General features: G+C 69.8%; 49 protein-coding genes, 4 tRNA genes and 1 pseudogene (1 of these 54 running past the window's edge). 25 read left to right on the forward strand and 29 right to left on the reverse strand.

Going from position 1 to position 57671, the window contains the following annotated elements; all coding sequences use genetic code 11:
* Nucleotides 1–172 precede the first annotated feature (172 nt).
* Both ACFQ4H_RS16810 and ACFQ4H_RS16815 read right to left on the reverse strand, forming a co-directional pair.
* Nucleotides 173–610, reverse strand: a complete 438-nt coding sequence (locus ACFQ4H_RS16810) for a cold-shock protein (RefSeq protein ID WP_377571915.1) — start codon at nt 608–610, stop codon at nt 173–175.
* Nucleotides 611–784: 174 nt separating this feature from the next.
* Nucleotides 785–1651 (reverse strand): hypothetical protein, encoded by an 867-nt coding sequence (locus ACFQ4H_RS16815; protein ID WP_377571916.1) that lies wholly within the window; start codon nt 1649–1651, stop codon nt 785–787.
* Between the two features lie 390 nt (nt 1652–2041).
* On the opposite strand from ACFQ4H_RS16815, the gene ACFQ4H_RS16820 reads away from it, so the two are divergent.
* Nucleotides 2042–2449 (forward strand): hypothetical protein, encoded by a 408-nt coding sequence (locus ACFQ4H_RS16820; RefSeq protein WP_377571917.1) that lies wholly within the window; start codon nt 2042–2044, stop codon nt 2447–2449.
* A 70-nt stretch (nt 2450–2519) separates the two neighbouring features.
* Here the strand turns inward: ACFQ4H_RS16820 and ACFQ4H_RS16825 are convergent, their stop codons facing one another.
* From ACFQ4H_RS16825 to ACFQ4H_RS16865, 9 genes are all read right to left on the reverse strand, one after another.
* On the reverse strand, nt 2520–5645 hold the full coding sequence (locus ACFQ4H_RS16825; protein ID WP_377571918.1) for a BTAD domain-containing putative transcriptional regulator: 3126 nt from the start codon (nt 5643–5645) through the stop codon (nt 2520–2522).
* Nucleotides 5646–5800: 155 nt separating this feature from the next.
* Complete coding sequence (locus tag ACFQ4H_RS16830) at nt 5801–6721, reverse strand: calcium-binding protein (RefSeq protein ID WP_377571919.1); 921 nt, start codon at nt 6719–6721, stop codon at nt 5801–5803.
* A gap of 107 nt (nt 6722–6828) precedes the next feature.
* Complete coding sequence (locus tag ACFQ4H_RS16835; protein WP_377571920.1) at nt 6829–8592, reverse strand: hypothetical protein; 1764 nt, start codon at nt 8590–8592, stop codon at nt 6829–6831.
* A gap of 40 nt (nt 8593–8632) precedes the next feature.
* On the reverse strand, nt 8633–9058 hold the full coding sequence (locus ACFQ4H_RS16840; RefSeq protein ID WP_377571921.1) for a ribosomal maturation YjgA family protein: 426 nt from the start codon (nt 9056–9058) through the stop codon (nt 8633–8635).
* Nucleotides 9059–9184: 126 nt separating this feature from the next.
* Nucleotides 9185–9385, reverse strand: coding sequence for a hypothetical protein (locus ACFQ4H_RS16845; protein ID WP_377571922.1), 201 nt, complete (start codon nt 9383–9385; stop codon nt 9185–9187).
* Nucleotides 9386–9726: 341 nt separating this feature from the next.
* Nucleotides 9727–10518 (reverse strand): ABC transporter permease, encoded by a 792-nt coding sequence (locus ACFQ4H_RS16850; RefSeq protein ID WP_377571923.1) that lies wholly within the window; start codon nt 10516–10518, stop codon nt 9727–9729.
* Nucleotides 10515–11468: an ATP-binding cassette domain-containing protein gene (locus tag ACFQ4H_RS16855; RefSeq protein WP_377571924.1), complete on the reverse strand. Its 954-nt coding sequence runs from the start codon at nt 11466–11468 to the stop codon at nt 10515–10517. The genes ACFQ4H_RS16850 and ACFQ4H_RS16855 overlap by 4 nt, the downstream gene beginning before the upstream one ends.
* A 24-nt stretch (nt 11469–11492) precedes the next feature.
* Nucleotides 11493–12338 (reverse strand): DUF4097 family beta strand repeat-containing protein, encoded by an 846-nt coding sequence (locus tag ACFQ4H_RS16860; protein WP_377571925.1) that lies wholly within the window; start codon nt 12336–12338, stop codon nt 11493–11495.
* A gap of 106 nt (nt 12339–12444) precedes the next feature.
* A complete protein-coding gene (locus ACFQ4H_RS16865; protein WP_377571926.1) occupies nt 12445–12969 on the reverse strand; it encodes a toxin-antitoxin system HicB family antitoxin in 525 nt (174 codons plus the stop codon).
* 350 nt (nt 12970–13319) lie between these two features.
* On the opposite strand from ACFQ4H_RS16865, the gene ACFQ4H_RS16870 reads away from it, so the two are divergent.
* Genes ACFQ4H_RS16870 through ACFQ4H_RS16880 form a run of 3 tightly spaced genes read left to right on the forward strand, consistent with a single transcriptional unit; the run spans nt 13320 to nt 17067 of the window.
* Entirely contained in the window at nt 13320–14402 is a 1083-nt protein-coding gene (locus ACFQ4H_RS16870; RefSeq protein ID WP_377571927.1) for a substrate-binding periplasmic protein, read from the forward strand.
* Nucleotides 14399–15829, forward strand: coding sequence for a hypothetical protein (locus ACFQ4H_RS16875; protein ID WP_377571928.1), 1431 nt, complete (start codon nt 14399–14401; stop codon nt 15827–15829). The genes ACFQ4H_RS16870 and ACFQ4H_RS16875 overlap by 4 nt, the downstream gene beginning before the upstream one ends.
* On the forward strand, nt 15826–17067 hold the full coding sequence (locus tag ACFQ4H_RS16880) for an MFS transporter (RefSeq protein ID WP_377571929.1): 1242 nt from the start codon (nt 15826–15828) through the stop codon (nt 17065–17067). The genes ACFQ4H_RS16875 and ACFQ4H_RS16880 overlap by 4 nt, the downstream gene beginning before the upstream one ends.
* Before the next feature lie 86 nt (nt 17068–17153).
* On the opposite strand, the gene ACFQ4H_RS16885 is transcribed toward ACFQ4H_RS16880, so the two are convergent.
* The gene (locus ACFQ4H_RS16885) at nt 17154–17981 is read right to left on the reverse strand and encodes a hypothetical protein (protein ID WP_377571930.1); all 828 of its coding nucleotides are present in this window, start codon (nt 17979–17981) and stop codon (nt 17154–17156) included.
* Nucleotides 17978–18928 carry a LysR family transcriptional regulator gene (locus tag ACFQ4H_RS16890; protein WP_377571931.1) on the reverse strand — a complete coding sequence of 317 codons (951 nt, stop codon included), beginning with the start codon at nt 18926–18928 and terminating at the stop codon, nt 17978–17980. Before ACFQ4H_RS16890 ends, ACFQ4H_RS16885 begins: the two co-directional genes overlap by 4 nt.
* Nucleotides 18929–19044: 116 nt before the next feature.
* On the opposite strand from ACFQ4H_RS16890, the gene ACFQ4H_RS16895 reads away from it, so the two are divergent.
* Entirely contained in the window at nt 19045–19395 is a 351-nt protein-coding gene (locus ACFQ4H_RS16895; protein ID WP_377571932.1) for a DoxX family protein, read from the forward strand.
* A gap of 84 nt (nt 19396–19479) precedes the next feature.
* Here the strand turns inward: ACFQ4H_RS16895 and ACFQ4H_RS16900 are convergent, their stop codons facing one another.
* Both ACFQ4H_RS16900 and yidD read right to left on the reverse strand, forming a co-directional pair.
* Nucleotides 19480–19950: a macro domain-containing protein gene (locus ACFQ4H_RS16900; RefSeq protein ID WP_377571993.1), complete on the reverse strand. Its 471-nt coding sequence runs from the start codon at nt 19948–19950 to the stop codon at nt 19480–19482.
* Nucleotides 19951–20083: 133 nt separating this feature from the next.
* Complete coding sequence (gene yidD, locus ACFQ4H_RS16905) at nt 20084–20476, reverse strand: membrane protein insertion efficiency factor YidD (RefSeq protein ID WP_377571933.1); 393 nt, start codon at nt 20474–20476, stop codon at nt 20084–20086.
* Nucleotides 20477–20586: 110 nt separating this feature from the next.
* Here yidD and ACFQ4H_RS16910 point away from each other — a divergent pair, with 110 nt between their 5' ends.
* The 4 genes from ACFQ4H_RS16910 (at nt 20587) to ACFQ4H_RS16925 (ending at nt 25438) form a co-directional block, all read left to right on the forward strand.
* Nucleotides 20587–21297 (forward strand): alpha/beta hydrolase, encoded by a 711-nt coding sequence (locus ACFQ4H_RS16910; RefSeq protein WP_377571934.1) that lies wholly within the window; start codon nt 20587–20589, stop codon nt 21295–21297.
* A 270-nt stretch (nt 21298–21567) separates the two neighbouring features.
* On the forward strand, nt 21568–22224 hold the full coding sequence (locus tag ACFQ4H_RS16915) for a response regulator transcription factor (protein WP_377571935.1): 657 nt from the start codon (nt 21568–21570) through the stop codon (nt 22222–22224).
* A 190-nt stretch (nt 22225–22414) separates the two neighbouring features.
* Entirely contained in the window at nt 22415–24523 is a 2109-nt protein-coding gene (locus ACFQ4H_RS16920; protein WP_377571936.1) for a M14 family zinc carboxypeptidase, read from the forward strand.
* Between the two features lie 114 nt (nt 24524–24637).
* Complete coding sequence (locus ACFQ4H_RS16925; protein WP_377571937.1) at nt 24638–25438, forward strand: fasciclin domain-containing protein; 801 nt, start codon at nt 24638–24640, stop codon at nt 25436–25438.
* Between the two features lie 8 nt (nt 25439–25446).
* On the opposite strand, the gene ACFQ4H_RS16930 is transcribed toward ACFQ4H_RS16925, so the two are convergent.
* The 3 genes from ACFQ4H_RS16930 to ACFQ4H_RS16940 form a co-directional block, all read right to left on the reverse strand.
* Nucleotides 25447–26310, reverse strand: a complete 864-nt coding sequence (locus tag ACFQ4H_RS16930; protein ID WP_377571938.1) for a hypothetical protein — start codon at nt 26308–26310, stop codon at nt 25447–25449.
* Nucleotides 26311–26450: 140 nt separating this feature from the next.
* Nucleotides 26451–27176, reverse strand: coding sequence for an alpha/beta fold hydrolase (locus ACFQ4H_RS16935; protein ID WP_377571939.1), 726 nt, complete (start codon nt 27174–27176; stop codon nt 26451–26453).
* A 584-nt stretch (nt 27177–27760) separates the two neighbouring features.
* Complete coding sequence (locus ACFQ4H_RS16940) at nt 27761–29347, reverse strand: FAD-dependent oxidoreductase (protein WP_377571994.1); 1587 nt, start codon at nt 29345–29347, stop codon at nt 27761–27763.
* 220 nt (nt 29348–29567) lie between these two features.
* On the opposite strand from ACFQ4H_RS16940, the gene ACFQ4H_RS16945 reads away from it, so the two are divergent.
* Nucleotides 29568–30125, forward strand: a complete 558-nt coding sequence (locus tag ACFQ4H_RS16945; protein WP_377571940.1) for a GNAT family N-acetyltransferase — start codon at nt 29568–29570, stop codon at nt 30123–30125.
* Between the two features lie 27 nt (nt 30126–30152).
* Here ACFQ4H_RS16945 and ACFQ4H_RS16950 read toward each other — a convergent pair.
* Nucleotides 30153–30225: transfer RNA gene (locus ACFQ4H_RS16950), tRNA-Gly, on the reverse strand.
* Between ACFQ4H_RS16950 and ACFQ4H_RS16955 the strand changes: the two genes are divergently transcribed.
* Complete coding sequence (locus ACFQ4H_RS16955) at nt 30196–30681, forward strand: hypothetical protein (RefSeq protein ID WP_377571941.1); 486 nt, start codon at nt 30196–30198, stop codon at nt 30679–30681. The two genes, ACFQ4H_RS16950 and ACFQ4H_RS16955, sit on opposite strands and share 30 nt — an antisense overlap.
* Here ACFQ4H_RS16955 and ACFQ4H_RS16960 read toward each other — a convergent pair.
* Nucleotides 30666–32234, reverse strand: a complete 1569-nt coding sequence (locus ACFQ4H_RS16960) for a multicopper oxidase family protein (RefSeq protein ID WP_377571942.1) — start codon at nt 32232–32234, stop codon at nt 30666–30668. The two genes, ACFQ4H_RS16955 and ACFQ4H_RS16960, sit on opposite strands and share 16 nt — an antisense overlap.
* 284 nt (nt 32235–32518) lie before the next feature.
* Here ACFQ4H_RS16960 and ACFQ4H_RS16965 point away from each other — a divergent pair, with 284 nt between their 5' ends.
* Complete coding sequence (locus ACFQ4H_RS16965) at nt 32519–33178, forward strand: response regulator (protein WP_377571995.1); 660 nt, start codon at nt 32519–32521, stop codon at nt 33176–33178.
* Nucleotides 33179–33385: 207 nt separating this feature from the next.
* On the opposite strand, the gene ACFQ4H_RS16970 is transcribed toward ACFQ4H_RS16965, so the two are convergent.
* From ACFQ4H_RS16970 to ACFQ4H_RS16995, 3 genes are read right to left on the reverse strand one after another with little or no spacing between them, the layout of a single operon-like run.
* Nucleotides 33386–35050, reverse strand: coding sequence for a non-ribosomal peptide synthetase (locus ACFQ4H_RS16970; RefSeq protein WP_377571943.1), 1665 nt, complete (start codon nt 35048–35050; stop codon nt 33386–33388).
* On the reverse strand, nt 35047–42657 hold the full coding sequence (locus ACFQ4H_RS34925) for an amino acid adenylation domain-containing protein (RefSeq protein ID WP_449289023.1): 7611 nt from the start codon (nt 42655–42657) through the stop codon (nt 35047–35049). Before ACFQ4H_RS34925 ends, ACFQ4H_RS16970 begins: the two co-directional genes overlap by 4 nt.
* Complete coding sequence (locus tag ACFQ4H_RS16995; protein ID WP_377571944.1) at nt 42654–44393, reverse strand: condensation domain-containing protein; 1740 nt, start codon at nt 44391–44393, stop codon at nt 42654–42656. Before ACFQ4H_RS16995 ends, ACFQ4H_RS34925 begins: the two co-directional genes overlap by 4 nt.
* A gap of 334 nt (nt 44394–44727) precedes the next feature.
* Between ACFQ4H_RS16995 and ACFQ4H_RS17000 the strand changes: the two genes are divergently transcribed.
* From ACFQ4H_RS17000 to ACFQ4H_RS17025, 6 genes are all read left to right on the forward strand, one after another.
* A complete protein-coding gene (locus ACFQ4H_RS17000) occupies nt 44728–45738 on the forward strand; it encodes a 3-oxoacyl-[acyl-carrier-protein] synthase III C-terminal domain-containing protein (protein WP_377571945.1) in 1011 nt (336 codons plus the stop codon).
* A gap of 13 nt (nt 45739–45751) precedes the next feature.
* Entirely contained in the window at nt 45752–46063 is a 312-nt protein-coding gene (locus ACFQ4H_RS17005; protein WP_377571946.1) for an acyl carrier protein, read from the forward strand.
* Nucleotides 46060–47238 carry an acyl-CoA dehydrogenase family protein gene (locus tag ACFQ4H_RS17010; protein WP_377571947.1) on the forward strand — a complete coding sequence of 393 codons (1179 nt, stop codon included), beginning with the start codon at nt 46060–46062 and terminating at the stop codon, nt 47236–47238. Before ACFQ4H_RS17005 ends, ACFQ4H_RS17010 begins: the two co-directional genes overlap by 4 nt.
* Before the next feature lie 5 nt (nt 47239–47243).
* Complete coding sequence (locus ACFQ4H_RS17015) at nt 47244–48263, forward strand: HAD-IIIC family phosphatase (RefSeq protein WP_377571998.1); 1020 nt, start codon at nt 47244–47246, stop codon at nt 48261–48263.
* A gap of 44 nt (nt 48264–48307) precedes the next feature.
* Nucleotides 48308–49222, forward strand: coding sequence for a 3-hydroxyacyl-CoA dehydrogenase family protein (locus ACFQ4H_RS17020; RefSeq protein ID WP_377571948.1), 915 nt, complete (start codon nt 48308–48310; stop codon nt 49220–49222).
* 250 nt (nt 49223–49472) lie between these two features.
* On the forward strand, nt 49473–49553 hold the full coding sequence (locus ACFQ4H_RS17025) for a helix-turn-helix domain-containing protein (protein ID WP_377571999.1): 81 nt from the start codon (nt 49473–49475) through the stop codon (nt 49551–49553).
* A gap of 154 nt (nt 49554–49707) precedes the next feature.
* Here the strand turns inward: ACFQ4H_RS17025 and ACFQ4H_RS17030 are convergent, their stop codons facing one another.
* On the reverse strand, nt 49708–50082 hold the full coding sequence (locus tag ACFQ4H_RS17030; RefSeq protein ID WP_377571949.1) for a hypothetical protein: 375 nt from the start codon (nt 50080–50082) through the stop codon (nt 49708–49710).
* Nucleotides 50083–50107: 25 nt separating this feature from the next.
* Here ACFQ4H_RS17030 and ACFQ4H_RS17035 point away from each other — a divergent pair, with 25 nt between their 5' ends.
* Nucleotides 50108–50734 (forward strand): hypothetical protein, encoded by a 627-nt coding sequence (locus ACFQ4H_RS17035; RefSeq protein WP_377571950.1) that lies wholly within the window; start codon nt 50108–50110, stop codon nt 50732–50734.
* Here the strand turns inward: ACFQ4H_RS17035 and ACFQ4H_RS17040 are convergent.
* The gene (locus tag ACFQ4H_RS17040; RefSeq protein WP_377571951.1) at nt 50644–51204 is read right to left on the reverse strand and encodes a TetR/AcrR family transcriptional regulator; all 561 of its coding nucleotides are present in this window, start codon (nt 51202–51204) and stop codon (nt 50644–50646) included. The genes ACFQ4H_RS17035 and ACFQ4H_RS17040 overlap by 91 nt on opposite strands.
* Before the next feature lie 61 nt (nt 51205–51265).
* Here ACFQ4H_RS17040 and ACFQ4H_RS17045 point away from each other — a divergent pair, with 61 nt between their 5' ends.
* On the forward strand, nt 51266–52927 hold the full coding sequence (locus tag ACFQ4H_RS17045; protein WP_377571952.1) for an FAD-binding protein: 1662 nt from the start codon (nt 51266–51268) through the stop codon (nt 52925–52927).
* A gap of 853 nt (nt 52928–53780) precedes the next feature.
* On the forward strand, nt 53781–54317 hold the full coding sequence (locus ACFQ4H_RS17050; protein WP_377571953.1) for a hypothetical protein: 537 nt from the start codon (nt 53781–53783) through the stop codon (nt 54315–54317).
* Between the two features lie 232 nt (nt 54318–54549).
* On the opposite strand, the gene ACFQ4H_RS17055 is transcribed toward ACFQ4H_RS17050, so the two are convergent.
* The 4 genes from ACFQ4H_RS17055 to ACFQ4H_RS17070 all read right to left on the reverse strand — a co-directional run bounded on the left by ACFQ4H_RS17055 (nt 54550) and on the right by ACFQ4H_RS17070 (nt 55133).
* Complete coding sequence (locus ACFQ4H_RS17055) at nt 54550–54783, reverse strand: hypothetical protein (protein ID WP_377571954.1); 234 nt, start codon at nt 54781–54783, stop codon at nt 54550–54552.
* A gap of 82 nt (nt 54784–54865) precedes the next feature.
* Nucleotides 54866–54940: transfer RNA gene (locus ACFQ4H_RS17060), tRNA-Val, on the reverse strand.
* A gap of 15 nt (nt 54941–54955) precedes the next feature.
* Nucleotides 54956–55026, reverse strand: a tRNA-Cys gene (locus ACFQ4H_RS17065).
* A gap of 34 nt (nt 55027–55060) precedes the next feature.
* Nucleotides 55061–55133, reverse strand: a tRNA-Gly gene (locus ACFQ4H_RS17070).
* A 370-nt stretch (nt 55134–55503) separates the two neighbouring features.
* Here ACFQ4H_RS17070 and ACFQ4H_RS17075 point away from each other — a divergent pair.
* The 4 genes and pseudogenes from ACFQ4H_RS17075 to ACFQ4H_RS17090 all read left to right on the forward strand — a co-directional run.
* Nucleotides 55504–56106, forward strand: a complete 603-nt coding sequence (locus tag ACFQ4H_RS17075; protein WP_377571955.1) for a TetR/AcrR family transcriptional regulator — start codon at nt 55504–55506, stop codon at nt 56104–56106.
* Nucleotides 56107–56164: 58 nt separating this feature from the next.
* Nucleotides 56165–56746, forward strand: a complete 582-nt coding sequence (locus ACFQ4H_RS17080; RefSeq protein WP_377571956.1) for a TIGR03086 family metal-binding protein — start codon at nt 56165–56167, stop codon at nt 56744–56746.
* A 99-nt stretch (nt 56747–56845) separates the two neighbouring features.
* A pseudogene (locus ACFQ4H_RS17085) lies at nt 56846–57487 on the forward strand (class I SAM-dependent methyltransferase); the annotation flags it as partial.
* A gap of 120 nt (nt 57488–57607) precedes the next feature.
* On the forward strand, nt 57608–57671 hold the start of the coding sequence (locus ACFQ4H_RS17090) for a cytochrome P450 (protein ID WP_377571957.1). It continues 1103 nt past the right edge of the window; only the first 64 of its 1167 coding nucleotides appear in the window; it begins with the start codon at nt 57608–57610; its stop codon lies beyond the right edge, outside the window.

A 57671-nucleotide genomic window follows, 5' to 3' on the forward strand; every position in this document is an offset into this window, starting at 1 on the left:
AACCCGAACACCGCCTCCTACTGGATGGCAACCGACAACCTGGCCGACTGGATCGCCACCCGCGGCTACTCCGCCTGACACACAACAACACAACAACCACGAAGGGCCAGCCCAACCGGGCTGGCCCTTCGTCGCGTCCCGACCCCGATCCGCCGCAGAGGCAGAAGAAGGCTCAGGCCTCGACCCATCCATGCGAACGAGCGTGGTCGACGAGGTGCTGTCGGACCTGCGCGATCTGCCCGCCGGTCAACGAGGGCACGTGCTGGATCAGTACCTCGGTGACCTCGGCGGTGAACTCACGGGGCGTCAGGACGTCGCACAACCCGTCGTCCTCGGCCCCGGTGCTGATCTTCGCCCGTCCGTCGACACTGCCGACCGGGCGTTCGAACCGGGCCGCTGTGGGGGTGCCGAGGACCCGCACCGTCGCCACCTTCGGACCGCGCTCGCTCTGCTCGGCCTCGAACTCCACCTTCATTCCTGGATGTACCAGGTGTCGCTGGTCACCGAAGTCGTTCGCGTGGACGAATACGTCTTCTCCGCCGCCGGCCGGCGCAATGAAGCCGTAGCCACGGACGTCGTCGAACCGCAGGACTCTTCCTACCGCCACCACACACCACCTAAACCGCCCATGCGCCGGCGACGCAACACTGGCGCATCCGCGCCGCCAGCAACAACAAACATCCTTCACTTACCACCCCGCTAGCGGAGCCACCAATACTGTACGTACATCACGGGGCCACGACTAGCCGGTAGTGCCGGATGGCGGCGGGGTGGGTGCGGGCGCTCAGGTCGCGCAAATGGCGAAGGCGCGCACCTTCCAGGTGCTGCTGTAGCCATCCTCGTCCTCGGCGGCGCTCACCGTCACGGCTGTCGAGGAGCTGGCGTACGCGCCGGTCAACCGGACCTGGCCGTCCCCACCCAGGATCTCGGCGCCCACCCCGTGCACCTTCTTGCCCGGCGAACAACTGAGGGTGAGCGACTTGGGCGAGACGGAGTCGTACGCGCTGTCGGTCAGCAACCGCTCGTAACCGGCCGGCTGGTTGGCACACATCGCCCTGCCCTGCACCTGCCAGTTCCCCGCGTAGCCCGTACCGTCCTCGGCACCACCGACCGTGACGCTGCTCGTGTCGATCCGGAGCTGCTCGAGGACCACCTCGCTGTTGGAAGCCCCGTTGACCGCGCCGCCCACACCGAGGGCGACCGTACCGAGCGGACAGGACACCGTGACCCAGTCCGTCGCGTTCGAGGCGAACCCCGTACTACCCGACATCACCTGGAAGCCGGACGGTGCCGGCGCACACAGCGCCGTCGAGGTCACCGACCAGTTCGCGCTGGTGCCCGTCTCGTCCTCCCGCCCCGTCACCGAGAAGCCCGTGCCATCCCAGAGCGGCAGCATGATGTCCATCCCCACCTGGCCGGCCGCACCGGTGACGAACCCGCCACCACCGATGACCGTGGTTCCCGTCGCACACGGGGCGTTCGCCGACTTGGCCACGCTGTTGCTGGCGCTCGTTCCGACGGTACGGGTAAGGCCGGTCACCGCCATCGCCGGTGATACCAGGGCGACCTGGCTCAGCATGACCGCGCTCAGCGCGATGCCCCCGATGACTGCCGGACGGGTACGTCGTCCGACATTCGTTCCTTCTCGCATGGAAGAGGTCCTCTCCTGGCCGCCGGGCGCGGCTGTCCCTGTCACACGGCTCATGTCGGGGCGACACGTCCACGAACTCGTCCGCGCCGCCGCTGTCGGAGACTCACGGTACAAGCGCGCCGGTCTACCCAAACGGCCCTCATTTGCTGTCTGACCTGGGCTTTTCCTGTCAGATACATGGTTTACCGGTTCATGACAGTCGTCTTCTCGATATCGACCCCAGCCGACGGGACGAGAGGACGACGGGACCGGGACCCGGGGACGGGGACGGGGACGGGACGGGCGACGACGGGCAACCGGATCGCAACCGTGGCACAACCACCCGTCCCTACAAAGGTCTCAGTCCTCAACGGGAAAGCCCCGGGACTGCTGGACGAAGGGGAGAGCAACATGTCGAACAGGACGAAGACGCGTGGGGTGGCAGCGGTGCTCGGTGCGGCGGCGACCGTAGCGGCGGTGGGGCTGGCCATCGGCCCATCGGCCCCCGCAGTGGCCGTGGCCGAAGCGGAGGTCGGCTCTGCGGGTGCCTACAAGATCGGGGATGTCACCAGCCTCGCGCCGGGCGCGAGCGTCACCGGCGGCTGGAACAACACCCCCACCTCCCGCTACTACTTCGTCGACGTACGCCCGATCGCGACCACCGTGACGCAACCGTGCACGCTCGAAGTCACCCGGTCGTGGCGCAAGCAGAACTGGAACGCCAACAACACCCGCGAGTTGGAGGTCTACTGGACCGTCAAGAACGTGGGCTCGTACACCTGCGACGGTGACGTCTACCTGTCCTGGGTGAGCAACTGATCGATTTCACCGTTCCGGGCCGGACGAACCGTCCGGCCCGGAACGGTCGGCCGACGCCAGACCGGAGCGGTCAGCCGGTGGCCACCAGCAGCGTCGGCTCGACCGGCAGCAGTTCGGCCACCCGGCCGGGCAGATCGCTCAGTCGATGCCCCTCGCCCCTGGCCCACGCGGCGTAGAACGCCCGGTCGGTCATCGCCCGGTTCAGCTTGCCGACCGTGGCGGCGTGCGCGGCACGTTCCGACCGTGGTACCGGTGCCCCGATCGCGTCCCGGATGGCCGCCGCCGCACCGAGCAGTTCGGCTGCCGCCACCGTTGCACCCCCGTCGGCAGGGACCACCGCTGTCCCGCCACCGTCAGCGAGTACCGCCGCTGCGCCGCCATCGGCGAGGACCGCCGCCATCGCCTCCAACACGCTGGCGGCCCGCCAACGGTCACCCACCGCACAGTGCGTGTCCAGGCTGCGCCGCAGCAGTTCCATGGCCACACCCAACTGGCCGTCCCGGTGTTCCACCAAGCCCACCATGTTCAACGCCCAGGCGATACCTTCCTTGAACTCGAACTCCCGGAACCGGGCCAGTGCGTCCTCGGCCAGCCAACGCGCCCGGGCACCCTGGCTGCGGTAGTAGGCGACGGCAGCCAGGTGGACCCGGGCGGAGGCAACGCCTTCCGGGTCACCGAGCTGGTGGAACTCGGCGAGGGCGGCCTCGACGAGCGGCTCCGCGCGGTCGAGGTCACCGGTGAGCCAACTGGTGAAGCCGGACATCAGCAGGGTGTCCGCGACACCGCGCCGGTCGGCGGCGGCCCGGTAGACGGCCAACGCCTCGGCGTACCGGGAAAGCGATCGAGCCGACCGGCCCTGTTCCCGGTCGACCGACGCCAGCAGACTCATCGACCGGGCACCGCCGGTCTCGTCCCCCAACTCCCGGTGCACGGCGACAGCGCGCTCGCCGTATTCGGTCGCGGCGGCATAGTCGCAGTCGAAGAGCGCCAGGTACGCGGCCGACAGGCAGGCCCGGGCCAACTCGGGTACGGGTTCGTCGCCGGAGGTGGACAGGGCGTCCTCAAGCCATCGCCGACCATCGCGGTACCGCCCCCGCAGATGGCAGTACCGGGCCAGCCCGGCAGCCAGTCGGAGCTGCTCGAGCCGGGATCCGTGCCGGCTGTGCCAGGCCTGGGCAGCCACCAGATTGTCGTGCTCCACCGTGAGCCGGTCGAGCAGTTGTTCAAGCTCGGGACCGTGCAGCTTCCCGTCGACCTCCTCGGCCAGGGCACGGTAGTAGGCCGCGTGACACCGGTACGCCTGCGCCAACTCCTCCGCGGACTCGGACAACCGCACGACGGCGTAGTGCCGGATCGTCTCCAACAGCCGGTAGCGGGCCCGATCCCGACGGCGCTCCATGACCACCAGGGACCGGGCGACGAGGTCGGCCAGTACATCCATCGCGCGTTCGGTCGACGACGGTGCCACCGCTTCCACGGCATCCAGGGTGAAGCCTCCACTGAACACCGCGAGCCGGCGGAACCAGCCCTGCCGTACCGGGCTGAGCAGTTGGTAGCTCCACGCCATCGCCGTATCCAAGGTGTCCTGCCGTCGACGCGTGGCCGGCTGGGCGGTGCGGAGCAGGTCGGGATCACGCAGCCGGTCGGCGATCTCCCGCAGCGTCAGCACCGGGGTCCGGGCGGCGGCGAGTTCGATCGCCAGTGGCAGTCCGTCGAGCCCGGCACAGATCGCCGCCAGCACCGCAGCGTCCGAGTCCCGCAGGTCACGCACCACCGGGACGGCCGTACGGTCAAGGAACAACCGGATCGCGTCGTACCGGCGGGCCTCGGCGAGGCCGCCCGTCATCGATCCGGTGGGAATGGACAGTGGGGCCACCGGATAGACCAGTTCATCCGGCACCCCGAGCGGTTCCCGGCTGGTCGCCAGCACCCGTACCTCGGGGCACCGGCTCAGCAGTGATCCGACCAGCCCGGCACATGCGTCGACGAGGTGCTCGCAGTTGTCCAGCACCAGCAACAGCCGTTCGGTACGCAGGTGCCGCGACAGCGACTCGAACGGGGCGAGGTCGGGCCGTTCCGGGAGCCCGAGGGCGGTCGCTACGGTGGCCGCCACCAGGTCCGGATCGGTCAGGGCGGAGAGTTCGACGAAGCACGGTCCGGGTTCGTCCCCGGTGGTCGCCCCGTCCGCGACCGCGATGGCCAACCGGGTCTTGCCGCATCCCCCGATGCCGGTCAGCGTGACGAGTCGCCGGCTGCCGAGCAGGGCCCGGACCTCCGTGACCTCGGCTTCCCGGCCGATCAGTCTGGTCAGCGGTGCCGGGAGGCGTACGGCGACGGACCCGGCCGACTGGACCGCTACGTCCCGGTCGCCAGCTGTTCCAGTTTCGTCCCCACCCTCGGTGTCTGCGACGTCCCGACCGGCGAGGATCGCCGCTTCCACGTCCCGCAGGCGGCGTCCCGGCTCGATGCCGAGTTCCTCGACCAGTGCGGTCCGGGCCCGGCGGTACGCCCCGAGCGCGTCGCCCTGCCGTCCGGCACGGTACAGCGCGATCATGAGTAGTTCCCAGAGGCGCTCCCGCAACGGCTCCCGTACGACCAGCGCCTCCAACTCGGTGGCCACCCGGGCGTGCTCGCCGAGCGCCAACTCGGCCGTGTAGAGGTCCTCGATCGCGTACCGTCTGGCCTCCTCCCACATGGCGGCCTCCGCCCGGGCCCACTCGCCGATCGGGCAGTCGGCCAGCACGTCCCCCCGCCACAGCCGCAGTGCGGCGCGCAGTGATTCGGCCGCCTCGCTGGTCGCACCGGCACGGAGGGCCCGCCGGCCCCGGGTCACAAGGTCCTCGAAGCGTCGTACGTCGATGTCGACGGCGTCGCCGGCGAGGGCGTATCCGGGCGGTCTCGTCACGATCAGGCTGCTCAGTCCGGCGCTGGTCAGAGCCCGCCTGGCGTACGCGACGTGGGCGTGCAGGGTCTTGGTCGACGATGGCGGCGGGTCTTCGCCCCAGATTCCGTCGATCAGGTACGGCCGGGAGACGACCTCCGGCGCGCGTAGTGCCAACAACCCGAACAGGGTGCGTTGTCGCGGCCCACCCAGTACCACCCGATGGCGCCGACCGGTGTCGTGCCGGACGCTGACCTCCAACGGCCCCAGCAGTCGGATGTCCGCGACGGCCGACGGTCCATCGTCTTCTGCCATGTCGCGCTCCTCCCCCAGGAGGAGAAGAGCACGACATGACGTACGACGCCAGACGCGACCCGGGATGTGTCGCCATGCCGACCGGAGCACCGGGACCATGCCGACCGGGTCAGCGGACGAGGGCCGACCGGGTCAGCGGACGAGGGCCGACCGGGTCAGCGGACGATCTCGCAGCCGGCGGTCGCACCGCCGTCGGCCCCGGGCTCACAGATGTCCCGGTTGAAGTAACGGACGGGGACCTGCTCGTCGCCGTACAGCCGGTCGGTGCCGGCGTCCCCGGAGAGCACGTCGTCGCCGGCGGATCCGACCAGGATGTCGTCGCCGGCGCCACCGGAGAGTTCGTCCGACCGGTCGGTGCCGATGAGCAGGTCGTTCCCGCTGCCCCCGACGAGTTTCTCGACGTCGGTACGGATGGTGTCCCGCTCGTCGAGCGCACCATCGTCACCGGTGACACTGTCGGCGTCCGCGACGACCGGAGTCGTATGGTCGGCATAGCTGACCGTGTCGTAGCCGCTGCCACCGGACATCATGTCGGCCCCTTCGCCACCGACCAGCAGATCACCGAATTCGAAGCCGTAGAGCCGGTCGTCGCCGGCTCCGCCGTAGATGGTGTCCCCGGCGGTGCTGCCGTAGACGATGTCGTTGCCCTCCTGCCCGTACACCATCGTTCCGCGTACGCCCTGCAGGTCGATGACGTCGTCGCCCGCGCCCCCGTACGCCTTGGCGTATGCCGTGGAGGCTTGGATGGCCAGCGTGTCGTCGAGGTCGCCGGTCCAGACCGTGATCACTCCGATCCCAGCCGCCGTGCAGCTCACCTGATGGCTGGTGACCTGGGCGCAGCCGGTGCCGGCAGAAAGTGGCGCCCCGGTGTCGGTGATGACGAATTCGATGCCGTCGAACCGGATGTCTATCCTGTTCGCATATCCCGGTTCTGCCGCATGGACCAGGGTCGTACCGCTGAGGTAGACCGAGCCGCCTGACGCGTACGCCGGCGCCCCACCGGACAGCACGCCCGCAGCAGCCAACCCCAGCGACACGCCAGCGCAGACCATGGTCCTGCGTGGATTCGCAGACAATGCAACCTCCCGTTGTTCCCCCACGGGCGTTTCGCCGCCCGTCACCGGCAGTGCAGCATCGGGCGGTTGTGATTCGGTTGCGTCGCTACGGGTGCCTGCCGCTCGGGCTACGCCAGGCTGGTATGGAGGACTCGCAGGCGGAAGCTGATCTCCTCCCGGATCGACGTGGTATCGGCCTGTCGGGGACCGGGGAAGCCCTCGAAATGGTGGAGCAGGGCATCGCCGATGAGCCAGCCGATCACCTGGACCTGCGCATTCGGGCAGTGGTCTCGCAGGTAGGCGTTGGCCAGCCGACGGTGACGTACGATCGCCGACTGGTTGGCGTCGATAAAGTCGACCAACTGCTCCAGGCTCGTCAGGGTGCCATGGTGCTGCCACTGTCGGAGACAGGGCATGACGTCCGGTTCGACGAACATGATTGCGGCGAGGACGGACCCGGCGTCGTCGGCGGCTTCCCCGTGGAGGGCAACGTCCCAGTGGGCCTGCGCGAAGGCCCGCATCGCGGCGACCTCGGGTGCCGGCCAGGTCGTGAACTCGCCGTAGGCGACGTGATGGTAGAGCAGCTCGACGTCGGGCCAGTTGAAGCCCTCGGTGGCGCCGATCTCCATGATCCGGGGAAGGAAGTGTTTGAGATCGGTGACGCCACCCCAGGTGGTGAGCGAGGAGGCGGCGAAACTACGCAGGTCGTCGGCGCTCAGTTGACGTAGTGGCTGGCTCCGCAGCTGCTGCTCGTCTGCGCTGGTGAAGCAGTGCGGGCAGGGATCCGTCGAGTCGTGCAACGGGTACGCGGCGAAGACCTCGTAGAGCCGTTCGATCGAGTCGTTCAACGCAGCGATCGCCTGGGGCCTGGTCGTGATCCGGGGTCGATGCTGCGGATCAAGGTGCTGCGGGTCCCAGTGTGCGGCATACCGCAGCAGCGACTCGGCGAGGTCCGGATGGCTGGCCGCCCACACGTCGTCGAACAGGAACCACTGCTGGTAGCCGAACTCTTCACTGACGTACATCGCCAGTTGGGCGATGTGCTCGTCGACGTGCAGCAGCGAGCGATCCGGGTCTCGGCCGAATTCGTACTGCTCGACGGAGGTCGTCTGGCCCAGTGCGGCCTCATGGGTTGGCGGAGCCGGCGACTGGGCATTGATACCGAATCCGGGCCAGCGGTTGGCGCGGTCCAGCGCCGCCGTGATGTCCTGCTCGTCCGGGGCTACCAGTGTCCGCAGCACCTGTAGTTCCAGCGGCCACCCACTGCACTCGTCCACTGTCGCCCGGCGCAGGCGGTCGGCGAAGTCGGGCAGCCGTACTCCGGAGAAGGCGGTCGGCACCGGGTGGTCGAAGCTGCATCCGTCGCGGAACGTCAGGAAGACCGCATAGGTGCAGCCGCTACCGTCGCCGCGTACCGTGCTGCGGGCCAACGGCAGGTCGTCGGTGGCGAACGTCCGTTTCGGAGATCCGGCGTCGGTGGGCAGCGGCCACTCGTCGTGCAGCGGGTACGCCCACCGCTGCGGATCCGCTGCGGCCAGGGCGTCGTCGACGAACATGTACGCCAGGTCCACCTCGTCGTCGTCGGTCCTGACCCGCAACGCGTGCCCGTCGAGTCGTAGGTTCGTCGCTGGGTCGCCCTCGATGTAGAGCTGCTCGCCCAGCAGGACGTGCAGCTGTTCCCAGGTCTGCGGCTCGGCCAACCGGTGCTCGACTGCCGCCTCGAAGATCGAGGAAAGGCCGTAGACGTCACCGCCGAGTTCCGCCTCGACCCAGGCACGTGGATCGTCGACCGACCAGCCTCGGCGGAACCAGTCCAGCACGGTCGCGTCGGGCAACCGACGTACCCGCCTACCCAGCGGCCCCTCGTAGTGCGACCGATAGACGAACAGCATGCCGCAGAGGATAGGCCCTGCCGCCGACATCGAGTTCGCATCATCGACGTGACGGCTGACCGACCTCGATCCGGGTGCGCAGGAACCAGTGCAGTACGACGAGTGGAACGATGCCGGCGGGATACCAGGCGACGTCCGTCAGGTCGAACTGCACGCCCAGCACGAGCCGGGCCAACAGGCTCCGCGCCGAGAGAAAAGCTGGGATGCAGGTCAGCTGGGAGAACTCGACGAGCCAGCAGAAACCGATCGCGATCCCGCCGGCCAGCAGCGGGGAGATTCGTGGCCACAGGAACAGCACACCGGTATAGACCATCGATGCGTAGAGGGCGTTGCCCGAGTACTGCTCCAGGCTGCCGTTGCTCTCCAGCCTACCGCTGCTCACGGCGCGGATGGCGAGGGCGACCCCCAGGAGGAGGGCCGCCAGCACCAGCATGAGGAGCCGGAACGTCCGGGGGGAGATCGACATTCCCGCGATGCTAGTCCCCGGATTCCCGCACTCGACCGCTCTGTGCCGTCACCGGATAGCGCACCAGTGCCTCTGCCGGGCCACGGAGGCCGGCGCGGCGCATCCACTCGGCCAGCAGTATCGAGGTCAGCCAGATTCCGATGGCGATTCCGAAGGTGGCGGCGAAGCGATGGTGTTCAGCGCGGCCGGTCCGAGATCCCAGTCGTCGACGAAGGCGGGCGCGTGCGCCAGGGCGATCGCCAACAGCATGAACCCACGCGCCAGGTCCGGGGCCAGGGATCGGACAGCCACACCGGTCGGTGGTGCGGTGGTGAGGGGTCTGGTCATGTCGATCCCCTTCCGGATGAGGGACGGCGACGCCCACGGCCGGAGTCCTCCGGCTCGGTATTCCGGCGGTGGTCGCGTCGCGGGTGCCCGGTACCGCGCGGCACCGGGCACCCGAGGTCGAGCCACCCGTCGAAGGGCACGGCTACGCAGGCCCGAATGGGCGGCTCTGGTTTGTTCTGCTCTCCGCCCTACCCTGAGGCCCTACCCTGAGCTGCCTGCACCGCAGGAGGGGATCGGGACGGATCAGGCGCGGAATAAACCGGCGCGGGGGTCGGGAACTCGTCGTCGTGACGGCGGCCCGCTACGACCTGCTCGACCGCACCGGGGGTCGACCTCGTCGGTCAGCGCGACGAGTCCCGGTTGTACAGCTTCCTGGCCCACAGGTAGCTGGCCAGGGCGATCACGGCGCTCCAGGCGAGCGCCAGCCAGGCACTGTTGCCGATGCCGGTGCCCAGGAGCAGGCCACGGAGGGTCTCCATGACCGGGGTGAAGGGCTGGTATTCGGCGAACCAGCGCACTACGCCGGGCATCGATTCGGTTGGAACGAATCCACTGCCGAGAAACGGCAGCAGGATGAGCGGCATCGGCAGGTTGCTGGCCGTCTCGACGCTCTTGCTCACCAGGCCACAGGTGACCGCGAACCAGACGACCGCGAAGGTGATCGCCACGACCACACCGATGGCGGCGAGCCACTCGACCGGGGTGGCGGTGGGGCGGAAGCCGACGAGCAGGGCGGCCCCGACGACGACAGCCACCGCGAGCATGGCCTGGATCATGCTGCCGATGACGTGGCCGGTCAGCACCGATGGCCGGAAGATCGCCATCGTACGGAACCGGGCGATGATTCCCTCGGTCATGTCCATGGCGACGGATATCGCCGTACCCTGCGCGACACTGGCGATGGTGATCAGGAGGATGCCGGGGGTGATGTAGTTCGCGTATTCCGCCCGACCACCCGAACTGCCGCCGAGGCCAGCACCGATCGTGCCACCGAAGACATAGACGAAGAGCAGCAGGAGGACGACCGGCATACCGATGAGCAGCAGCGTCATCGACGGATAGCGCTGCATACGTCGGAGGTTGCGTCGCAGCATCGTGCTCGAATCACGTACGGCGTAGGCAAGCGTGCTCATCGTGCGGAGACCCTTTCCTTGTCGGGTTGGCCGGTGAGGGCGAGGAAGACGTCGTCGAGGTCCGGGGTGTGTACCGACAGCTCGTCGACCTCGACGGCGGCGTCGTCGAGGCGGCCCAGGAGGGCACGCAGCGACCGGACGCTACCGTCGTGCGGGACGTGCAGGCTGAGGGCGTCGTCGTCACGCGAGACGTGGGTGAGGATCCGGGTGGCCAGGTCCAGTCCGGCGGTGTCGCTGAACCGGAGCCGCACGTGACCGCCGGGAATGCGCCGTTTGAGTTGGTCGGCGGTCCCTTCGGCGACCAGGCGCCCCTGGTCGAGGACGGCGATCCGGTCGGCGAGTTGGTCCGCCTCCTCCAGGTACTGGGTGGTGAGGAAGATGGTCACGCCGCCGCGTACCAGCTCACGGATGATCTGCCACATGGTGCGACGGCTACGCGGGTCCAGACCGGTGGTGGGTTCGTCGAGGAAGATGACGCTCGGGTCCCCGACCAGGGTCATCGCGAGATCGAGCCGGCGACGCATGCCACCGGAGTAGGTGGAGACCGGCTTCCGGGCCGCCTCGACCAGGTCGAACTGTTCGAGCAGCGCGGCGGTACGCCGCCGACGGGTGGCCCGGTCCAGGTGGCGCAGGTTCGCCATCAGGACCATGTTCTCCTCGCCGGTGAGCAGGTTGTCCACGGCGGAGAACTGCCCGGTGACGCCGATCGCGTTACGCACGCCGTCGGGGTCACGGGCAAGGTCGTAACCGGCGATCCGGATGTCACCGGCGTCGGCCCCGATCAGGGTGGAGAGGATCTGTACGGTCGTGGTCTTGCCGGCACCGTTCGGCCCCAGCAGGGCGAAGATCGTTCCGGCCGGCACCGTGAGGTCGATGCCGTCGAGCACGAGCTTCTCGCCGTACGACTTGCGCAGCCCGGTGGCTGTGATCGCGGCGGATTGGATGGGCATGGCCTTTCCTCCAGGTCGTAAAGGTCAGGAGCGGCGGATGATGATGTCGCCGACGTAGGTGTTGGCCCGTACTTCGACGGTTTCGTCGGCGCCTTCCGGGCCGGCCGACACGTCCAGTTCGTTGCGGACGTGTCCGGCGACGGTCTTGAGGTCGAGCCAGGCGGCGGTACCGGCGCGGATGCCGACCTCGAGGTTGCCGGCCGCGGTCTCGAGCGTTACCGCACCACGGGCAACCTCGCCGATGCGTACGCTGCCGTTGGCGGTCTTCGCGGTGACGCCGGCGTGGGCCCGATCGACGACGATCTCGCCGTTCGCCGCGTTGAGGCGCACTTCGCCGCCGGCCTCGCCGATCCAGCTGGCGCCGTTGGAGTTCTTGACCGTCGCCGGGCCGTCGATGCGCCGGACGCGTATTGCCCCGTTGCTGGCGGTGACCTCGGCGCCACCGGTGACGTGGTCGACGACGATGTCCCCGCTGCCGCTCTTCAGGGTCGCCGTGTCGGCCCGGTCGAGTCGGATGTCTCCGTAGCCGGACTTGAACCGGCACTCGCCGAGCCGGCCGGCACACCGGAACTCGCCCATGCCCGTCTCGCCCTGCACCCGCGAGCCTGCCGGTGCCGCGATCGTGACGTCGATGCCTCCGGTACGGCTGAACAGGGAGCCGAGTTTCGGTCCCCGGATCGACAGCTCGCCGTCGGCGTACTCGATTCGGGTCTGTTCGGCGATCTTGCGGTCGGCCTTGCTGGACGCGTCGTTGGGGCGTACGTCGACGGTGGTGTCGGTGCGATCGCTGACGTCGAGCCGCACATTGGCACCTACCAGGCCGAAGCTGAGCGTGACCGAGATCGGTTTGGGAGTGTCGAAGGTCGGCATGTCTGATCCCTACGTCGTGGGCTGCTGGAATGCTGTCGCTGGTGCTGTTGCGGAGTCGTGGTTTCGGTGCGCGGGATTCCGCTGGCGGCGGTTTCGGTGGGGCGGATCAGCGGGCCCAGCCGGTCAGGTGCTGACCGCCGCCGTAACTGTGGCTGCCGCCTTCGGCCCGGCGACCGGGTTCGAGCGCGGCGGCGGTGGCCCGGACGAGCCAGGCGTTGACCGAGAGGCGCTCCCGGGCAGCGGCTTCCTCGACCCTGGCCTTGATGTCGTCGGGCAGACGGAGGTTGATCCGGGACGTGGCCCCCCTGTCCCCGGCGGATACGGCGGTCTCGTCGATCGCAGCCGCTGGGATGGGTGGTGCCTGGTCGTGCGGCGCGGGCCGGTCGGTGGACACCACGGTCACGACGAAGTCCGGCTCCCGCCCCCGCAGGCGCAGGTCGACCGAGCCGGGAGCGAGCTCTCGGGTGATCTCCGCGGCGGCGGCGGACAGCGCCTCCAACAGGGTGAGTCGGATCGCTGATTCCAGTGGAGCGGTAAGGCGTTCGGCCAGGGCCCGGGCTTCGTCCCCGCCAGCCTCGGCGGCGACCGCGAGTTCCCGCCGGAGCAGGTCGACATACGGCGTGAGGTCCATGGTGCCATCATGGCACCATGATGGCACCATCGCAAGCCATCTTGGCTCAGGGTTGGCGCAGATGCCACCACGGGTCTTGCGCGCACTGCGGTCACGCCGATGCGTCGACATTGGGCGCACGGATGGTGACGGTGGCGACGCTTCCAGCACCGGACGGAGTCAGGCCGTCGCCAGACCGCCGCCGTACCCGGGGCCGGGCCGGGCGTACCGGTGATGCCCCCACCGGTCAGTGACCGTCACGGCGGCACGGCGGCACGGCCGGCCGTGGCGATGACCTTGTACCCTACGGTTTCCCCGCAAAGGAGCATGGGGCAACGCATCCACGGCGTCTGTCCGGATTGGAGAAGAAAGTGGCCCCGTACTCGCGCGGGTTCTCCATCCTGCTGCGACAACTACGCACCTGGGGACCGGTGCTGGCCCTCCTCACGGTGGTCGCGGTGTCCGTAGGGATCGTGGCCGTCGGACTACGCTCCTCCCCCACCTCACCGTCTCGGCCGGTGCTGGTCTCCAGTGGATCCTGGGCACCGTTCGTCGGCCCGGAACTGCCCGACGGTGGACCGGTCACCAAGATGGTCGTCGAGGTCCTCAACCGGTCCGGGTACTCCCCCGAGATCAGATACACGTCGTGGTCCCTGGCCGAGAACCAGGTCACCTCCGGCGCCTCCAACGGCGTGTTCCCGCTGGTGGGCAGCAAGTCACGACGTGAGGGCTTCCTGCTCTCCGATCCGCTCATCGACTTCGAGTACGTCCTGTTCTACAACCGCCGCAGCGGCGAGCCGAAGATCTCGTCCGCCGCCGACCTGGGCGCGCTGCGGGTGGGTGGCATCACCGGGTACGAGTACTGGAACGAACTGGAGTCCGCAGTAACCAGCTTCGTACCCTTCGACTCGGCCCTGGAGGGCTTCCAGGCACTGGCCGACGGCCGAATCGACGTACTCGCCGAAGGGTTGCTTCCCGGTCAGGCGGTGCTGGCCAGCCCGGCCTTCACCGCGGACGCGGGAGACTTCGGCTACCTACAGGACAACAATCCACTCGTGCACTCGGTGGAAGGCCTGCACTTCATGATGGCCAACACCGCCGAGGCCAACGCCGTGATGAAACGGTTCAACCGGATGCTGGCGCAGCTACGCCAGACCGATGAGTACAAGGAGATCGTGGAAGGGCTCGAGGCAGCGCCGTTCCGGGAGGTGACCCTGATCCCGGTGGGCGAAACGGGTCTGGTGGAACTGCTCGACGAACACGGAAGACTCGCACTGCTCGCCCCGCGAGGCACCCGGGCACAGGTACTCGCCTGGCCGAAGGAGTTCGTCGACTCCGCCGGCAGGCCGCCCGGGCGAATCCTCGTCAAGGTGAAGATCAGCAACGGTCCGGCGCAGGGACGCGTGATGCACGTCGACGCCCGTACGCTGACGCTCCGGGTGGAGGGGGCATGACCCAGTTACGGATCCTCGCCCCGGTGGTGGTGGACTACTACGCCGTACCCGGAGCGTCGCTGCGCGACCCCACGGGATACGCACGGTTCTGGGCGGAGCAGCAGTCCGACCTGGATGAGCTACTCAGGGACCTGGCCCCTGACGCCGCGGCGGACCCACCGGGCCCGCCCCCCGGCGTGGTGCTCGAGCACACCCGGCCCACCAGCTCGCTGAACCTCTACCGCACCATCAGCGACCACGCCGTGGAACGGACACCCCATGTGCTCACCGGCACGTTGTGCCCGGCCCACCTGCCCGGGGAGTTCGGCGACGCGACCGACAGCCTGCATGCCGGGATCATCGAGATCAGCTTCCGCCTCTTCGACCACGGCGTGATGCTGCTGGAGATGCTGGCGGAGATCGAACCTTCGCTCACCGGACCCACCGAGGCCCTTGCCGCCCGCCTCGACGACCTGCAGGCCGGGGCCGTGGCGATGGGCGAACGGGTGGGACGCGAGATCGTCACCCGGTACCTGGATCCGGTACTCGGCCTGCTCCGACGCGCGGACCGGGACGAGCGGATACTCGCGGCGGCCACCCCCAGGAGTGATCCGGTGACGGCGGAGTTCGGCGAGGCGCTCTGGGTCACCCGCAGTCTCGTCCTCGACCCGGCCGAACCGGGCGCCGAGGAGGTGGTACGGCACTGGGTCAAGGACGTGGTGATGGCCGGGGACGACCGGGCCCCTGCCGACCGGCTGCTGGACGGTGAACTCCACCACCTGGTCCGCTGGTTGAACTACATCTTCATGGACCGGACCGGCGCGGGTGGGCGGATGCTCGCCGGCGATCCGTTCCGCGACCAATGGGACGCGCTGCGCTACGCCCAGGTGTTCTACGGAACGCTGGATCGGATCGACAGCCGGCTGTCGAAGATCCTCGCGGATTCGGCGGCGGCCACCTCCCGGTGGGAGCTCGATCAGCTCAAGGGAAAACTGATCGGGTTGAGCCAGCGTGCTGAGCTGATCATCATGGAACGCCAGGACCTGTCGAAGTACCTCAAACGCGCCGTACGCGTGGAGATGGACGCGATCCTCGCCTTCTGGGACTACGAGGCCCTCCTGGAGCAGCCGGTACGCTTCAAGATCGACACATGCGACCGGCGGCTCGCCGAGCTCGCGGCACGACGTACGGCACGATCCGCGATGTTCACCGACCTCATCCTGTTGGCCATCGCCATGACCTCGGTCCTCGGCACCGCGCTGACGGTCACCGACTTCGGACGCTCGATAGCCAGTGATCCGGACATGGCCGTCTACGACCTGGGTCGCTCCTCCGCAGTGGAATGGTTCGCCTCGCAACCGGCGGACACGATCGTCATAACCTCAGGGGTGGTATCGGTTCTGCTGGTCATCATCTATCTCTTCTTCCGTCGCGACAACAGCTCATGAGAACAGCGCTACGCAGTCGTCCCCTCCGTACGTTCGCCGTCACCCAGTTCCTGCTGGAGGTGCAGTTCTGGTTCCCGGTCTGGCTGATCTATTTGCTGGACCTGGGTATCCCACTGACCACGGCACTGCTGGCCGACGCGGTGTTCCGGATCGTCTCGGTGGCCTGCGAGTTCCCCGTGGGGGTGGTCGCTGACCGGATCGGGCGACGCCGGGCCTACCTGGCCCTCGCCGGCATGACGATGCTGACGTTCGCGGTCATCACGCAGATCCAGTCCGTTCAACTCCTCTTCGCCGCCTGGGTGCTGTGGGGTGTGCTGTGGGCGCTGACGTCCGGGGCAGCCAGCACCTACCTGTACGAGTTGTGCGCGCAGGACGAGTTGAAGATCAGTCCCGCCAAGGCATTCGGCCTGGTACGGGCACTGAGCAACCTCTCCATCCTGCTCTCGCTGCTGGCCGCCGGCTATCTGTACGAAACGGACCCGAGGCTGCCCTTCGCCGTCACCGCCGGCCTGGCGGCAGTGGCGCTCCTGTTGGCGTTCACGCTGCCCGAGATCACCGGTTCCCGGACCGCCACCACGCTCTCCTCCGTACTGGGTGACATCCGACGGGCCATCACCCTGACCGAGGTACGCCAGGCCGTCCAGTTGGGCATCCTGCTCCTTATGTTCGGCTGGAGTGCCCGCATCCTGTTCCAACCGATGGCGCTGGAACTGGGCCTGTCCGCGCGGGTCACCGGATGGATGTACGCGGCGTTCGCCGCCGCCTCGGTGCTGGGTGGGTTGGCGGCCGGGTATCTGGCCACGTCGCACCGCCGGACAGCCCTGGCCTCAGCGTTCGCGCTCATCCTCGTCGCGCTGGCGGCCACCAGTCAGCTGACCTGGCTGGCCCCGTTCCTCTTCCTACCGGTGATGGGCTTCGGCTATGCCCTGGGCATGACGGTGCTGGAGGTGTTCACCAACGAGGTCACCCCCCGGGCCGTCCGGGCCACGATCTTCGGCACGGTCACCTGCATCGCCGGGATCGGCATCGCCGTCGGCCGCCCCGGACTCGGGGCCCTGGCGGACCGGTACTCCACGTCGTTCGCTGCCGGGCTGTGGGCAGCCCTCGGACTGCTGGTGGTGGGACTGGCCGTTCTGGTGATCCGCCGGATCCCGCTCGGACAGGTACATCGCGAGCACGCGGATCTGTCGACCAGCAGCCAGCACCCCTCGAACGCGGGTGACCAGGCCGTACGCTGAGCTGGAATCGCGCTACCGGCCAGCCCCCACCATCGAATCGCCCTTCTCCTGTTGACAGTCGCCACCGCCGAGCAGACCGACGACCCTCACGAGAAGCGTTCGATCGTGACGGGAATGAGCCCCTGCCTGCGCATCTCGGCCGTCAGCTCCCGCAGCAGCGGCCCGATCGTGTCGTCACACCCGCTGGCCAGGTTCGCGGTCACGTCGAGACACCAGGCGGAACCGAGACTGATCCGGCGCAGGTCCCAGCTGAAGGCGTCCGCGCCAACGCGGCGGTACGCGGTGCCGATGACCCTGGTCCGTGGATCAGCGGCGTCGTCGGCAACCGTCATCTGCCAGGTGACCCGCAGGTTCACCAGCCCCTGGCCACCTGGCCCGTTGGCGAACAGGATCCGGTGGACCCGGGTCTCGTGGAAACCGGGGGTGACCTGCCCGGGGCCCAGCCGCAGCGGCGCCGAAGTGGCCAGTGGCTGACCGTCGCGGAAGTAGCTGCGCAACACGTCCTCATCGGGCAACTCGCCCCCGCCGAGCCGACCGTAGACGGCTTCGGCCTCGGGCCGGGAAGCGACGACCACTCGACCACGCAGGTCCGCGTCGACGCGTACGCCACGGCTGAAGGCGGACGCACTCTGCCAGCGGCGATCGCTCACGGCCCACCCGGCACTGTTGAGCAGAACCGCCGTATGGTCCTCGTCGAGCACGAACTCCTCGACGAGGAGGCCCTCTGGTTGCGTGGGCTGGTCACCGTACGGGCGCTGGGGGTGGATCAGGTAGTAGTCCAGCAACGCCTGCGAAACCGTGGCGGCCGACAGCGTGGCGGCCGACAGCGTCGCGGCCCCGCCGGATCGGCGTACGACATCGGACCCGGTCCGCTGGTCGTCATGCCCGCCCTGTCCGTCGCGCAGTGTCGTCACGTCGAGCATTCTCGGTCACCGACACCCGTCACGCCCGCGCGACTCGCGGGACCGCCCGGGATGCCGATGGCCAGACAGCAGCGGACGAAGTCCCGGACCACGGGGTTGGTGTCGTCGGTGGTTGCCCAGGCGACACCAACCCGGCTGGGGCTGACCCCGCTGACCGGCCGATACGTGACGCCGGGGCGGGCATAGAAGCGAGCCGACGATTCCGGGGCGAGGGCGATGCCGTAGCCATTGGCGATCGCGCTGAGCCAGTCATCGGGCTGATCGGTGACCGCGCCGATGCGGACCGGGTGGCCGTCACGTTCGTCGCTGGCCAACCAGTAGTCCCGCCACCGTCCGGTTTCGGGTGGAGCCGCCACGAACGGCTCGTCCCACAGATCCCGGAAGGGAATCAGTTCACCCGCGGCAAGGGGATGTGCCGTGGGAAGCGCCACCCAGCGGGGCTCGGTGAACAACTCCTCCACCCGAAGCTCATCCTGGCCGGGAAAGGGCAACCGCAGCAGGGCGGCGTCGACGTCCCCGGTGGCCAGTCCGGCGGTCGGGTCCGTCCAGGTGGCCTGGCGCATGTCCACCCGCCAGCCCGGCCGGCATCGTACGAACGCCGCGATGATGTCCTGGGTTCCTTCGTTGGCGGCGCTGGCCACGAACCCGATCCGCAGTACCCGGGCTGCCTGGCTGGCAGTGCTCCTGGTCTGCCGGAGCAGCTGATCCCAGTCGGCCAGCAGGCCGGGCACCCGTTCCGCCAGGACCCGGCCGGGCTCAGTAAGACTCATACCGGCCCGGGACCGCGTGAACAACTGCACACCGAGCTGGCCTTCCAACTGCTTGATCTGCTTTGTCAGCGCCGGCTGGGACACGAACAGGCGTTCTGCGGCATGGGTCAGGCTCCCGTCTTCCGCCACGGCGATGAAGTAACGCAACAGCCGGGTGTCAACATCCATTCCAGCAGGTTATAGATGCAGGTATTGGACGTGAAAGGGCTTCTCGGTGAGGCTCGTGGTGGCCAGTCGACAGCGACTCGCCAATGCCCACAATCCACGGACTTGGCAGGTCGTACATGTTCATCGCATACGTATCCGTCACCGTCGTCACGATCCTGGCCAACGGTGGAATCGCCATCGCCGACTTCGCGAGAGCCAGGTTCGTCCTCGCCAACTCGGCTGAGGTGGATGTCCCGCCGTCCTGGATCCCGTTGTTGGCCACGCTCAAGGTAGCCGGGGCTGTCGGCCTACTAGTCGGACTTCTGGGTGCCCGATTCATCGGCATCGCCGCCGCAATCGGACTTGTCCTGTTCTTCATCGGTGCCGTAGTCGCGCATATCCGCGCCCGCGTGTTCCACAACATTGCGTTCCCTGGCGCGTACCTGGCGCTGGCCACAGCATCTCTCGTACTTGCCATCGCGAGATGACCACTAGGACGATCGAGGTGGAGCTGTGCTGATGACCGCACAGCGCCAACCCGGTGGAACGGTGCCGGCTGGCAGGTGGCTGAATCAGGCGAAGTCGTAGACGGTTACGGCGACGCCACGTTCGCAGAGCGTACGGACGATGATCGGCTCGATCCGTTGCCAGCTACCACCGGCAAGCCCGCAACCGATACGCGGCATGTGCACTGACGCCTCCAGGGCGAGCACCTGATCACAAAGTGCCACGAGGCAGCGTTCGACGGCGTCGTAGCGGATCGGTGGCCCGTTGCTGCCGGTCCTGATGCCCCGTTGGCCGACCATGTTCGCCACCCAGACATCGGGGTCGACCCGGACCAGGCGCGTCGCTCCGAGCCCGAAGTCGTTGCCGGCCCGGCCCCGGTGCCATGCGCGGAAGTCCCGCTCGGGCTCGGACCACCGTTTGGAGATCGCCAGCACGAAGCCCTTGCCCCAGCCGCCGAGGTCGTTGCAGATGTGCGCGATCACCTTCGGCCCCTTGGCCTGCGGGCTGGTCGCATCGCCCTTGATGATCCGCAGCATGGTCACGGCAGCGAGTATGCCCGCCCGGTACGACAGCACCAGCAGGAAACGGAGCAGTCCGACGAGGTTGAGGCCGGTCTGGATCTGACGGTCGGTGGCGCAGCGCGGTGCACTGCACGGAACCTCCGTCCGTTCAGCGCACGGGGTCGTGGGTGCCCCGCGACACCTCGGGACGACAGCGACGTACCCGCTCGGCGGCCATCCGACCCCCGACCGCCAGCCCGTACCGTTCCACCGCAGTCAGTCCGTACGCCCCGCATGTCGGGGTGAACCGACACTGCCCCGGCCAGTGCGGTGACAGCCATTTGCGGTAACCCCGGATGGCCGCCGATCCCGCCCGGTCCAGTACCGGCGCCCGGGTGGCCACCGCCGCAGCCGAGCCCAGCGTCAGCAGTGTGGAGAACAGGCCCAGACCGCCGCAGTCGCAGTCGCAGCAACCGTCGGGGTTCCTGGACCGGTACGTCTTCGCGAACCGGTCCTGCTGCCTCCGGTTCTCCCGGGCCCTCTCCCACATGCGCTTGAGCATGGCCATCATGATCCACCACTGCGGCGACCGATAGCTGATCAGATCCCCGACGGTGTGCAACAGTGTCAGACACGGCTATCCGCTACCCAGTCGCTGGAGGATCACGGGCAATGGCAACGTACGTGTTGATCCCCCCTGCGGGCAGCGGCCCCTGGTACTGGCACCTGTTGGCGGCACAGCTACGCGAACGGGGACACGATGTGGTGACCGTCGACCTGCCCTGCGACGACGACTCTGCGGGGTTGGTGGAGTACGCGGACGCGGCGGTCCGGGCGATCGGGGACCGCACCGAGCTCGTCGTCGTCGCCCAGTCGTTCGGGGCGTTCACCGGTCCGCTGGTGTGCGACCGGGTCCAGGCGGATCTGCTCGTACTGCTGACGCCGATGGTGCCCTTGCCCGGCGAACCGCCAGGCCAATGGTGGGGCAACACCGGCTACGAACAGGTGAGACGGGCCCAGGCGGAACGCGAGGGCTGGTCACCGGAGGAGAGCGACGATCCCCGGGTCATCTTCTTCCACGAACTGCCGCCACGGCTGATCGAGGAGGCCGCGAGCCGGGCCCGGGACCAGTCCGGTACTCCGTTCGAGAAGCCCTGGCCGCTCGACACCTGGCCGAACGTGCCGACCCGGGCGCTGCTCTGTCGTGGTGACCGGTTCTTCCCGATCGAGTTCCTGCGGGACCTGGTGTCCAGTCGGCTGGGCATCACCCCGGACGAGATGGACGGTGGCCACCCGGTCGCCCTGGGTCGGCCGCAGGAGTTGGCCGAACGGCTGGAGGCGATCCGCCAGGACGTTTGCGGGGTCGACTCGACCCGTACCTGACCGCCGGGGCGGGAACCCGTCGCAGGACGCCGTACTCGACCAGCCAGGTGACCGCCGACTGCCGACCCGGGTGTGCCCTGGTGACAACCGTGCGCCGCCACGCCAGCGACGGCACGGTCAAGCGGTTCGGCAGGGATTACCACGGCATCCGTCGAATACGGTATGACCAGGTCATCCTTGCAGCCAAGATCCACACGTCGCTCTGGTCAGACCTCCGATGATCCGACAGACTCGCAGGAACTGTCTGATGCCGGTCCGAGGAGAGTTGCGGTGCGGGTGCTTCTCGTGGAGGACGACCTGCGAGTCGCATCGGCGTTGTCGTCCGCGATGCGTCGCCGAGGTCACTCGATCATCCACGCCACGACGGCGGCGGAGGCGGTCAAGGTCGGCCCGGTCGACCTGGTCCTGCTCGACCTCAACCTGCCGGACCGGGACGGCCTGGACGTCTGCCGACAGATCCGCCGGGACAACGAGGACGTGGCGATCATCGCGGTGACCGCCCGCACCGAGGAACGGGACCGGGTGGCCGGGCTGCGGTCCGGAGCTGACGACTACGTGGTGAAGCCGTACTCGATGGCCGAACTGCTGGCCCGGATCGAGGCGGTGATGCGGCGTACGGTCCGTGCCCCACGGGTCGAGGCGACGCTCGAGGTCGGCTCCCTGCGCATCGACGCCGGCACCCGCCGGGTGTGGGTGGCGGATCGGGAGGTGAGCCTGACCCGCAAGGAGTTCGAGCTACTGACGATGCTGGCCCGTCATGCCGGGACGGTCGTGTCCCGCGACCGGCTACTACTGGACATCTGGCATACGACCTGGGCAGCTGGACGCACGCTCGAGGTCCACGTTGCAGCCCTTCGCGGCAAGCTGGGTGTCACCGGTCTGGTGCAGACCGTACGCGGGGTGGGTTACCGACTGACGGAAAGATAGATTTCCGTAGATTGAAAACGCAGCGCGACGGACTGGTTGCTCGGGTGACCACAAGTCTCAGATGATCCTCAAGAATCCGTGTGCTGCCGAGGTCGAGCCGGGCGGTTGGCGTCTGCTGTCTGCACCTGCTCGACCAAACCCGGTTGGAGGCCCCGTGATACATCGACGAAGAGTACTGACCGCTCTCCCTGTGCTGTTGGCTGCCGCGCTGGCGGTGACGGCCGTACCAGGAGCGGCGCACGGCAATCCGGCACCATCCACTCAGGACAGCGTCCAGGCGGCTGCGGAACCGAACCAGGTCCAGGGCCTGACGGTGGTGCAGGCCGATGGCTACGCCACCCTGAAGTGGACCCCGCTGGAAGGCGCCACCGACTACCAGATCGAACGTACCCCGGTGGACGACCAGGACGTCGCCACGGGCGCACCGGTGATCACCGGCGTCTGGCGGCCGAACCGTCAGGTCAACCCCGAGGCACCGACGTTCGCCGACGCGGGCTTCAACCCCGGCGACCGGTTCCAGTGGCGGGTACGCGCCCGGTTCGGGACCACCGCGCAGCCGTACTCGGCCCCGGTGTCCGGCACGACCCGCCAACCGTGGGGCGACCCGAACGTGCCGGGCGAGAACCTGCGCACCCAGTGGGAGACCAGCCGCGCCGCCCAGTACACCAGCGACGTCAACGAGTACGCCTACACGGCCACGATCGACGGACTCAGCGACCGGGTCCGGACGGTGGAGATCGGTCGTACCATTCTCGACCGGCCGATCAACATGCTGGTCTTCGGCTACCCGAAGCCGCCGGCCACGCCGGAGGCGGTCGCCGCGACCTCGCCGCTGCTGATCAACTGCAACGTGCACGGCAACGAGCCGGGTGACCGCGAGGCCTGCCTGATCATGGCGCGTCAGCTCGCCTTCGGCCAGGATGTCCGGACGATCGACCTGCTGTCGAACACCACGGTCCTCATCGTCCCGACCATCAACGGTGACGGCCGCGCTGCCAACACCCGGGGCAACAACGCCGGACAGGACCTCAACCGCGACTACTCGCTCATCCGCCAGCCGGAGACCTTCGCGTTCGTGAAGATGCTGAAGGAGTACCGGCCGGTGGCCGGCTACGACGGACACGAGTACGGCAACAGCAGCGCCGGTGACCTGCCGATGCTGCCGCCACGGCACCAGAACGTGGCCAAGGGCATCTTCGACGAGTCGATGAACATGATCGAAGGCCACATGTACGAGCAGGGCGCGAAGGACGGCTGGTGGGCCTGCCCGTACGGCTGCGTCGGCGGCGGCAACGTGGGGCTGGGCGAGGAGACCATCCTGCGTAACACCCTGGGTCTGAAGAACGTCGTGAACTCCCTGCTCGAGCTGCGCAGCTCCGGTGGGGTCACCCGGCCCGACGAGGGCAACACGGCGAACAACCGGCGCCGCAAGACCTACTCCGCGGTCTGGACCTTCCAGCAGTTCCTCGACTACCACCGGGCCAGCCTGAGCGCGATCAAGCAGACCCGGGGCGAGGCGATCAAGTTCCAGAGCGTGAACGACGGCCGGATCGTCTTCCGTGGCTCGCACGAGATCCCGGCACACCCGGCACCGCACCCGGGTGACGCCGTCCCGCCGGCCGATGCTCCCCTGCCGTCGCGGATCCTCGAGAACGCGCCCTGTGCGTACCGGCTCACCGAGGAGCAGTACCACGGTGAGCGGACCGACGGTCCGGCCGGTAAGCGCACCACGGTCGCGCAGCGGCTGGCCGCGCACGGCTGGAAGGTCGTGAAGACCTCCGGCGGGTACATCGTGCCGCTGGCCCAGCCGGAGCGCGGGCTGATCCCGCTGCTGCTCGACGGCGCAGGCGTCGAGAAACTGGTCGACGGCGACCGGGTCTACCCGACCCTGACCGGCCGGCACAACGGACCGCTGACCGTCACCGGTTTCGCCTGCCTGTCCGGGGCGAGCGTGAACGGCCCGGTCACCGTAGCGCCGGGAGCCACCCTGGTCGCGACGGGCTCGTCGTTCAACGGCCCGATCAACGCCGCCGGAGCTGCCGGATTCTTCCTCTCCGGAAACACGGTGCACGGCCCGGTACGCGTCACCAACGTCACCAACGCGGTCTCGCTGATCGACAACAAGGTCTCCGGCCCGGTCGACCTGGCCGCGAACCGCACCGGTGGCGACGTTCCGTTCGTCGCCGGCAACACCGTCAACGGTCCGCTGAGCTGTGCGTCGAACTCGCCGGCACCGACCAACCTGGAGCTGCGGAACACGGTTTCCGGGCCCCGATCCGGCCAGTGTGCGGGGCTGTGAGCAGCCGGCACCGGTGATCTGATCGAGCACCACACCAAGTAGCCGTACCGGCAGGTCGGGTCCGCGCCCGGCCGGCCGGTACGGCACCGGTACGAGTCGCCCCTGGAGGAAACCGTGTCCGCCCTGTTCCCCTCCCGTCAGTCCGGCACCACCGGTCGGGCCGGCATTACCGATCCGGCCGGCACTATCGATCCGGCCAGCGTCACCGGTCGGGTCGGCGCCACCGGGCATGCCGCCCGGCGTACCCGGGTCCGACGCGTCCGGGCACACACCACCTTGCGCCTGGCCGTGGCGGCGTTGGCCGTGACGGTGTTGGCCACCGGCTGTTCCGGTGACGAACCCCGGGCCGGGGCGACGGAGGGCTCGACGGCGGCCAGCAACTCGGCGGGGGCGGCGAGCGTGACCGGACCGCTGTGCGAAATGTTGCCTTCCGGCACCGATCCGGGAAACCCGGCGGCGCTCACCGGCGAACCCGTGGACGTGGCACTGCAATGGCTCCCGGTCCTCACCACGTTCGAGGCGGCACTGCGGGCATCCGGGCTGGCTGACGAACTTCGGGCGATGAAGGGTCTGACGATCCTCGCACCGACCGACGACGCGTTCAACCGGAAGTTCTCCGAGGACAACCTCGACGAACTGTTCCTGAAGCGTAGGGACGAACTGCGCGACCTGCTCAAGGCACACGTCGTCGACGGCAGCCGCTCGCTGGCCGACCTGGTGGCCGCCGGCAGCGTCACCACCCTCGACGGCGCGTCCGTCACGGTCACCCGTACGGATGCGATGGCGCAGCTCGGTGCGGACGCCGCAACCCTCTGCGTGGACTACCGGGCCACCAACGCGAGGATCCACATCATCAACAAGGTCCTCGGCAAACTTCCCACCACCGCCGACGGCAGCGGCCACCGGGCCCACTGATCGGGTACCTACCCTTGGTCCGCAGGTGACCTACGTCGATCGACGAACCGCTCGACCGGTGTGCGCAGACCGGACCGAAACATCTCCACCGCCTCGTGCGGTGGCACGGCGGAGGCCATGAACAGCACGCTCTCATCGGCCGCAACGTAGATCGAGCCGCCTCCTCGCCCGCGATGGAAGACGACAACGGCGTCGTCCTCCGGCAGTAGCCGATGTCCGAGCTCGATGTCCGGGGCGATCCGGCGGAACAGTTCGATGCCCCAGTCGACCAGCCGCCGTTGCCGCCGCTCATCCTCGACATCCGCAGGATCGCCCCCGACCCCGACGGGATCACCCGCACCCGGCTGCGGCGCACCGGCCGGCACCGCGGTCGGCGGTACCCCTGACGGCGGTGTCCGGACACTGCCGAGCCGGTCCACGATCGCCCCTTCCGGCAGGTCGGCGAAGCTGGCGAACCGCTTGGCGGTGGAGAGCCAGCGGGCACTCGGAAAGGATGCGGATCGGCTACCGGCCGGCTCGATCCAGTGCAGCACCGGCCCGGCGGGCCCCTGGTCGGTCAGGGTGAAGCCGTCCCGCAGGGGCTCGTCCGGCGAGGACCGCACCGGCTGCCGACCTGCGGCGCTCTGCACCCAGCCACCGATCTCCCAGAGGAGGTAGCGTCGTGCCACCTCCAGCCACTCGCTGGTCATCTGCCGGTACCACGCGCCGCCCCGGTCCTGCTTCTCCACGACGAACCAGCCATCCCGCTCGACGATCCTGAGGAGGACCTCCGCGTCACCGATGCACAGCACCGAGTCGCGGTCGGGCCAGACCGTCACCCGGGCCGGCTGCCCGAAGGCCCGTAGGCGGTCGTCGGCGAGGTATCCGGTCATGGGTCGTCCCTTCCCGTTCGGTCCTGTCGCATGGCAGCGCCCCGACAGGTACGGCAGAAGCTGCCGTCGCGCGCTGGTGGATCACCGTAGCTCCCGCTGCCAACCACCGGCCGGCTGGCCGAGAGCGGTCCCCGAGCGCCCTATTCGACGAAGCGGCTCTGCCCCAGAGCCGCCAGGAAGGATTCCACGGCTGCGGTGAAGGCCCCTGGTGCGTCGCGATGGATCTGATGCCCCGCCGGAATCGTGAGTAGACGCCCGGCGGGAAGACGATCGGCCATCCGGGCCATCTCCTCCTGCGACACATGACTGGCCGACCCGCCGGCCAACACCAGCGTCGGCACGTCGAGCGTGGCAAGCCCCTCCCACCAGGCCGGGTCGGGAGCGTTGAGCTCGGAAAGTACGGAAGGCCGTATCTCCCGGTCGTAGAACGGTGCCGACTCGTCTAACCCGGTCGGAATCGCCAGGCCGAGCGGCACCGGGGGCGGGCACTCCTCGAGCACCAGGGCGGCCACCCGCGCAGTCGCCAGTTGCGCCATCAGCATCGCGACGAAACCGCCCAGCGAGTGCCCGACCAGGATCACGCGGTCCAGTTTGGTCTCGTCCAGCAGGCCCAGCAGGTCGTCACGCATACCGGTCAGCGAGTAGGGCCCGACCCGCTCGCTACGGCCCATTCCACGCAGGTCGGGCACATAGACCGTCCGGTGCTGCGCGAAGCCGGGAACCAGGTCGTCCCAGGTGGTGCCGTCGCCGCCGCCGCCGTGCAACAGGACCATCGGTACCGCGTCGGCCCGGGCATGCGGACCAGCCTCGACCATCCGGTACGCAAGCCGTACGTGCCCAAGTTCCACGTTGTGGTAATGCGACATGACTCGATCCTATAAGTCGACACAACCATCCAGTCAAGTCGATATGCCCCCTTCTGGTCCGACCGGTCCGCGCACCTTTGTCGCGCATTTGGTTCACGCGCTAGACGAGTAGTTCCGAAGTCAGAGGTCGATGTTCGGGCATGGGGAGGGCATGGGCAGGGCGTCCAGGATCGTGTTGTGATGCAGAACCTGGACCTGGCCGTCGACGGCCACTGACCGGGTTTCGTGACTACTCGTCGGGTGTCGCGTAACTGTTGTTGTTTCCGCCGCCGATACCGGGGGGTGAGGAGGTCTGCTGGCTGTCGAGCTGGGCGCACAAGCGGGGCAAGCCGTTGCGACATCGGTGGTCAGGATTCGCACGAGGTGGCCGACTGCTACGGGGTCGACACCGGGGTGGGCTGCTGGTATCGGCGTGCGTCGTCTCGGGAAGTTCCGTGTCCAGGACGATGTCCATCCGCGAGAGCGCCCGCCAGGTGCCGGGGTAGACCGGGGTGAAAGGCGGGAGCGTAGACGAGGCAACTCGACAGCCTCTACGGCGGCCTTCCCTGACCGCCGGGAACCGGCCAGATTTCGGAACTACTCGTCTACGTACGGCGACGACGGGCGACCAGGACCGCGTCGTGGATGGTGATGTCCCGCCCCTCGGGGTCCACCACCGAGCGCGGCCGGGCATCGGCGGACACCACCTCCCAGGTGGTGGGGTCGAGCGAGGCGGCGACCTCCTCACCGGTGAACATCATGTCCGGAAAGTGCATCCGGTGCGCCGTCGTACGCAGGTCGGACGGGTGGTGCCCGACGATCAGCAGGGTGCCGCCAAAAGCCACCGCAGCAGCGAGTCGCGTGAACAGTTCCCGCCGCGCGTCACCCGGCAGGTGCATGAACTGCGCTGACACAAGGTCGTAGGCGCCCTCGGCGGGCGGCTGCTGGCGCAGGTCCGCCCGTGTCCACTCGATACGGTCGGCTATCTGCGCACCGGCGGCTGCGGCATGGGCGGCGCCCCGCTCAAGCGCGGTCGCCGAGATGTCGACCCCGGTGACCTGCCAGCCCCGGTCAGCGAGCCAGACGGCATCGGCACCCTCGCCGCAGCCGACGTCGAGGGCCCGGCCGGGGGTCAGCCCGGCGGCCTCGGCGACGAGCTGCGGGTTCGGGCGGCCACTCCAGATCGCCGGCCGGCTACGGTAACGCTCCTCCCAGGCGGCCTCCTCGAACATGGTCCGCACCCGGTGTCGGTAGGCGTCCACCGCGTCGCGGGACTCCTCGGCCACGAGGTCGGCGTTGATCGCCGCGCCGGCAGCCAGACCGGCTGCGGCAGCCGTGATCACCTGGGCGCGTACGTCCGCCACGTTGCCGGCCACCCACACGCCGGGCACCGCCGTGGCCCCGGTCGGGTCGGCGGGGACCTGGCTGCCGACGACGTGCCCGCCCATCTCCACGTCGACCGGTTCGAGACCGAGCGACGCCAACATGCCTGCCCGGGCGGTGAACCGTGGCGCGACGACCACCGCGTCGAGTGCGACGACCTCGCCCGAGGCCAGCCGTACCCCGGTCAGGGTGTCGTCGGCGACCTCCACCCCCGCGACCGGGCCGTCCACGACGGTGATCCCGCGCGCCGCCAGCCGCTCGGCCTCCTCGGCACCCGGCGCCGGAACACCGTGCAGCAGAAGCAGCACGTGCTCGCTCCACTGCCGCCAAAGGTCGGCCTGGTGCACGGCCATCGGCCCGGTGGCCAGGACGCCGATACGTCGGTCCCGGACCTCCCACCCGTGGCAGTACGGGCAGTGCAGCACGTCACGCCCCCACCGCTGCGCCACCCCCGGCACCTCAGGCAGTTCGTCAACCAGTCCGGTCGTCACGAGCAGTCGCCGCGCCCGGACGCTGCGCCCGTCGTCCAGCGTCACCAGGAAGCCGTCGCCCGCCCGGGTCGCGTCCCTGACCCTCCCGTCGACGATCTCGCCGCCGTACCGGGCCACCTCATCCCGACCGGTCGCCACCAGGTCGGCGGGTGGCGTGCCCTCCCGGGCCAGGTAGTTGTGTACGTGTCCGGCCGGTGCGTTCCGGGGCTCGCCGGCATCCACCACCAGGACCGACCGCCGCGCCCGTACGAGCGCCAGGGCACCATTGAGCCCGGCGGCCCCACCGCCTACCACCACCACGTCGTACGTCTCGTCCACCGCGTACTCCCCCTCGTTCGTCGCCTGTGCCCACAATGCGCACCCTCCCCCGATCCGGCGAGCTTCTTTGCCGAAATGGCAAACAACAGGGTTGGGTTCCCGACGTCACGAATCCGCCTCGACCCGAGGAACCCATCGAGGCGAAGACCGGGCCGGCGGTGCCGGAGCAGCGGTAACCGACAGCCACCGTCCGCAACCGGCCGCTGGTAGCGTCCCCGACATGTCGAGCGAACCCCCCGAGGCCACCAGCCTGCGCGGCGCACTCGTGACGCTCCGACCGACGACGGAGGGCGACGTGCCCGCGCTGACCGCGATCCGGGCGAAACCGGAGGTCCACCGACGTTGGGGCGGTACGGACCTCGCCGCCGAAGTCGCCCGCGACCTGCACGATCCGGAGGTCCACCTGCTGACCGTCATCGACGGCGAGCGCATCGTCGGCGCGATCCAGTGGGGTGCCGAGGACGAGCCGGACTACCGCCACGCCAACATCGACATCTATCTCGACCCGTCGGTGCACGGTCAGGGCATCGGTACCGACGCCGTTCGCACCCTCGCCCGGCACCTCATCGACGCGTACGGTCACCACCGGATCGTGATCGATCCGGCGGTGGACAACACCGCCGCCATACGCTGCTACGAGAAGGTCGGTTTCCGGCCGGTCGGAGTCATGCGCCGCTACGAACGTGGACCGGACGGCACCTGGCACGACGGTCTGCTCATGGACCTGCTACCCGAGGAGCTGACGGACGGCGCTGCGGACCGTCGTCGGCGGACCTGACCGGCGCATCCGCTGAAGGTGTCTGCGAGCGGACGACGGGATTCGAACCCGCGACCCTCACCTTGGCAAGGTGATGCGCTACCAGCTGCGCTACGTCCGCTCGTCCTCCGGAGCTTCCCCGGTGACCGGGAAGAACCTTAACACCACCCTCCGGGGCCGTGACCGGGCCTTCCTCACCGCCGCTACGAACGCCGGACGGGAGCCTGACAAGGAGTACGGCGGCGAGCGCCAGTTCGAGCCCGGTGACCAGCACGCCCACCGGTTCGACGGTGAGCCTGGTGAACGTGAGGTAGGTCGGCAACCCGAGGGTGCGGGTCAGCAGCCACGACACCGGCAACGCGACGGCAAGCACCCGCCCGCAGTGGACCCATCGGCGACGCGGCTGTGGCTTCATCAGTCCCGCGAAGACCAGACCGAACCCGGCTGCGACGACGACATGGACGCCACTGATCAGCGGCCACGCCGTCGCCTCCGTCCATGCGGCAACGAGGTGACCAACCTCGGCGACCAGCGCCAACCACGCGGCGATCCGGATACGCATCAGACGACCTCGTAGTTCGCCATCATCATCATGTCCCCGTGCTCCAGGTTGTGACAGTGCAACACGTACCGGCCCGGATGGCCGGTGAACCGTACGGCGATCCGCACCTCGCCGGCGCGGACCTGGACGGTGTCCTTCCAGCCACCGTCCTGCGGCTCCGGCGGTACGCCGTTGCGGTCGACGATCCGGAAATGACCAAGATGCAGGTGGAACGGATGCTCGGGGTCCACTGTGATCCGCCAGATCTCGGTGCTGCCGAGTCGTACCCGGGCGTCGAGCCGGTCGGGCTCGAAGGTCCGCAGGTTGATCGTTGCCGGCAGCCCGCCCTGGCCACCCAGGAACCGGAAGGTACGGGTGGTCACCGCCCCGGCCACATCGAGCGGTTCCAGATCAGGCCCGAGCCGTTCCGGAATGGCCGAGTCGTCGACCACCCGTGGACCCACGTCGAAGCGGAGCACCTCGGCGGTCGGACCATCGCCGGCCCCGTTCCCGAGCAGGACCGACGTTCCCGGCGGATACCGGGAGAAGTCGACGACCACGTCGTAGCGCTCCCCCGGCCCGACGTACAGGGAATCGTGCGCCACCGGCCGTGGCAGCAGCCCCACATCGCTGCCAATCTGGACCAGACCGGCACCACCGGGTGGCGGCGGATCCAGGTGCAGGTGGTAGCTGCGCGCATTGGACGCATTGAGGATCCGCAACCGGTAGCGGGCACCGTCAACCGGCACGAACGGCCACGGGACACCGTTGACCAGGATCGTGTCGCCGCGCACCCCGTCGGCGAAGAGCGCGTGTACGCCGGGTCGATCACGCAGCTCCGGGTCGAGCGACGGATAGAAGAACGACCCGTCCTCGTTGAAGAGGCGGTCGCAGATCATCAGCGGTAGCTCGCGTTCGCCCCGGGGCAGTGGCAGGTTCTCCTCGGCCTCGTCCCGCAGCAGATAGAAGCCGGCCAGCCCCCGGCAGACCTGCGGGCCGGTGAAGTCCATCCGATGATCGTGGTACCAGAGCGTCGCGGCCGGTTGCTGGTTCGGGTACCGGTAGACGCGCTGGCCGTGCGCCAGCCCGGCGGTGCCGCCGGGACCACCCGGACCGTCCGGTACGTGGTGCCCGGGCCAGTCGTGCCGGCCGACCGGCAGGACCAGGTCCAGCGGATACCCGTCGGAGTCAGCCGGTGTCACGCCACCGTGCAGGTGCACCACGGTCGGCACGGTCAGGTGGTTGCGGTGCCGGACGGCGACCGGCCGGCCGCTACGGGCCTCGATCGTGGGGCCCGGGAAGATGCCCTCGTAACCCCAGATGGGGGTGGGCAGGCCGGGGAGGATCTCCACCTCGGCCGGCAACTGGCGCACCTCGTACCGGTCGGTTCCACCTTCCGTGGCGACCGGGCGCAGCACCGGCGGGACCGGCAGCGCAACGGCGAACCGGCGAACCGGCGGGCTCCGGTGCCCGGCGGTCATGGCAAGCCGTACGCCCGCTCCGGTGGCGACCACCGCCGGCAACGCCAGGCCGGTGATCCCGCCGAGCCCCCATCGCAACAACCGACGTCGCGGCACCCTGTCACCCACGCCATCGACCGTAACCACGCCGCCGCCGCCGGACATCCGCACCTCAGCGACGTCCGACTACGCATCTGGACGTACGGGTCGGCTGTGGAGATCGCCTACCGGTCGTCCGGCGTACGGATCGGGTGACCGACAATGGGGTGGGCGTCGGGGAACCCCGGCCACCGGTCACGGACCGATCGACATGCGCGGGCGAACGCGTGACCGCCCGGCGCGGGTTCCCGGCCGGTAACGCCCGCGACGGAGGCTCCACCGTCGCCGCCCAACTGCCGACGGGGAGGTGTGTCATGGTCCAGGTCCTGCTGGCCGACGACCAGCCGCTGGTCCGTACCGGACTCCGGACCCTGCTGGAACTCGACGACGACATCACCGTGGTCGGCGAGGCGGCCGACGGCGCGGAGGCGGTGGAACTGACCCGTACCCACCGCCCGGACGTTGTGCTGATGGACATCCGGATGCCACTGGTCGGGGGGATCGAGGCGACCCGGCGCATCGTCGCCGATCCGGACCTCTCCGGGGTGCGCGTCGTCGCACTCACCACCTACGAGCTGGACGAGTACGTCTTCGCCGCGCTCCGCGCCGGAGCCTGCGGCTTCCTGACCAAGGACGTCCGCCCGGACCGGCTCCGCGAGGCCGTACACCTGGTCGCGAAGGGTGAGGCCCTGCTCTCCCCCGCCGCGACCAGGGCGGTGATCACGGGTTTCGTAGATGCGCCACCGGTACGACGGACGGACGAGGTGCGCCTGTCGGTGCTCACGGCCCGGGAGCGGGAAGTGGTACGGCTGGTCGCGGCCGGCTTGACGAACGACGAGATCGGCGAGCGACTGTCGATGAGCCCGGCCACCGCCCGGACCCACGTCGGTCGGGCGATAGGCAAGCTCGGGGTACGTGACCGGTCGCACCTGGTGGTCGTCGCCTACGAGACCGGTCTGGCCCGGCTCTCCTGACCGACGTCACCCGGCGGGGCCACACCGGTCGGCGCGGGCCGGAGCGGCTGGCCGTTTATTTCGGTCCGGTTCCCGAGACTCCACCACAGCTCACCGTCGACGGTCAGGTACGGGTGGAAGTCGTTCACCCCAGCGCCGTCGACGAGGGCCCCGGCGACCACCGCGCGTAGCCCCCGGCGGTGGCCGGTGGGCCCGGCGGTGCGCAGCTCACGTCGGCACCCCGAGCAGATGGGTACTGCCGGTACGCACCGGCCACGGTAGCGCCGCACGGTTGAGTTTGCCGTTGGCGGTGGCGGGGAAGCCGTCCACGAACACCACCGCGGCCGGCACCATGTAGTCCGGCAGCGCTGCGGCCACGTGCCGGCGCAACTCCCGTACGGTCGGGTGACAGCCGGGTGCCGGCACGATGTAGACCACCAGCGCACGTTCGCCGTCCCGGTCCGGCCTGGCCAGCGCCACCACGTCCTTCACGCCCGCGTGCCCGCGCAGGCGGTGCTCCACCTCGGCCAACTCCACCCGGGCGCCGCGGATCTTGACCTGCCCGTCGGCCCGACCGAGGAAGGTCAGCACCCCGTCGGGGCCGAAGGCCGCCCGGTCGCCGGTGCGGTAGAGCCGGCCGCGCGGGTCGGGTCCGAGCGTGTCCGGGATGAACCGCTGCCCGGTCAGCTCCGGCTGACCGTAGTAGCCGAGGGCGAGGACGTCGCCGCCGATGAGCAGGTCGCCCGGCACCCCGACGGGGCACGGCCGCAGGGCCTCATCGACCACCCAGTACTGCGCGTTGTCGATCGGCCGCCCATACGGGATGCTCCGCCATTCCGGGTCGACCGTGCCGACCTCGAACCAGTTCGACCAGACGGTCGCCTCGGTCGCGCCACCGAGGCTGACGATCTTCGCCTCGGTGAAGACCGACCGTACCTCGTCCGGCAGCGTCAGCGGCGTGTAGTCGCCGCTGAGGTAGACCAGCCGCAGGTTGCCGGTACCGGCACCGCCCCGGTGCCCACCGAACAGCGACGCGAGGTGGGCCAGCGTGGTCGGGGCGGAGTTCCAGTACGTGACCGGCTCGCGCAGCAGCACGTCGAGCAGCAGCTCCGGGTCACGCTGCTGCGCGTCGTCGGCAATGTAGACGCCCGCACCGTACGCGGGCAGACCGAGCAGGTCGAAGACAGACAGGTCGAAGCCGAGCGAGGTGACCGACAGGCCCAGGTCGTGCGGACCGAAGCCGTGCGTGCGTCGGCACCAGGCGAAGAGGTTGTGCAACGACCGGTGCGCCACGGCAACACCGTTGGGCCGGCCGGTGCTGCCGGAGGTGAAGACCACGTAGGCGGTGGAGTCCGCGCTGGTGCCGGGCTCCGGGCTCCGCAGCTCACGGCAGTCCGGGACCGGGGCGTCGGCGGCTACCACGCGCACCCCCGGCGGTACCGGCCGGCCGTACTCGCCGGCGGCGACGACCAGCAACTGGACACCCGCCTCGGCCAGGACGGTCTGCACGCGTTCGGCCGGGAGCGCCGGCTCGATCGGCACGTAGCAGCCGCCCGCCTTCAGCACCCCGTACACGGCGAGCGCCAGCAGCGGACCACGCGGCACCCGGATACCGACCGGGGTCTCGGGTCCGACCCCGCAGGCGCGCAGCGTCCACGCCAGCCGGTTGGCGAGCCGGTCCAGTTCGGCGAAGCTCAGCGTGCCGCCCGACCAGCGCACCGCCACGGCGTCTGGTCGAAGCCGGGCCTGCGCCTCGAACAGTCGGTGTACCGGACCGTCGGCGGAGTACTCGCGGGCGGTGGCATTCCAGGCCCGCTGCTGGGCGGCCGGCTCAGGCGCGGCCGGTCCGGGTGCCGCCGGTCCGGTCGACGGGCGGCCAGCCGTGGTGGTCATCGGGCACTGCTCAGCACTGCGCTGATCACGTCGGTCAGGTGCACCAGGAGCGGCGGTTTCATGATTCCGATGTGGTCTCCGGGCACCCGGTGCAGCTCGATCCCGCCGCCGATCAGCTCCTCCCACCGTGCGAGATAGTCGGCGAACGTCTGACCGGAGGACACCACGTGCTGACCGTTGGCGAGCGCGTCGCTGACGATGAGGTGCAGCTTGCCGGCGTAGCAGGGGTTCGGATATTCGATGAGTGCCTGCAGCGACTCCCGCCAGACCCGGACCATCCGCGGCCAGGCGGTGCCGACGCCGCGCTCGGGCAGTGCCATGCCCTCCTTCTCATCGATGTCGTTGGCCACCCGCTCGTAGAGGTCCATGATTTCGGCACGGCGCTCGGGTGTGTCCATCTCCGGTCCGCCCCGGTCGATCTCCAGGACCAGTTTCTCCAGCCGGCGCACGAAGCCCATCTGCTCGTAGAACTTCGGCCGGGTCTGCGCGTCCAGCACCGGGTCAAGGAGCATCAGGGTCACCTCCTCACCGGCATCCAACAGCAGGGTGGCGAGCTCCGCCGCGATCGTCGCGCCGCCGCACCAGCTGAACAGCCGGTACGGTCCGTGCGGCTGGGCGGCCCGCAGTTCGTCGAAGTGCCGGCGGGCCATCTCGGCGGCGGTGGGGATCGTGACGTTGTCGCCATGCGGCTTCGGCCACTCGAACGCGGCCAGCGGTAGCTGTGGGTCCAGGTACGGCAGGAAGCGCTGGAACCAGTGGGCGCTGCCGCCGCCGGGGTGGACGCAGAACAGCGGTGCGGCGGTACCTCGGCGCAGCCACAGCATCGCCCGGTTACGGCTACCGGGCACGGCCGGTGCCTCCGGGTCGCCGACCGCGCCGTCGGTGATCGCGGCGGCCAGCCGCGCGACGGTCTGGTGCTCCAGGAAGGCCCGGAACGTCAGCTCCACGCCGTGCGACTCCCGCAGCAGCGAGATGATCCGCATCATCGCCATCGAGTGACCGCCGAGGTCGAAGAAGTCGTCGTCGATGCCGACCCGGTCCAGCCGTAGCACCTGTGCCCAGGTGTCGGCGATGGCCTGCTCCAGCGGCGTCCGGGGCGCCACCTGCGCGATCTGCGCGGCGACGGGCTTCGGCTCGGTTGCGATGAGCGCAGCGCGGTCGACCTTGCCCGAGGCGGTGACCGGGAACTGTCCGACGACATGGCAGCGGGTCGGAACCATGTGCGCCGGCAGCCGGCGGCGTACGTGCTCACGCAGCTCGGCCGGGGACGGGGCAGCTCCGCAACTGTCGGCGGTGAGCCGGACGAACGCCACGAGCGTCGCCTCCTCGGTGCCCACCCCAGCGACCGCGACGGCCGCAGCCGCGACAGTCGGGTACGCCTCCAACGTGTGCTCGACCTCGCCGAGTTCGATCCGGAAGCCGCGTACGCTGACCTGCTGGTCGCCGCGTCCATGGAAGCGCAGCGTGCCGTCGGCCGCGCGGGAGACCACGTCGCCGGTGCGGTACATCCGACTGCCGGGCGGTCCGAACGGGTCCGGGACGAACCGGTCCGCGGTCAGCCCCGGACGGCCGAGGTAGCCGCGGGCGAGACCGGCACCGGCGACGTACAGCTCGCCGGGCACCCCGGCGGGCAGCGGTCGCCCGTCGACGTCCAGGACGTAGCACCGCACGTTCGCCAGTGGGGTGCCGATCGACGGCATCCGGTCCGGGGAGCCGGCGGCGACCGGTGCGTACGTGGCGGCGACGCACGCCTCGGTGGGGCCGTAGAGGTTGACGAACGCGGCGTGCCGCGCCCACCGGTCGGCCTGCACCGCGGGGCAGGCCTCACCACCGACCAGGGTGACCCGCAGCTGCGGGAAGTCCGTCGGGGTCAGCCGACTCAGCATCGACGGCGGCAGGAACACATGGGTCAGGGTGGCCGCCTCGCCGCGCAGGTCACCCGGGTCACGGTCGACCTCGGGCAGCACCAGCTCGGCGCCCACGGTGAGAGCGGCGATCAGTTCGGACACCGACGCGTCGAAGCTCATCGAGAAGAACTGCAGCATCCGGTCGCCCGGCCGGACATCGAAGATCTCCTGCTGGGCGTGCCGGAGGTTGAGCACCGCCCGGTGCGGTACGGCGACCCCCTTGGGCTGCCCGGTCGAGCCGGACGTGTAGGTGACGTACGCCAGGTCGTCCGGCGCCACCGCCACCTCCGGCGGGGTGACCGGCATGTCGAGCTGGGCGGACTCGTCGGTCACGTCGACCGTCGGTGTGCCCACCGGACCGGCCTGGACGAGGCCGGCCGGCAGCCGCCCCGCGGCGAGGACCACCGTGGCCGCCGTGTCGTCGAGCATGAACCGCAGCCGCTCGACCGGGTACGCCGGGTCCAGCGGCAGGAACGCGCCGCCCGCCTTCAGCACGGCCAGCACGCTGACGGCGAGGTCGGGCGACCTCGGTAGGCAGATGCCGACTACCGTGCCCGGACCGACGCCGAGCGTGCGTAGCCGGTGCGCCAGCCGGTTCGCGCGCAGCTCTAGCTCGGCGTAGTAGACCTTGACGACACCCTGCCGCAGCGCAACGGCCGTGGGCGCGAGCCGGGCCTGCTGCTCGATCAGCCGGTGCACCGGCTGGTCGGTGGGGAAGGCCCGGTCGGTGCGGTTCGGGTCGACGAGCACCCGGTCGCGGTCGGCCGGCGCCAGCGTCACGGTCCGCGGCGACGGCGACGGCGACGGCGACAGGGACGGGGACAGGGACAGGGACGGGGACGGGGACAGGGACAGGGACGGGGACGGGGACGGGGACGGGGACGGGGACGGGGACGGGGACGGGGACACCGACAGCGGCGGTGACGGTGGCAGCGGCGACACCGACGGCGATGCGGCCGTGGCCGTGGCCGCCACCGCAGCCGGGACAGCGGCCGGGCGGGCGTCGTGACCGGCGTCAGGATCGCGGGCGGCACCAGGCGCGGTCGTGCTGGCAGCCATCGAGGCCAGCACCTGCCGGTAGGCCCGGCCGACCAGCTCCAGGTACGGTCGTCCGATCCTGCTCGGCCGGCCGAGCAGGCGCAGGTAACCAGGGAACGACACTGCGGAGAACGGCTGCTCACTCGGGCTGAAGTCGGACTCCAGGTCGATGCCGGAGCTCCAGTCGAGCATGTGGAAGTCCAGGTACGTGAAGCTGACGTCGACCAGCGCCGAGGCGTGCCGGCCGTCACGTCGCATCGCGGCCATCGGGTAGCGCCGGTACGGCCACATCCGCGCCTCCTGCGCGAAGACCGCCCGCACCAGCTCCGGCCAGCTTGCGGCGGTCAGCTCGGCGGGGAACGGCACCGTGTTCAGGTACATGCCGATCACCTCGTCGCCGCGCAGCCGCTCCGGCCGGCCGTTGCTGACCAGCCCGGTGAAGAAGCGCTGCCGCCCGGTGACCACGCCCCAGGCCGCCAGGTGGGCGGCGTGCAGCACGCTCTTCAGCGACGCCCCCGCGTCGGCCGCGAGCCGGCGCAGCGCCGGTTCCAGATCGGTGTACTCGACGACGACCGAGTCCGGTGCGTCGTCAGCCCCGTTCCGAGCGGCATCAGTCCCGTTCCGCGCGTCGTCGGCCCTGTTCTGCGCGTCGTCGGCCCTGTTCTGCGCGTCGTCGGCCCCGTCCGGTCCTTCCGCCCCGTCCGTCTGACCGCCCCACTCGGCGGGGATCTCCAGCTTGTCGGCGGCCGTGATGGTGGCGGTCCAGAAGTCCCGGTCGGCCGTCGACCGCAACGACTCCTGCTCGGCGGCGACGAAGTCGGCGAACCGGACGGCGGGCAGCGGCGCCGGCTGGGGTACGTCGCCACGGCGCAGCGTCCGGTAGTACGCAAGCAGCTCGGCGATCACCGAGGTGTGGCTCCAGCCATCGAGGATCGCATGACACTCGACGTGGGTGAGCCACCACTCGCGCTCGCCGGTCTGGTGCACCGTGTAGCGCAGCAGCGGCGGCATGGCCAGATCGAACGGCGTGTTGCGCTGGGCGAGCAGGAACTCGTCGAGGACCTGGCGCTGCGCGGCCTGTGGCAGGTCCCGCAGATCGTCCAGGTCCACCGGCAGTTCGGCGGTACGGTGCACCAGTTGCAACGGCCGCGTGTACCCGGCGAGTGCGAACGAGGTACGCAGGATCTCGTGCCGCTGCACCAGCAGCGCTGCGGCCGTACGCAGGTCGGCCAGGTCGAACGGGTGCTCGTCCTCGATCCGGTAGCAGCTGACGTTCACATAGACCGGCCGCTGCGCGGCCAGCATCTCGTACACCATCCCGGACTGGATCTCGCCCATCGGATACGCGTCGATCAGGCCCGGCGGCAGCAGCGCACGGTCGGCGTCGGACAGCAGCGCGAACGGGGCCACGACCGGCTGTTCGACGGCCGGTTCCGCCGCAGTGACCACCCCGTCCAGGGCCCGCGTGCCGACCAGCTCGGCCAGCTCGGCCACCGTGGCGTGGCTGAACAGGTCGTGCACGGACACCGGCAGGCCAGCTGCCCGCAGCGCCCCGACGGCCCGGATCGCCCGAATCGAGTCGCCGCCGTGCTCGAAAAACGCGTCGTGCCGGCCCACCGTGTCGACGTCCAGCGCGTCGGCCAGGGCGCGCGCGATCGTCCGCTCCAGCGGCGTCTGCGGCGCGACACCGGCCGGCCCGGCGCTCCTGATCGGGGCGGGCAGCGCACGGTGATCGACCTTGCCGGTGACGGTCAGCGGCAGCGCGTCGAGCACCACCCACTGCGCGGGGAGCAGATACCGCGGCAACCGGGCTCGGGCGTACGCCGCGACGGCGTCCCGGTCGACCGCCGGCCCGTCCGGCCCCGCGCCTGAACCGACAAGGTACGCGACGAGCCGGTCGTCGTGCACGGTGACCACTGCGGCGGCAACGCCCGGGTACGCGGTGAGCACCGCCTCGACCTCGCCGGGCTCGATCCGGTGCCCGTGCAGTTTCACCTGCCGGTCCAGCCGGCCCAGGTATTCGATCGTCCCGTCGGCACGGTGCCTGGCCAGGTCACCGGTGCGGTAGAGCCGGCCGCCCGGCTCGGTGCCGAACGGGTCCGGCACGAACCGCCCGGCCGTGTGCCCAGGGCGGCGGAGGTAGCCACGGGCGAGTTGGACGCCGGCCACTACCAGTTCGCCCGGCACGCCGACCGGCAGCAGCCGCAGGTCCGGGTCGACGACGTAGGCCCGGGTGTTGGCGACCGGCCGGCCGATCGTGACCGGCTCCCCGGGCAGACACCGCGCCGCGGTCACGTCGATCGTGGCCTCGGTAGGGCCGTAGAGGTTGTACAGCTGGCAGCCGATCCGTTCGTGCACAGCCGCCGCCAGCCCGGCCGGGAGCGGCTCGCCGCTGGCGAAGATCCGGCGTACCGAGGGCAGCTCACCGGCCACCGTGTCGAGGAAGGCGCGCAGCATCGACGGCACGAAATGCAGCGTGGTGACGCCGTGCTCGGCGATCGCCGCAGCCAGGTACGCCGGGTCCCGATGCCCGCCGGGGCGGGCGACGACGAGCGTCGCGCCGGTGATCAGCGGCCAGAACAGTTCCCAGACCGAGACGTCGAAGCCGTACGGCGTCTTGTGCAGCACCCGGTCGGTGTCGTCGAGCGGGTACCCGCGCTGCATCCAGGCCAGCCGGTTCACCAGCGCGCGGTGGGTGATCACGACGCCCTTGGGGCGGCCGGTCGAGCCGGAGGTGTGCAGCACGTACGCCGGATGGTCCGGGTCGGGGTCGTCACCGAGCTGCCCACTCGGGGCGTCAGCACCCGGGTCGGGCCGGACCACCAAACGTGCGGCGCGGCCGACGGTGGGGCGGTCGGTCACCACGACCCGTACCGCAGCGTCGGTGAGCAGTTCCTCCAGCCGCTGTGCCGGGCTTTCGGTGTCCAGTGGCAGGTAGGCGCCGCCGGCGGTGAGCACGGCCAGCAGCGCGATCACCAACTCCGGGCCGCGCTCCAGGCACACCCCGACCACCGACTCGCCGCCGACCCCGAGCGCGCGCAGCCGGAGCGCCAGCGCCGTGACGCGGGCGTCCAATTCGGCGTACGTCAGGCTCTGGTCCGCTGCCCGCACGGCCACCGCGTCCGGGGTGGCGGCCACCTGGGCCCGGAACAGCGCGGGCAGTGTGGTGGCCGGCACGTCGGTTACGGTGTCATTCCAGCTGTCGAGCAGCTGCTTACGCTCGGCCGGCGGGAGGATGTCGATGTCGGCCAGGGGGGTGTCCGGGGCCGCCACCACGCCGGCCAGCAGCTGCCCGAGCTGCGCCGTGAACCGCTCGATGGTGCCACGGTCGAACAGGCTGGTGGCAAAGACCACTGCGCCGGCAAGCGAGCCGTCCGGGCACGGGGTCAGCGACAGGGTCAGGTCGAACTTGGCATCGGCGAACGGGATGGGCACCCACAGGACGTCCAGCCCGGGCGCCTGGAAGCCGTCCGACCCGGCCTCCTGCCAGACGAACATCGTCGAGAACAGTACGGTCCGCGCGGGGTCGCGGACCGGCACCAGTTCCTCGACCAGTTGCTCGAACGGCAGTTCCTGGTGGGCGAAGGCGTCCAGCGAGGTACGACGGACCCGGTCGACCAGTTCGCCGAACGTCGGGGCGCCGGCCAGGTCGGCCCGTACCACGACGGTGTCCAGGAACAGCCCGATGAGGCTCTGCACGTCGTCGTGTCCGCGACCCGCGACCGGGGTCCCGATCGTGATGTCGTTCCGGCCACTCCACCGTCCGAGCACGACCGCGTACGCCGCCAGCAGGACCATGACCGGCGTGGCGCGATGGCGGCGGGCGAGCTGGCCCAGCTCCGCCGCGACCGTAGCGGGTACGGTGAACGGCACGACGTCGCCGGCGGTGTCCCGTATCGCCGGCCGCGCCCGGTCGGTCGGTAGGTCCACGGGCGTGGCACCGGCGAGCTGGCGGCGCCAGTAGGAGAGCTGGACTTCCCGCACCTCGGCGGTGCGCTGCCGCTGCCAGACCGCGACGTCGGCGTACTGCACCGGCAGCGGGGCGAGTTCGGCCGGGCGGCCGTCGAGCGCGGCGGTGTAGCGGTGACGCAGCTCGTCCAGCAGCAGGCCCTCCGACCAGAGATCCATCGCGATGTGGTGGGTGGTGAGCAGCAGCAGGTTCTGGTCGGGCTCCCGCCGGACGAGCAGCGCGCGGAAGACCGGACCGGCGGCCAGGTCGATCGGCTCGCGGTCGACCGAGACGAGTCGGTTCAGCAGCTGGCACTGGGTATCGCTGTCCAGCTGGGTCAGGTCACGGATCGGCAGCGGGACCGGGGCCGGCGGGTCGATCAGCTGCACCGGCTCTCCGGCCGGGCCGACCGGGTAGCGGGTGCGCAGCACCTCGTGCCGTGCCACCAGCCCGTCCAGCGCGGTTTGCAGCGCGGTAATGTCCAGCCGGCTGCCGGGCTGGTCGGTCATGTGCAGCGCGATCTGCACCAGGTACTCGACGCCGCCGGGGCGTAGCCGGTCGAGGATCCACAGCCGACGCTGCGCATGCGACAGTGGCAACGGTTCGGTCCGGGACGCCCGGGGGATGCCCGGATCAGGGAGCGGTTCGAGGCCGGCCAGCCGGCGCTCCAGCAGTTGCTCGTGCAAGGTGGACGAATCCAGCATCTCGGTCATCGGGTTCCCTCTCGGGCGGCTCGCGACAGCAGGTCCTGCACCTGGCTGTCGGACAGTCGGCTGACATCGGTGCGGACCGCAGCGGTGACCACCGCCGCGAGCTCGGCCACCGAGGTGGCCTCGAACAGGACCTGTACGGGAAGATCGACGGCGAACGCCTGCCGCAGCGCGGTGCGTACCCGGGCGACCAGCAGCGAGTGGCCACCGAGGTCGAAGAAGTCGTCGTCGGCGGTGATGTCGTCGACGCCGAGCAGCCGCGACCAGATCCCGGCGATGACCTGCTCGACCGGATTGGCCGGCGGCGTCGGTGCGGTTGCCCGTGGGCCGGTCGAGGCCGTCGGCGCGGCCGGCGGAGCCGGGGCCGGTTGGACCGCGCGGGCCTCCGGTTCGCCGGCCAGCCGCTCCAGCAGCACGACGTAGTCATCGGCGAGCCGCTGCATCGTCGCCTGGTCGAACAGGCCGCTGGCGTACTCCAGCACGCACCGCAGTTCGCCGGCCGCCGTACGGTGGACCGTGAACACCAGGTCGAACTTGGCGGCGGTGGCGATCGCGGGCAGCGGCTCCACCACGGCACCGCCGAGGGTGCCGGGTGTCCCCGCCGTGTGCAGGACCTGGAACATGATCTCGAAAAGCGGGTTGCGGGCCGGGTCCCGGCGGGGCTGGACCGCTGCCACGACGTCCTCGAACGGGACGTCGTTGTGCATGAGCGCGGTCAGCACCGTCTCCCGCACCCGGTCCAGCACCTCGGTGAACGACGGTCCGCCCGCCAGGTCGGTCCGCAGCACCAGGGTGTTGATGAAGAAGCCGATCAGGTCCTCGGTCTCCGGCTCGTTCCGCCCTGCGGCGGGCAGCCCGACCGCGACGTCGGTACGGCCGGTCCGGTGCGCCAGCAGCACCTGGAAGACGGCCAGCAGCGTCATGAACGGGGTCGTCCCGTACCGCTCGCCGGTGGTGTCGACCAGCCGAGCGACGTGCTGCGGCACGTCCACGGCGAGCATGTCGCCGCGGGGGTCGCGGCGGGTGCCGCGCGGGCGGTCGGTGGGCAGCACGACCGGTTCTAGCCCGGCGAGTTGGTCCCGCCAGTACGCGGTGCCGGCCACGCCGGTGGCCCGGCGTCGGACCTGCTGCCAGGCCGCGACGTCGGCATACTGGACCGGTAACGGCGCCGGCATGGGCTGGCCGGCCACGAGCGCGCGGTACGCCTGGTCCAGGTCGCGCAGTAGCACGTCGCACGACCACGCGTCGGCGGCGATGTGGTGCAGGGTGACCCCGACCAGGTGCTCGGTCGGCGCAAGCCGTGCCACCACGACCCGCAGCGGGTGCTCCCGGCGCAGGTCGAACGGTTTGCTCGCAGCCGCGTCGAGCAGCGCCATCGCCCGGGTCCCGGCGTCCGGCCCGCCGGTCAGGTCCACGACCGTGACGTCGACCGGGCCGGGTGGGTCGATAACCTGCACCGGCTCACCGGTGGTGTCCTGGTACCGGGTGCGCAGCACCTCGTGCCGGCGGACGACCTCCGCAACGGCGCGGGCGAACACCGCGGGATCCCACGGTCCGCGCAGGCGCATCCGCAGCCAGGAGAGGTATTCGGTGCCGCCGTCGTGCAACCCGTCGAGGAACCACAGCCGCTCCTGACCTGGCGACAGCCGCAGCATGCCGGTGCGCGGCACTGGCCGGATACGGTCCCCGGCGCAGCTCACCGGCGGGGCTTTCGTCTGGGTGGGCATCCGGGTCTGCATCGATGGTCTCCCCCTCACCGGCAGTCGGCATCGAGTCGAGACTGATCGACGCGAGCAGGCCCGAACCAGAGAAGGACCGGCAGAACACTCCTGCTCGTCCTTCTCTGTCCGCAACCCGGCCATGGCCGGCAGAGTTCGACCAGATCAGCAAAACGGCGACACCGGACACCGACACCGACACCGACACCGGACGGGACGGGAGACCGGGCCCGGATGCCCGGAACGGGAGACCGAGCCGAGATGCCCGGATCGGGATGCCCGGATCGGGATGCCCGGATCGGGATGCCCGGATCGGGAGACCGACAACAACCTCTGCATGGAAGGGCGCGGCGACATGCCCCGGACGATCGCGGTGCGCACGATGGCGTCGTTCCTGCCCGAGCGGTCGGTCGCGGTGGCGGAACTGCCGGAGCTGGCGTACCTGGGGCCGGCCGAGCGGGAACTCTGCGCTGGCCTCGGCATCGAACGGGTCCGTACCGACCCGGAACTGGACACGTTCGACCTGGCTGCGGGCGCCGCCAGCCGGGCGCTGGCCGCCGCCGGGCTCAGCCCGGCGCGGCTCGGGGCGCTGGTCGTGGTCGAATCCCGCGCGCCGGCCACACTGATGAGTTCCGCCGAGACCCGGCTGCAGGCGCACCTCGGCGCCGAGCGGGCGCTGACCTTCTCCGTCGGCGGGTTGGGCTGCGTGTCGATCACGCCGGCGCTGCTGGTGGCGCGCGGCCTACTGGCCGCCGACCCGGACCTGTCCGACATTCTCGTCGTGCACGGCAGTACGCCGGCCACACCACGGCGCTACCGACACCCGGTCACGGTCAGCGGCGACGGCGGCATGGCCGCGGTCGTCTCCCGGGACGGACCGGTGCGGATACTCGACGTGTTGCAGGAGACCGACGGCCGCTACTGGGACCTGTTCCGGGTGGACTACCGGGACCGCCCGTCGGCCCGCTGGACCGAGCAGTGCCGCGACCCGCGGGAGTACTCCTTCCAGCTGGCGCTGGAGAGTCGCAACCGGCTGCGCGCAATGTACCGGCGTCTGCTGGAGCGCAACGGGCTGACGTCGACGGACGTCGCCCGGCACGTGACCCACAACCTGTCCACGGGCGCATTCCGGTTCGTCGAGGAGACGCTCGGGGTGACGGTCGCCGCGACCTGTCGCGACAACCTACGCGACCTGGGCCACCTCGGCGCGAACGACGTCCTGCTCAACCTGGCGACCGAGATCGGGACCGGAGGGCTGGGAAGCGGCCAGCGGGCCGTACTGATCAGCTCCAGTCCGGTGGCCGCCTGGAGCATGGTGCTGCTCGAATTCGACGGCGACCCCGGTGCCGCCGGGGTGGGTGACTGAGATGGGAGTTGGGATGGAAGCACCGGACGCCATCGGCATCCAGGCCGACGACACACCGGACGCGCACGTACGGTCCACCGTGGCGCGGGAACTGCACGACTTCATCAGCCCGGCGCTGTCCGGACCGATCGGCCCGGACGAGGACTTCTTCGCGCTCGGCCTCCTCAACTCGCTGTTCGCCATCGAGCTGGTGGTGTTCGTGGAGCAGCGCTTCGACATCGAGGTCGAGGTGGCCGACCTCGACCTCGACCACTTCCGCACGATCTCCCGGCTGACCGACTTCGTACTGGCCAAGACCGCCGGCCGGGCCGGGATCCCGGCGTGACCGCCGCAGTCGCGCCGGTGCCGACCGGTCCGCCGAAGCTCGGCGACCTCGGCGTCGACCTCGCGGCGGCGGCGCGTGATGAGGCGGCCGGTTGGGACCGGGACGGCGCGCTGCCGGCCGAGGTACGCCGTGCGGTGGCAGCCACCGGGCTGCTTGCTGCGGACCTACCGGTCGGCTACGGCGGCCTCGGCGCTACCCCGGTTCAGGTCGGCGAGCTGTGTGCCCGGTTGGGCGGCGTGTGCAGCACGCTACGCGCGCTGGTCACCGTGCAGGCGATGGTCGCCGCAGCCGTACGGCGGTGGGGCACCGTCGAACAGCGGGCGCGCTGGCTGCCCGCGTTCGCCCGTGGTGAGCTGCTTGCCGGCTTCGCCGCCACCGAGGCCGGCGCGGGCAGCGACCTGGCCGCCGTCGGTACCCGCATCCGTGCCGTCGCCGGTGGCCAACAGCCGACCCTGGAGCTGACCGGAGTCAAGCGCTGGGTGACCTTTGGCCAGGTCGCCGACGTGGTGCTGGTGCTCGGAGAGCTGGACGGCCAGCATGCCACCGTGCTGGTCGAGACCGATCGGGCCGGCGTGACACGGCAGCCGGTCGAGGGTCAGCTCGGCCTGCGGGCCGCCCAGCTGGCCCACATCCAGCTCGACGGCGTACGGGTCCCCGCGACGAACCGGATCGCTCCGCCCGGGTTCGGCCTGTCGCACGTGGCGGCCACCGCGCTGGACCACGGCCGGTTCACGGTCGGCTGGGGCTGCGTAGGAATGGCCGAGGCGTGCCTGCGGGACATGGCCGACCACGTCCTCACCCGCCGCCAGGGGCACACCCTGCTTGCCGAGCACCAGACCGTACGGGCGCTGCTGGGCCGCACCACGGTGGACACCGCCGCCGCACGGGAGCTCGCCACCCGGGCCGCCCGGTTACGGGCCTCCGGCAGCCCCGACGCGGTCGCCGGCACGGTCGCGGCGAAGTACGCGGCGGCGCGCACCGCCGCATCGGTCGCCGGTGCTGCCGTGCAGCTCCTCGGTGCGGCCGGCTGTGCCCCGGACAGCCGGGTCGCCCGGTTCTACCGGGACGCCAAGGTCATGGAGATCATCGAGGGCTCCGCCCAGGTGGCCGAACTGCATATCGCCGATCACCTGCTGCGGCGTACCCGTGCGACGGGATCGGGGGGACGGCGGTGACCACAATGGTGAAGTGCCTGGTCTGGGACCTCGACGACACGCTGTGGGACGGCGTCGTTCTGGAGGGGGACGACCCGGTGCCGTTCGCCGCCGCGGTAAGCACGCTGCACACCCTGGACCGGCGCGGCGTGCTGCACGCGGTGGCCAGCCGGGGGGAGCCCGCCGTCGCCACCGCGCACCTGGCCGTACACGGCCTGCTCGACCTGTTCACCCGGATCGAGGTGGGATGGGACGCCAAGTCCGCTGCGGTCGCCCGGGTGGCCGCCGACCTTGGCATCGGCCTGGACACGGTCGCGTTCGTCGACAACGACCCGGTGGAGCGGGCCGAGGTGGCCGCCACGCTGCCGGCCGTACGTTGCCACCCGGCCGACGCCGTCGCCGGGCTACCGGCGCTGCCCGAGTTCACCCCCGAGTTCGTCACCGAGGAGTCCCGGCAGCGCCGCCAGCTCTACCGGGTGGACGAGCAGCGCCGGGCGGCCGAGGCCGCGCACGCCGGGCCGTCCGCGGATTTCCTCGCCTCGCTCGGCCTGGTGCTGGAGGTACGCCGGGCCGGCCCGGCCGACCTCGCCCGGGCGCACGAATTGACCGTACGCACCCACCAGCTGAACACCACCGGCACCACGTTCAGCCTGGCGGAGTTGCACGCGCTGTGCGCGTCGCCGCAGCACGAGGTGCTGGTGGCACAGCTGCGGGACCGGTTCGGTTCCTACGGCACGGTCGGACTGGCCGTCACCGAGCTGCATCCGACCGCGAGCGTGCTGCGGCTGCTGCTGATGTCCTGCCGGGTGCTGTCCCGCGGTGCCGGCGCAGCGCTGCTGGACCACCTCGTGCACACCGCGCTGGCTTCGGGCCGGCGGCCGGTGGCGGAGTTCGTGCCCACGGCAGTGAACCGGCAGATGCTGGTCACCCTGCGGTTCGCCGGCTTCGCCGTCGAGGACGACGCGGGCGAGCGGATGACGCTCGCGATCGACCCGGCCCGGCCGCCAGCCGCGCGGGCGCATGCGGTACGGGTGGTGGCGGCATGAGCGAGCGTAGCGAGCGAATCATCCGAGCGGAGCGAGGAGGGCGCATGAGCGGGACCGTCGGCGTGGTCGGCGCCGGCACGATGGGCCTCGGCATCGCCCAGTGCCTGGCCGAGGGCGGGTACGACGTGGTCGTGGTCGACCCGGCGGCCGGATCGGCGGCCGGGGTGGCGGCGTTGCTGGCCCGGCTACGTACCGAGTTGCGGCAGGCCCAGCTGCTGACCCCGCATCGCGTGGGTGAGCCGGTGGCCCGGGTGATTGAGCGGATCAGCTGGACCGACCGGGCTGCCGGACTGGACCGGGCCGGGTACGTGATCGAGTGCGTACCGGAACGAATACCGCTGAAGGAACGGATCTTCGCCGAGCTGGATGCGGTCTGTTCACCGTCCGCTGTGCTCGCGTCGGTCACGTCCGCCATCCCGATCGACCGGCTCGCCGCCAGTACCCGCCGGCCGGACCTGGTGATCGGGACGCACTTCATGAACCCCGCACCGCTCAGGGACAGCGTCGAGGTGGTGCGGGCTCCACGGACCAGCGCGGACACCCTCCAGCGCACCCTCGATCTGCTCGCCTCGATCGACAAGACGGGCATCGTGGTCACGGACGGGCCGGGCTTCGTGATCAACCGCGTGCTGATGCTCACCGTGAACGAGGCCGCCGAGGTCGTCGGTCAGGGCAACGCCGACGCCGCGACCGTCGACCGGCTCTTCCGGGACTGCCTCGGTCACTCCACGGGCCCGCTGCGTACCGCCGACCTGATTGGCCTGGACACCGTCGTCGACACCCTGCTGGTGCTGCTCGAGTGCACCGGAGACCCTCGGTTCCGGCCCGGACGTACGCTGTTGGAGTTGGTCCGCTCCGGCAGGTGCGGACGCAAGACCGGCAGGGGCTTCCACCAGTACCCGCGTCCGGTCAACGGCCTGGCGGCCCCGACCGGGGGAATGTCGACAACGGATGGCTGACCGCCATGAAGCTCGTGGTCCTACGCCTCAAGCTACAGGCCACGCTGCTGGTGCTGCCTGAGCCGGATCCTTGAGATCGTACGTCAACGCGGGCAACCGGCCGCCACACCAACCAAACCCTGACAGGGCAGGTCTATGCCGAACATGCAGTGTCTACCTGCAGCCTTTCGAAATGCAGGCATAGGCCAAGGGGAGTACGTCGGGCCGTGCGGCTTCGGTACAACTTCCGTATCCATCCGACCTCGGGCCAGTGCGCCGCACTGCCCAGGCGTTCGGGTGCGCGCGGGTGGTGTACAACGACGGGCTGCGCAGGTCCACGATCGAGACGTGAACGCGGGGGTCTACGTGCTCACGCAGGGACGGTGCGAGAGCCTGACCCCCTGCCGAGCGCAGTAGGACCAGCACCCACACCGGCACCGCGCGGTAACGCAGGAACCCACCCAAGACCCTGCCCGAAAAGGCACGGCCAGCGGAAATCACTTCCTTTAGAAGGGTGAGGATGTCAACCGGTAGCTGCTCCACACGACAATGCCGGTCAGACCGCAAACGAAGAGAACAGCGGCGATTAGGACGAGCATGAGCACACCGAGTGGCACGGGGGTGCGCAGCACAGCAACGATTCGTTCAATCGCGCTCGGTGCCCTCACTACCGGAGCTACCGGCATGGTTGGAGCGGTTGGACGGGGCACTGACGCAGGCGGGGGCATGTTGACCCCGCCGCCGCCGTAGTCCTCGGCAAGCGATTCGGCGACGAGCCGTTCAATCTCCCGGCGGGTTAGCCCGTAGCGAGCCTCTATCATAGATACGGGCTGGCCGGCACCGTACGCGACCACGATCTCATCCACGAGCTCCGGTTGCATCCGGGCACCGTACACCGAATCGTCGGTGACCACCCACCATGGGGCTGGCGGCATCCATCTGAAGAGGACGCATGGTGCTCCTGACCGCCGCGTCAGCCACACAGTCGGCACGACGGTCGCTGCGGCGGGGACCGGCATCAGCAACACCATCTCGGCCGGGGACATCCGTACGCTGCATGCGCTGCTCGACGTCATCAACGGTGCCACAAACACATCCAAGGCGAACCACTCGGGCTGGGACACCGGGTCGGACTGGGCACCATTCGGTGGCATCCTCGCCGGTCGACGGATAGGCCCCACACCATGCGGGCTCGACACCTCGTGGCGGACGTTCCTGCGTAACCCAGGCAGCGGGCTGCTGACCGCCGGATTCTTCCATTTCGACACGATCACGCTGCGCCCGATCGCATCCGCCGAGGTAAGAGCACGGGCCGAGCGGGACCGCCAGGATCCGCGCTGGCCTACGGCAGTCGGTTCAAGCCAGGCGCTCGAACCCAGTTCCAACCTGACCCAGCTGCCGTATCGGACCGAGTTCGGCTACGACGTCAAGGACCGGGCACCTCACGCGGTCGGCCAACGGAGCAGGTACAACGCCCGCTGCACGGCCGCCTCGACATCGGCCGGGTCTGCGGCGGTGGCGATGACCCCGTAGACCATCCGGTGCGCCAGGAGCACGTCGGCCACAGTGATCCGGGAGTCCACCAGCCCGACCATCTGCGCACGTGGCAGGGTGTCGCGGATCAGGGCCTGTAGGCGCTCGCCACCGGTGTACTCCGGCATGCTGCGCCGGGCGTCGACTGCCATCTCCACGAACGCGGCAGACTCCACGGTCAACTCGACCATGCGCTCCCAGAGCTGGAGAAACGCGCCCGCGTCCGGGTCACTGGCGATCGCCTCGAGCTGCGAGAAGTTCTCCTCGAACACCGCCAGTGCCAGATCAAGTCGGGTCGGAAAATGCCGGTACAACACCCCCTGTCCCACTCCGGCACCCCTCGCGATCGCGCTGAGCGGCACGTGATAGCCGCGCTCGGTGAACAGCCGGCGCGCCGAGTCGAGAACCGCCTGCCGGTTCTCCGAGGCCGCAGCCGGACCACGGTTGACGCGACCGCTACTGGTGGGCATGCTGCACTCTAACAACCGGACAAGATTGTCCGGTTGTCCGGGAGTCCGGAGGGAGCACGCCATGACCGACGCCAGCGCACGGTCCGCCGCCACGTTCGACCACACCTACGACGTCGTCGTCGTGGGCAGCGGCGGAGCCGGATTCGCCACCGCGCTCGGCGCGGCCGACGAGGGACTCAGCGTGCTCCTACTCGAGGGCAGCGCCAAGTGGGGCGGAAGCACGGCCATGTCCGGCGGTGGGATGTGGCTGCCGGACAACCCGCTGATGCGGCGTGCCGGGGTCGGCGACTCCCGGGAGGAGGCGCTCACCTACCTGGAGGCCACGGTCGGTGACACCGGACGCGCCACCTCCAGGGAACGCAAGGAGGCCTTTGTCGACGGTGTCGAGGACTTCGTCACCACCGCCGAGCGGCATGGCATGGTCTTCGCCCGCTCCACCGACTACCCCGACTACTACCCTGAGCTTCCCGGCGGGAAGATCGGCCGGGCGATCGAGGTGAAGCCGCTGAACGCGAAGACGATCGGCGGCTGGTGGAAGACCATCAACGCGCCCGCCGGGATGCCGATCAAGACCGACGACGTATGGCTGCTGGGCCGGGCCTGGTCCACCCCTGCGGGCTTCGTCCGCGGGGCCCAGTTCGTGTTCCGGGCGCTCGGCGGGGTCGTCCGTGGTCAGCGGCTGGTCGGCATCGGTGCTGGGCTGGCCACATCGTTCCTGCGCGCGGTCGTACTCAACAATCACGTGCCGCTGTGGCTCAACTCGCCACTCGAAGAGCTGCTGATCACCGACGGCCGGGTCGTCGGAGTCCGCACCACGCGCGACGGACAGTCGGTGACGGTGGGCGCCAACCGGGGTGTCATGCTGGCCGGCGGCGGATTCGACCACAACACCGAGTGGCGGCGCAAGTATCACGGCATCGACGGCTCCCCCTCCGGCAATCCGGCCAACCTTGGCCGCCCCATCGAACTGGCCCAGCAGGCCGGTGCCGCGCTGGAACTCATGGACGACGCCTGGTGGGGAGGATCCATCGCCGCCACCCCCGGCCACGATCCGTCCTTCATCGTCGGTGAACGCTCACTGCCGTACTCGATCATCGTGGACGCCCACGGCGACCGGTTCGCCAACGAGTCGGAGTCGTACGTCGATCTCGGCCACCACATGCTCGAACACGACAAGGACGGTCCGTACTGGATGATTGCCGACGCCCGGCACGCCCGCCGCTACCTGCGGACCTTCGCCCTGGACCCGAAAAACAACAAGGCGATGCGCGAAGCCGGGATCATGGCGAAGGGCCGCACACTGGCCGAACTCGCGGGCCGGATCGGCATCGACCCGGCCCGGCTACAGGAAACAGTCGACCGGTTCAACGGCTTCGCCCGCTCCGGCGTCGACGGCGACTTCGGCCGTGGCAACTCCGCCTACGACCGCTACTACGGCGACCCCACCGTGCACCCCAACGCCTGCCTCGGTCCACTGGAGAAAGGCCCCTTCACCGCCTACAAGGTCGTCATCGGCGACCTCGGCACCAAGGGCGGGGTGGTCACCGATCCCGACGGGCGTGCGCTGCGCGAGGACGGCACGGTGATCGACGGTCTGTACGCGGCAGGCAACAACTCCGCCTCGGTGATGGGCCGCACCTATCCGGGTCCCGGCTCCACGATCGGTCCCGCCGTCGTCTTCGGTATGCGCGCTGCCCGGCACATGGCCCGCTCCCGCGCCTGACCAGTCGTCCGGGCCCGTCAACGACAGGCCCTACTCCTTGGCCGACCGCACCAGCGCACCAGATACAGCCTCCACTCCACCTGGTACGGCAGCCGGCGGTCCCCAATACGTCAGGCCCGCTCCATTCGAACTCGGCCGACATGCCGACACGGATCGGTACTCCGGAGGTCGCCCAACTGGTCAACGGTGGGTGGTGAGGCGGCAGAGGTAGCCGGCGGGCCAGGACGTCGGTGCGCCGCCGCCAAAGCTTCGGCGGCGTTGGACGAGGAACCGCCCGTCGTGGGCGGGCTGGCAGATAGTTGTGCGAAGAAGGGCTGGCAACCGGCCGACAAAGGTGACGTGGCCACCCTCAAGTGGCGTACATCAACAGGTACTCGCCCGGTCGATTGGCACAACCAGAGCCACGGTGACGATCAAACCCAGTGCTGAGGCGGCCAGCCATGGCCAGGGATTCCTGCGGTGGCGCGAGACGCCCCACCAGGCTACGGCGAGGGACAGGATTGCTGTCAGCGTCATCAGGGCGCTGAGCAGGGCTCGGGCGGCCATTCCTGGTTGGAGAGAATCGATGGTGTCGTTCGGGCATGGCGCTGAGGGCGCGAATGTCACCAGGGTGAGAAGGCAGCCGAGAAGTACGGCCAGACCGAGCAGTACGGTCAAGATCGTAGCCGTCAGGACAGCCGCAGGTGATCGCATAGGCGCGAGATTACGCATCCGTGGTCACGGACATAACACGGCTGAGTGACAGCAGCGGGCACCGGCAGTATTGATCTCGCTTAGGGTCTGCGGTTAGCTCCCTCCAGCACAGTCAGCTGTGCGTGTAGGCCGGCAGGATAGGCGATGGAGGCGGATAGTCGTGGCGGACGAGGATGTGCAGCGGCTCGGGGCGAGGGTGCAGCAGCTCGAGGCGCTGGCGATGCGATGGACCGCCGGGGTCTCCGGAGGGCTCGTCACGCTCGGCTTCCTGATGCCGCTTCTCAGCACGGTGGTTACGGACGGTGAGACAGTCCAAAGCCCGAATCTCTTCAAGTATGCGATGTTGGCGCTCTCGGGTGGGTTGGACAACGGCGATACGGATCCCGTGACGGTGGCGCTCGGTGTAAGTATTCTCGGGCTCGCGTTGGTTGCCGGCATCGCGGTGTGGTCTGCGTTCGCGGCCGTGGCTGACGCTGGTGTCGGGGCGGTACTGCGTGTCACTGCGATTCTCGGGCTGGCGGAGTGCTTCGTACTGTGGGTGCTGCTGGTCGCGGTCAGCTCGAATGCGGGCTCGCAGATCGGGCCCGGCCTACCGCTGCTCACGGCAGGGTGGAGCGTGATCGCAATTGCTGCCTTCTCCCGCACCTATCGTGGGCTGCTGCGTCGAAAGGGACCGGCGGAAGCGGACCGCTCATGACCAGTTCGAAGCGTCCGAGAGGCGTTTTCGCTGGCTCCGTGTCGAAGGCGGCCAGATCCGCTCATCGATGATGGCGATATGGCTTCGTGGCGCACACGTTACGAGGAGATCTCCCCCAACACCAGGGGTGGCCAGGTCCCTAGCAGCGGGCCGCACGTACGGCCCGGTTCAGTCGTTCCGTCTCGTGGCCCAGCCGTAGCGCGTTCGTTGCGAACCGCAGGCCCGGCGTGCATCAACCCGCCCGGGGTCCGACGGGCAGCACCACGACCGCAGCCACGCCGTACAGCGCGGCGGTCCAGGCGAGCGCGGCGGCCGGACCAGTCCGGTCGGCGCCGATGCTGGCGAGCCACGGCCGGGACCAGCGCAGCAGCAGCGGCGCCGCGACGACCGCCACCACGGACGGGAGGCCACGGGGCCAGACCGCCGCCAACCACCACCAGGGACGTAAAAGATCATGTGCTCCCATTCTGTCCTCAACGTAAGGAGCAACAACGAAACGGCCCGCTACTGGAATCCCAGCAACGGGCCTAGCGACCTGCCAATATAGATGGTGGGCGATACTGGGTTTGAACCAGTGACCTCTTCCGTGTCAAGGAAGCGCGCTCCCACTGCGCCAATCGCCCTCGATTAAACTGCCGAGGTGGAGACGGGATTTGAACCCGTGTACACGGCTTTGCAGGCCGTTGCCTCGCCTCTCGGCCACTCCACCGAGGTTGCCCCCGCTGTGCGTGGCGGCATCTCCGAGCGGACGACGGGATTCGAACCCGCGACCCTCACCTTGGCAAGGTGATGCGCTACCAGCTGCGCTACGTCCGCTTGTCTCCGTTTGTTTCCGGTGTTTCCCGGTGACAGGTAAGAACTTTAGCCGAGGCCGCCAGCACTGCCAAATCGGGGTCCCCCATGGCGAGCCAGTCACCCCAGAACTCCTCATAACGCTCACCACCGTCCCCGACCTTCCTAGGAACCTGGGTTCATCTGGTCTTGAAGTTCAAAGCCTCGACCCCCAGCCCGATCCCCGAGCCCAGCGGGAACACCTAACACTCTCGGCCCGCCCGACGGACTACTCAAAAGGGCCTCTATCGTGACCAACAACCCGGCCGGGTGATCGACTGTAGTGGCGTTCACCCGACATTCATCCACGTGTCGGTAACTCCACGTATTCAAGCCTATGGGTTACCGTAGCCGCGTGACGAGACGTGCGGCCGAGGTCCGCCTGGATGCCCTGCTGCGCACCGCGTGCGACGTGATCGTGGAACGCGGGTTGGCGAACACCCGTACCGCCGATGTCGCTCAGGCAGCCGGCGTCAGTCAGGCGCTGGTTTTCTACCACTTCGCCACCAAGGAGAGGCTGCTGGCGCAGGCGTTCGCCTACGCCGCCGAGCAGGATCTGGCCCGGCTGGACGAGGTCGTACGCTCCTCCGCCAGCCCGCTGACCAAGCTGAAACGACTACTCAAGCTGTACGCCCCGACCGGCCGTTCCAACGCCTGGGCGATGTGGATCGACGGCTGGTCGGAGTCGCTGCGTACCCCGGAACTGGAGAAGGTGTGCCGCCGCCTCGACCTGCGCTGGCGGAGGGACCTGACCGAGATCATCTCGGCCGGTGTCGCCGACGGCACCTTCACCTGTGACGACCCGGCCGGTGCCGCGTGGCGGATCAACGCGCTGATCGACGGGCTGTCCGTGCAGGTGGCGGTTCATGAGCGGGTGATCTCCCGGCGCCAACTGGCCGACTGGGTACGCCTCTCCACCGCCCGGGAACTCGGCCTCGACCCGACCCAGCTGACGTAGCTTCGTCAACCCGGCAAGCCAGGGGCGGAACGCCGCCCGAGGGTGAAGAATCGGCCACATGGATCTGTTGGCGACATATCGACGCAGCCTGGGCGAGTTCACCGACCGGGTCGGCCAGGTCAGCCCCGATCAGTGGACGGCGCCCACCCCGTGCGCCGACTGGGACGTACGGACCCTGGTCAACCACGTGGTCGGCGAGGACCTCTGGACCGTACCCATGTTCGCGGGCGCCACCATCGACGAGGTCGGCGACCGGTTCGACGGAGACCTGCTCGGGGCGGACCCCGCCGTCGCGGCACGGGCCGCGGCCACCCGGGCGGACCTGGCGGTCAGCGAGCCCGGGGCCCTCGGACGCACGGTCCACCTCTCCGCCGGGGACACCCCTGCCCCGGAGTACGTCCATCAGCTACTCGCCGAGCACCTGGTGCACGGATGGGACCTGGCGGTGGCGATCGGCGCGGATCCGCTGCTGGACGCCGATGCCGTACGCGAGTGTCTCCGGTGGTTCACCGACCGGGTGCCGCTGTACCGGGACAACGATCTGATCGGCTCGCGTGTCGACCTGCCCGCCGATGCCGGTCAGCAGGACCGGTTGATCGCCGGGTTCGGGCGGGACCCGAACTGGAGCCCGGGACGGTGAGCCACCGGGGGGTTCGCGCCCGACCGGTACGTCGGCGGCCACCACCAGTCCGCCGCCACGGATGCGATCCCGGCCCGGAGCACAGGGCACAATTCCGGGGTGTCCGACACCTCGACGGCGTTCGTCCGCACCTATGCCCGGCTGGCCCCGGTGGCCCACGTACCGGAGATCCAGCTTCATCAGGCCGATGAGCCGATCGGCCTGTGGGAGCTGACCGAGGGGGAGTTCCGCAGCGAGCAACCGCCGCCGTTCTGGGCCTTCGCCTGGGCCGGCGGGCAGGCGCTGGCCCGCTACCTGCTCGATCAGCCGGACACGGTGGCCGGGCAACGGGTGCTCGACCTCGCCTCCGGCTCCGGGCTGGTGGCGATCGCCGCAGCGCGGGCCGGGGCAGCCAGGGTCCAGGCCGTCGACGTGGATCCGATGGCCGTCGCCGCGATCGGCTTGAACGCCGAGTCGAACGGGGTGACCGTGACCGCCACCCTGGCCGACATCCTCGACGACGGTGATGCGGGCGATGCGCAGGTGGTGCTGGTCGGGGATGCCTTCTACAGCGAGGCGATGGCCAACCGGATGCTCCGGTTCCTGCTGCGGGCAGCGAAGGGCGGTGCCCGGGTGCTGGTCGGCGACCCGGATCGGGCGTTCCTGCCCCGTCCCCGGTTCCGGCTGCTGGCCGCGTACGACGTGCCCGTCCCGATGGCGCTGGAGAGCGTACGGGTCAAACGCACCTCGGTCTGGGAGCTGAACAGGCCGGCCGCCAACACCGGGGCCGCCAGCACCAGGTCCGCCGGCACCAGGCCGGGCAAGGTCACGCCCACCGGTGCCGCGTCCGATCGTGATCACGCCGCTGGGTAGCGTGGCGACGTGCTGTTTCGCAGTTGGCAGGGGGCAATCGACGATCCGTGGCCGGACGTCGCCCGGGTGACCG

The organism is Micromonospora sonneratiae, assembly GCF_042679305.1.
Taxonomy (GTDB): Bacteria; Actinomycetota; Actinomycetes; order Mycobacteriales; family Micromonosporaceae; genus Micromonospora_H; species Micromonospora_H sonneratiae.

Excerpts from the sequence above, each read along its gene's own strand:
- ACFQ4H_RS16945 (WP_377571940.1), top strand. The coding sequence starts at position 29,568 with ATGTCGAGCGAACCCCCCGAGGCCACCAGCCTGCGCGGCGCACTCGTG.
- ACFQ4H_RS17030 (WP_377571949.1), bottom strand. The coding sequence starts at position 50,082 with ATGCAACCGGAGCTCGTGGATGAGATCGTGGTCGCGTACGGTGCCGGC.
- ACFQ4H_RS16855 (WP_377571924.1), bottom strand. The coding sequence starts at position 11,468 with ATGCCCATCCAATCCGCCGCGATCACAGCCACCGGGCTGCGCAAGTCG.
- ACFQ4H_RS16820 (WP_377571917.1), top strand. The coding sequence starts at position 2,042 with ATGTCGAACAGGACGAAGACGCGTGGGGTGGCAGCGGTGCTCGGTGCG.
- ACFQ4H_RS16910 (WP_377571934.1), top strand. The coding sequence starts at position 20,587 with ATGGCAACGTACGTGTTGATCCCCCCTGCGGGCAGCGGCCCCTGGTAC.
- ACFQ4H_RS16860 (WP_377571925.1), bottom strand. The coding sequence starts at position 12,338 with ATGCCGACCTTCGACACTCCCAAACCGATCTCGGTCACGCTCAGCTTC.
- ACFQ4H_RS17005 (WP_377571946.1), top strand. The coding sequence starts at position 45,752 with ATGGAAGCACCGGACGCCATCGGCATCCAGGCCGACGACACACCGGAC.
- ACFQ4H_RS16845 (WP_377571922.1), bottom strand. The coding sequence starts at position 9,385 with ATGACCAGACCCCTCACCACCGCACCACCGACCGGTGTGGCTGTCCGA.
- ACFQ4H_RS16815 (WP_377571916.1), bottom strand. The coding sequence starts at position 1,651 with ATGCGAGAAGGAACGAATGTCGGACGACGTACCCGTCCGGCAGTCATC.
- ACFQ4H_RS17000 (WP_377571945.1), top strand. The coding sequence starts at position 44,728 with ATGCCCCGGACGATCGCGGTGCGCACGATGGCGTCGTTCCTGCCCGAG.
- ACFQ4H_RS16930 (WP_377571938.1), bottom strand. The coding sequence starts at position 26,310 with ATGACCGGATACCTCGCCGACGACCGCCTACGGGCCTTCGGGCAGCCG.
- ACFQ4H_RS17020 (WP_377571948.1), top strand. The coding sequence starts at position 48,308 with ATGAGCGGGACCGTCGGCGTGGTCGGCGCCGGCACGATGGGCCTCGGC.
- ACFQ4H_RS16900 (WP_377571993.1), bottom strand. The coding sequence starts at position 19,950 with ATGCTGCGGATCATCAAGGGCGATGCGACCAGCCCGCAGGCCAAGGGG.
- ACFQ4H_RS16835 (WP_377571920.1), bottom strand. The coding sequence starts at position 8,592 with ATGCTGTTCGTCTATCGGTCGCACTACGAGGGGCCGCTGGGTAGGCGG.
- ACFQ4H_RS16865 (WP_377571926.1), bottom strand. The coding sequence starts at position 12,969 with ATGGACCTCACGCCGTATGTCGACCTGCTCCGGCGGGAACTCGCGGTC.
- ACFQ4H_RS17055 (WP_377571954.1), bottom strand. The coding sequence starts at position 54,783 with ATGGGAGCACATGATCTTTTACGTCCCTGGTGGTGGTTGGCGGCGGTC.
- ACFQ4H_RS16890 (WP_377571931.1), bottom strand. The coding sequence starts at position 18,928 with ATGGATGTTGACACCCGGCTGTTGCGTTACTTCATCGCCGTGGCGGAA.
- yidD (WP_377571933.1), bottom strand. The coding sequence starts at position 20,476 with ATGCTCAAGCGCATGTGGGAGAGGGCCCGGGAGAACCGGAGGCAGCAG.
- ACFQ4H_RS16840 (WP_377571921.1), bottom strand. The coding sequence starts at position 9,058 with ATGTCGATCTCCCCCCGGACGTTCCGGCTCCTCATGCTGGTGCTGGCG.
- ACFQ4H_RS16965 (WP_377571995.1), top strand. The coding sequence starts at position 32,519 with ATGGTCCAGGTCCTGCTGGCCGACGACCAGCCGCTGGTCCGTACCGGA.
- ACFQ4H_RS16850 (WP_377571923.1), bottom strand. The coding sequence starts at position 10,518 with ATGAGCACGCTTGCCTACGCCGTACGTGATTCGAGCACGATGCTGCGA.
- ACFQ4H_RS34925 (WP_449289023.1), bottom strand. The coding sequence starts at position 42,657 with ATGACCGAGATGCTGGATTCGTCCACCTTGCACGAGCAACTGCTGGAG.
- ACFQ4H_RS16970 (WP_377571943.1), bottom strand. The coding sequence starts at position 35,050 with ATGACCACCACGGCTGGCCGCCCGTCGACCGGACCGGCGGCACCCGGA.
- ACFQ4H_RS17015 (WP_377571998.1), top strand. The coding sequence starts at position 47,244 with ATGGTGAAGTGCCTGGTCTGGGACCTCGACGACACGCTGTGGGACGGC.
- ACFQ4H_RS17040 (WP_377571951.1), bottom strand. The coding sequence starts at position 51,204 with ATGCCCACCAGTAGCGGTCGCGTCAACCGTGGTCCGGCTGCGGCCTCG.
- ACFQ4H_RS16875 (WP_377571928.1), top strand. The coding sequence starts at position 14,399 with ATGACCCAGTTACGGATCCTCGCCCCGGTGGTGGTGGACTACTACGCC.
- ACFQ4H_RS16895 (WP_377571932.1), top strand. The coding sequence starts at position 19,045 with ATGTTCATCGCATACGTATCCGTCACCGTCGTCACGATCCTGGCCAAC.
- ACFQ4H_RS16880 (WP_377571929.1), top strand. The coding sequence starts at position 15,826 with ATGAGAACAGCGCTACGCAGTCGTCCCCTCCGTACGTTCGCCGTCACC.
- ACFQ4H_RS16825 (WP_377571918.1), bottom strand. The coding sequence starts at position 5,645 with ATGGCAGAAGACGATGGACCGTCGGCCGTCGCGGACATCCGACTGCTG.
- ACFQ4H_RS16995 (WP_377571944.1), bottom strand. The coding sequence starts at position 44,393 with ATGCAGACCCGGATGCCCACCCAGACGAAAGCCCCGCCGGTGAGCTGC.
- ACFQ4H_RS16935 (WP_377571939.1), bottom strand. The coding sequence starts at position 27,176 with ATGTCGCATTACCACAACGTGGAACTTGGGCACGTACGGCTTGCGTAC.
- ACFQ4H_RS17045 (WP_377571952.1), top strand. The coding sequence starts at position 51,266 with ATGACCGACGCCAGCGCACGGTCCGCCGCCACGTTCGACCACACCTAC.
- ACFQ4H_RS17080 (WP_377571956.1), top strand. The coding sequence starts at position 56,165 with ATGGATCTGTTGGCGACATATCGACGCAGCCTGGGCGAGTTCACCGAC.